General features: G+C 61.2%; 56 protein-coding genes (2 of these 56 running past the window's edge). 32 read left to right on the plus strand and 24 right to left on the minus strand.

Annotated features, from left to right (window positions below; translation table 11 throughout):
* The 5 genes from HX869_RS18705 to HX869_RS18725 all read left to right on the plus strand — a co-directional run.
* Positions 1-481 carry the 3' portion of a TetR/AcrR family transcriptional regulator gene (locus tag HX869_RS18705; RefSeq protein ID WP_178903485.1) on the plus strand. Its footprint begins 233 nt before the window's first position, so only the last 481 of its 714 coding nucleotides appear in the window; its start codon lies beyond the left edge, outside the window; it ends in the stop codon at positions 479-481.
* Positions 482-764: 283 nt separating this feature from the next.
* Entirely contained in the window at positions 765-1,247 is a 483-nt protein-coding gene (locus tag HX869_RS18710) for a VOC family protein (RefSeq protein ID WP_178903486.1), read from the plus strand.
* Positions 1,244-2,464 (plus strand): FAD binding domain-containing protein, encoded by a 1,221-nt coding sequence (locus HX869_RS18715; protein ID WP_178903487.1) that lies wholly within the window; start codon positions 1,244-1,246, stop codon positions 2,462-2,464. The genes HX869_RS18710 and HX869_RS18715 overlap by 4 nt, the downstream gene beginning before the upstream one ends.
* 32 nt (positions 2,465-2,496) lie before the next feature.
* Positions 2,497-2,859: a DUF485 domain-containing protein gene (locus tag HX869_RS18720; RefSeq protein ID WP_178903488.1), complete on the plus strand. Its 363-nt coding sequence runs from the start codon at positions 2,497-2,499 to the stop codon at positions 2,857-2,859.
* Complete coding sequence (locus HX869_RS18725) at positions 2,856-4,511, plus strand: cation acetate symporter (protein WP_178903489.1); 1,656 nt, start codon at positions 2,856-2,858, stop codon at positions 4,509-4,511. The genes HX869_RS18720 and HX869_RS18725 overlap by 4 nt, the downstream gene beginning before the upstream one ends.
* A 54-nt stretch (positions 4,512-4,565) precedes the next feature.
* Here the strand turns inward: HX869_RS18725 and HX869_RS18730 are convergent, their stop codons facing one another.
* Entirely contained in the window at positions 4,566-5,483 is a 918-nt protein-coding gene (locus HX869_RS18730) for an AraC family transcriptional regulator (RefSeq protein ID WP_178903490.1), read from the minus strand.
* 163 nt (positions 5,484-5,646) lie between these two features.
* On the opposite strand from HX869_RS18730, the gene HX869_RS18735 reads away from it, so the two are divergent.
* Positions 5,647-6,489, plus strand: a complete 843-nt coding sequence (locus HX869_RS18735; protein ID WP_178903491.1) for an SDR family oxidoreductase — start codon at positions 5,647-5,649, stop codon at positions 6,487-6,489.
* Between the two features lie 3 nt (positions 6,490-6,492).
* Here the strand turns inward: HX869_RS18735 and HX869_RS18740 are convergent, their stop codons facing one another.
* From HX869_RS18740 to gcvA, 5 genes are all read right to left on the minus strand, one after another.
* Positions 6,493-6,954, minus strand: coding sequence for a PaaI family thioesterase (locus HX869_RS18740; protein WP_177077749.1), 462 nt, complete (start codon positions 6,952-6,954; stop codon positions 6,493-6,495).
* A gap of 93 nt (positions 6,955-7,047) precedes the next feature.
* Positions 7,048-8,613, minus strand: a complete 1,566-nt coding sequence (locus HX869_RS18745; protein WP_178903492.1) for a DHA2 family efflux MFS transporter permease subunit — start codon at positions 8,611-8,613, stop codon at positions 7,048-7,050.
* Positions 8,610-9,719, minus strand: a complete 1,110-nt coding sequence (locus tag HX869_RS18750) for an HlyD family secretion protein (protein ID WP_178903493.1) — start codon at positions 9,717-9,719, stop codon at positions 8,610-8,612. The genes HX869_RS18745 and HX869_RS18750 overlap by 4 nt, the downstream gene beginning before the upstream one ends.
* Positions 9,720-9,741: 22 nt before the next feature.
* A complete protein-coding gene (locus HX869_RS18755) occupies positions 9,742-10,263 on the minus strand; it encodes a helix-turn-helix domain-containing protein (RefSeq protein WP_178903494.1) in 522 nt (173 codons plus the stop codon).
* 178 nt (positions 10,264-10,441) lie between these two features.
* A complete protein-coding gene (gcvA, locus tag HX869_RS18760; protein ID WP_178903495.1) occupies positions 10,442-11,371 on the minus strand; it encodes a transcriptional regulator GcvA in 930 nt (309 codons plus the stop codon).
* A 197-nt stretch (positions 11,372-11,568) separates the two neighbouring features.
* Here gcvA and HX869_RS18765 point away from each other — a divergent pair, with 197 nt between their 5' ends.
* The 6 genes from HX869_RS18765 (at position 11,569) to HX869_RS31600 (ending at position 16,331) form a co-directional block, all read left to right on the plus strand.
* Positions 11,569-12,342: an SDR family NAD(P)-dependent oxidoreductase gene (locus HX869_RS18765; protein ID WP_177042036.1), complete on the plus strand. Its 774-nt coding sequence runs from the start codon at positions 11,569-11,571 to the stop codon at positions 12,340-12,342.
* An 80-nt stretch (positions 12,343-12,422) separates the two neighbouring features.
* Positions 12,423-12,764 (plus strand): carboxymuconolactone decarboxylase family protein, encoded by a 342-nt coding sequence (locus HX869_RS18770; RefSeq protein ID WP_218172331.1) that lies wholly within the window; start codon positions 12,423-12,425, stop codon positions 12,762-12,764.
* A gap of 71 nt (positions 12,765-12,835) precedes the next feature.
* Complete coding sequence (locus HX869_RS18775; RefSeq protein ID WP_178903496.1) at positions 12,836-13,504, plus strand: cupin domain-containing protein; 669 nt, start codon at positions 12,836-12,838, stop codon at positions 13,502-13,504.
* Positions 13,501-14,664, plus strand: a complete 1,164-nt coding sequence (locus HX869_RS18780; protein ID WP_178903497.1) for an FAD-dependent oxidoreductase — start codon at positions 13,501-13,503, stop codon at positions 14,662-14,664. The genes HX869_RS18775 and HX869_RS18780 overlap by 4 nt, the downstream gene beginning before the upstream one ends.
* An 85-nt stretch (positions 14,665-14,749) precedes the next feature.
* Positions 14,750-15,799, plus strand: a complete 1,050-nt coding sequence (locus HX869_RS18785; RefSeq protein ID WP_177022817.1) for an alcohol dehydrogenase — start codon at positions 14,750-14,752, stop codon at positions 15,797-15,799.
* A gap of 100 nt (positions 15,800-15,899) precedes the next feature.
* Entirely contained in the window at positions 15,900-16,331 is a 432-nt protein-coding gene (locus tag HX869_RS31600) for a hypothetical protein (protein ID WP_256348845.1), read from the plus strand.
* Positions 16,332-16,452: 121 nt separating this feature from the next.
* Here HX869_RS31600 and HX869_RS18795 read toward each other — a convergent pair whose 3' ends face one another.
* The gene (locus tag HX869_RS18795) at positions 16,453-17,202 is read right to left on the minus strand and encodes an SDR family NAD(P)-dependent oxidoreductase (RefSeq protein WP_087692989.1); all 750 of its coding nucleotides are present in this window, start codon (positions 17,200-17,202) and stop codon (positions 16,453-16,455) included.
* A 98-nt stretch (positions 17,203-17,300) separates the two neighbouring features.
* Here HX869_RS18795 and HX869_RS18800 point away from each other — a divergent pair, with 98 nt between their 5' ends.
* Together HX869_RS18800 and HX869_RS18805 are read left to right on the plus strand one after the other, a co-directional pair.
* A complete protein-coding gene (locus HX869_RS18800; protein ID WP_008433396.1) occupies positions 17,301-17,660 on the plus strand; it encodes a helix-turn-helix domain-containing protein in 360 nt (119 codons plus the stop codon).
* 198 nt (positions 17,661-17,858) lie between these two features.
* Entirely contained in the window at positions 17,859-19,064 is a 1,206-nt protein-coding gene (locus HX869_RS18805; protein WP_008433402.1) for a multidrug effflux MFS transporter, read from the plus strand.
* Here HX869_RS18805 and HX869_RS18810 read toward each other — a convergent pair.
* The 9 genes from HX869_RS18810 to HX869_RS18850 form a co-directional block, all read right to left on the minus strand.
* Entirely contained in the window at positions 19,049-19,366 is a 318-nt protein-coding gene (locus HX869_RS18810) for a DUF971 domain-containing protein (protein ID WP_178903498.1), read from the minus strand. The two genes, HX869_RS18805 and HX869_RS18810, sit on opposite strands and share 16 nt — an antisense overlap.
* On the minus strand, positions 19,363-20,316 hold the full coding sequence (locus tag HX869_RS18815) for a HEAT repeat domain-containing protein (protein WP_177042048.1): 954 nt from the start codon (positions 20,314-20,316) through the stop codon (positions 19,363-19,365). The genes HX869_RS18810 and HX869_RS18815 overlap by 4 nt, the downstream gene beginning before the upstream one ends.
* Positions 20,313-21,152 (minus strand): ABC transporter ATP-binding protein, encoded by an 840-nt coding sequence (locus HX869_RS18820; protein WP_177037163.1) that lies wholly within the window; start codon positions 21,150-21,152, stop codon positions 20,313-20,315. Before HX869_RS18820 ends, HX869_RS18815 begins: the two co-directional genes overlap by 4 nt.
* Entirely contained in the window at positions 21,152-21,934 is a 783-nt protein-coding gene (locus HX869_RS18825; RefSeq protein ID WP_003217654.1) for an ABC transporter permease, read from the minus strand. Before HX869_RS18825 ends, HX869_RS18820 begins: the two co-directional genes overlap by 1 nt.
* 12 nt (positions 21,935-21,946) lie before the next feature.
* Complete coding sequence (locus HX869_RS18830; RefSeq protein WP_178903499.1) at positions 21,947-23,353, minus strand: ABC transporter substrate-binding protein; 1,407 nt, start codon at positions 23,351-23,353, stop codon at positions 21,947-21,949.
* Between the two features lie 122 nt (positions 23,354-23,475).
* Positions 23,476-23,721 (minus strand): ferredoxin family protein, encoded by a 246-nt coding sequence (locus HX869_RS18835; RefSeq protein ID WP_003217650.1) that lies wholly within the window; start codon positions 23,719-23,721, stop codon positions 23,476-23,478.
* Positions 23,722-23,761: 40 nt separating this feature from the next.
* Positions 23,762-25,492: a fumarate reductase/succinate dehydrogenase flavoprotein subunit gene (locus HX869_RS18840; RefSeq protein WP_003217648.1), complete on the minus strand. Its 1,731-nt coding sequence runs from the start codon at positions 25,490-25,492 to the stop codon at positions 23,762-23,764.
* The gene (locus HX869_RS18845) at positions 25,489-26,250 is read right to left on the minus strand and encodes a GntR family transcriptional regulator (protein WP_008433419.1); all 762 of its coding nucleotides are present in this window, start codon (positions 26,248-26,250) and stop codon (positions 25,489-25,491) included. The genes HX869_RS18840 and HX869_RS18845 overlap by 4 nt, the downstream gene beginning before the upstream one ends.
* 169 nt (positions 26,251-26,419) lie before the next feature.
* Complete coding sequence (locus HX869_RS18850) at positions 26,420-29,353, minus strand: TonB-dependent receptor (RefSeq protein WP_178903500.1); 2,934 nt, start codon at positions 29,351-29,353, stop codon at positions 26,420-26,422.
* Positions 29,354-29,582: 229 nt separating this feature from the next.
* On the opposite strand from HX869_RS18850, the gene HX869_RS18855 reads away from it, so the two are divergent.
* Both HX869_RS18855 and HX869_RS18860 read left to right on the plus strand, forming a co-directional pair.
* A complete protein-coding gene (locus tag HX869_RS18855; RefSeq protein ID WP_008433423.1) occupies positions 29,583-29,855 on the plus strand; it encodes a DUF2790 domain-containing protein in 273 nt (90 codons plus the stop codon).
* 99 nt (positions 29,856-29,954) lie between these two features.
* Positions 29,955-30,812 carry an SDR family oxidoreductase gene (locus HX869_RS18860; protein ID WP_178903501.1) on the plus strand — a complete coding sequence of 286 codons (858 nt, stop codon included), beginning with the start codon at positions 29,955-29,957 and terminating at the stop codon, positions 30,810-30,812.
* Positions 30,813-30,931: 119 nt separating this feature from the next.
* Here HX869_RS18860 and HX869_RS18865 read toward each other — a convergent pair whose 3' ends face one another.
* The 3 genes from HX869_RS18865 to HX869_RS18875 all read right to left on the minus strand — a co-directional run bounded on the left by HX869_RS18865 (position 30,932) and on the right by HX869_RS18875 (position 33,078).
* Entirely contained in the window at positions 30,932-31,156 is a 225-nt protein-coding gene (locus HX869_RS18865; protein ID WP_003217639.1) for a DUF2188 domain-containing protein, read from the minus strand.
* 115 nt (positions 31,157-31,271) lie between these two features.
* A complete protein-coding gene (gene xerC / locus HX869_RS18870; RefSeq protein ID WP_087692998.1) occupies positions 31,272-32,186 on the minus strand; it encodes a tyrosine recombinase XerC in 915 nt (304 codons plus the stop codon).
* Between the two features lie 103 nt (positions 32,187-32,289).
* On the minus strand, positions 32,290-33,078 hold the full coding sequence (locus HX869_RS18875) for a M949_RS01915 family surface polysaccharide biosynthesis protein (protein WP_178903502.1): 789 nt from the start codon (positions 33,076-33,078) through the stop codon (positions 32,290-32,292).
* Positions 33,079-33,547: 469 nt separating this feature from the next.
* Here HX869_RS18875 and arnC point away from each other — a divergent pair, with 469 nt between their 5' ends.
* From arnC to HX869_RS18935, 12 genes are all read left to right on the plus strand, one after another.
* The gene (gene arnC / locus HX869_RS18880; RefSeq protein ID WP_003217633.1) at positions 33,548-34,582 is read left to right on the plus strand and encodes an undecaprenyl-phosphate 4-deoxy-4-formamido-L-arabinose transferase; all 1,035 of its coding nucleotides are present in this window, start codon (positions 33,548-33,550) and stop codon (positions 34,580-34,582) included.
* Positions 34,579-36,570: a bifunctional UDP-4-amino-4-deoxy-L-arabinose formyltransferase/UDP-glucuronic acid oxidase ArnA gene (arnA, locus tag HX869_RS18885; protein ID WP_008433433.1), complete on the plus strand. Its 1,992-nt coding sequence runs from the start codon at positions 34,579-34,581 to the stop codon at positions 36,568-36,570. The genes arnC and arnA overlap by 4 nt, the downstream gene beginning before the upstream one ends.
* Entirely contained in the window at positions 36,570-37,454 is an 885-nt protein-coding gene (gene arnD, locus HX869_RS18890) for a 4-deoxy-4-formamido-L-arabinose-phosphoundecaprenol deformylase (RefSeq protein ID WP_023658828.1), read from the plus strand. The genes arnA and arnD overlap by 1 nt, the downstream gene beginning before the upstream one ends.
* The gene (gene arnT, locus HX869_RS18895; protein WP_178903503.1) at positions 37,451-39,106 is read left to right on the plus strand and encodes a lipid IV(A) 4-amino-4-deoxy-L-arabinosyltransferase; all 1,656 of its coding nucleotides are present in this window, start codon (positions 37,451-37,453) and stop codon (positions 39,104-39,106) included. The genes arnD and arnT overlap by 4 nt, the downstream gene beginning before the upstream one ends.
* The gene (gene arnE, locus HX869_RS18900) at positions 39,103-39,450 is read left to right on the plus strand and encodes a 4-amino-4-deoxy-L-arabinose-phosphoundecaprenol flippase subunit ArnE (RefSeq protein WP_003217625.1); all 348 of its coding nucleotides are present in this window, start codon (positions 39,103-39,105) and stop codon (positions 39,448-39,450) included. The genes arnT and arnE overlap by 4 nt, the downstream gene beginning before the upstream one ends.
* Positions 39,447-39,860: a 4-amino-4-deoxy-L-arabinose-phosphoundecaprenol flippase subunit ArnF gene (gene arnF / locus HX869_RS18905; protein WP_177021107.1), complete on the plus strand. Its 414-nt coding sequence runs from the start codon at positions 39,447-39,449 to the stop codon at positions 39,858-39,860. Before arnE ends, arnF begins: the two co-directional genes overlap by 4 nt.
* Positions 39,857-41,236, plus strand: coding sequence for a UDP-glucose/GDP-mannose dehydrogenase family protein (locus HX869_RS18910; RefSeq protein WP_102369058.1), 1,380 nt, complete (start codon positions 39,857-39,859; stop codon positions 41,234-41,236). The genes arnF and HX869_RS18910 overlap by 4 nt, the downstream gene beginning before the upstream one ends.
* A gap of 3 nt (positions 41,237-41,239) precedes the next feature.
* Positions 41,240-42,862: a phospholipid carrier-dependent glycosyltransferase gene (locus HX869_RS18915; RefSeq protein ID WP_178903504.1), complete on the plus strand. Its 1,623-nt coding sequence runs from the start codon at positions 41,240-41,242 to the stop codon at positions 42,860-42,862.
* Between the two features lie 521 nt (positions 42,863-43,383).
* Complete coding sequence (locus tag HX869_RS18920; protein WP_256344058.1) at positions 43,384-43,563, plus strand: type VI secretion system contractile sheath small subunit; 180 nt, start codon at positions 43,384-43,386, stop codon at positions 43,561-43,563.
* Between the two features lie 176 nt (positions 43,564-43,739).
* Complete coding sequence (locus HX869_RS18925) at positions 43,740-44,456, plus strand: HPP family protein (RefSeq protein WP_102604350.1); 717 nt, start codon at positions 43,740-43,742, stop codon at positions 44,454-44,456.
* A 124-nt stretch (positions 44,457-44,580) separates the two neighbouring features.
* The gene (locus tag HX869_RS18930; RefSeq protein ID WP_178903505.1) at positions 44,581-45,684 is read left to right on the plus strand and encodes an enoyl-CoA hydratase/isomerase family protein; all 1,104 of its coding nucleotides are present in this window, start codon (positions 44,581-44,583) and stop codon (positions 45,682-45,684) included.
* Between the two features lie 3 nt (positions 45,685-45,687).
* Positions 45,688-46,839 carry an acyl-CoA dehydrogenase family protein gene (locus tag HX869_RS18935; protein WP_177021110.1) on the plus strand — a complete coding sequence of 384 codons (1,152 nt, stop codon included), beginning with the start codon at positions 45,688-45,690 and terminating at the stop codon, positions 46,837-46,839.
* 141 nt (positions 46,840-46,980) lie between these two features.
* On the opposite strand, the gene HX869_RS18940 is transcribed toward HX869_RS18935, so the two are convergent.
* Genes HX869_RS18940 through HX869_RS18960 form a run of 5 tightly spaced genes read right to left on the minus strand, consistent with a single transcriptional unit; the run spans position 46,981 to position 52,535 of the window.
* Positions 46,981-47,754 (minus strand): enoyl-CoA hydratase, encoded by a 774-nt coding sequence (locus HX869_RS18940; protein ID WP_178903506.1) that lies wholly within the window; start codon positions 47,752-47,754, stop codon positions 46,981-46,983.
* Between the two features lie 9 nt (positions 47,755-47,763).
* A complete protein-coding gene (locus tag HX869_RS18945) occupies positions 47,764-48,891 on the minus strand; it encodes an acyl-CoA dehydrogenase (RefSeq protein WP_178903507.1) in 1,128 nt (375 codons plus the stop codon).
* 9 nt (positions 48,892-48,900) lie between these two features.
* The gene (locus HX869_RS18950) at positions 48,901-50,085 is read right to left on the minus strand and encodes an acetyl-CoA C-acyltransferase (RefSeq protein ID WP_178903508.1); all 1,185 of its coding nucleotides are present in this window, start codon (positions 50,083-50,085) and stop codon (positions 48,901-48,903) included.
* 10 nt (positions 50,086-50,095) lie between these two features.
* Positions 50,096-50,863 (minus strand): SDR family NAD(P)-dependent oxidoreductase, encoded by a 768-nt coding sequence (locus HX869_RS18955; protein ID WP_003217603.1) that lies wholly within the window; start codon positions 50,861-50,863, stop codon positions 50,096-50,098.
* Positions 50,864-50,885: 22 nt separating this feature from the next.
* Positions 50,886-52,535, minus strand: a complete 1,650-nt coding sequence (locus HX869_RS18960) for an AMP-binding protein (protein ID WP_178903509.1) — start codon at positions 52,533-52,535, stop codon at positions 50,886-50,888.
* Between the two features lie 368 nt (positions 52,536-52,903).
* On the opposite strand from HX869_RS18960, the gene HX869_RS18965 reads away from it, so the two are divergent.
* The 4 genes from HX869_RS18965 to HX869_RS18980 all read left to right on the plus strand — a co-directional run.
* Complete coding sequence (locus HX869_RS18965) at positions 52,904-53,794, plus strand: bestrophin family protein (protein WP_087693011.1); 891 nt, start codon at positions 52,904-52,906, stop codon at positions 53,792-53,794.
* Between the two features lie 75 nt (positions 53,795-53,869).
* Positions 53,870-54,928 carry a lipopolysaccharide assembly protein LapB gene (locus HX869_RS18970; RefSeq protein WP_102369052.1) on the plus strand — a complete coding sequence of 353 codons (1,059 nt, stop codon included), beginning with the start codon at positions 53,870-53,872 and terminating at the stop codon, positions 54,926-54,928.
* Positions 54,929-55,039: 111 nt separating this feature from the next.
* The gene (locus tag HX869_RS18975) at positions 55,040-56,542 is read left to right on the plus strand and encodes an ATPase domain-containing protein (protein ID WP_023658825.1); all 1,503 of its coding nucleotides are present in this window, start codon (positions 55,040-55,042) and stop codon (positions 56,540-56,542) included.
* Positions 56,539-56,907: the start of a response regulator gene (locus tag HX869_RS18980; RefSeq protein WP_008431031.1), read on the plus strand. It continues 1,302 nt past the right edge of the window; only the first 369 of its 1,671 coding nucleotides appear in the window; the start codon lies at positions 56,539-56,541; its stop codon lies beyond the right edge, outside the window. The genes HX869_RS18975 and HX869_RS18980 overlap by 4 nt, the downstream gene beginning before the upstream one ends.

Genomic DNA, 56,907 nt, shown 5'->3' on the forward strand with positions numbered 1-56,907 from the left:
ACTGATTGACCGCGTATACGATGAGGTCTATCAGTGGGATGACGCTTGGGAGTCCATCATAAAAGACCGCTCGGAAGGTCTTCAGTCTCGCTTGGTGCGTTTCTATACCGCTTATGCCCAGGTGATCCTGCGACGAGAATGGATTCGTATCTTCGTGTTTGCCGGTTTGACTCGCGAAGGTATCAATGATCGCTATCTGGCCAAATTGCGCGAGCGGGTCTTCATTCCCGTTATCGCGGAAATTCGCCACGCGCATGGTCTGGCGCCGTCAGCGAGTGCGACGATCAGTGAAAGCGAACTCGAACTGATCTGGAGTTTGCACGCCAGTATTTTTTACGTGGGCGTTCGAAAGTGGATCTACGATCTTCCCGTGACTGAGGACATAGACGTGCTGATCAAGCAAATGGTCGACGCGTTCCTCAACGGCAGCCCTCACACCCTGCAACAACTGGATAGCGACGCGCTCGACATCCACTCTTGAGTTGAACAGCGATGCCGCCCCTGTGCGGCGTTGAACACTGCTTTTAGACGTCTGCATTACTGGCTGTCATTACTTTCCTTGGCGATTTGCGCAAAGGGTGATGGATGGCGCGCCCCCCGCTTTCGCGCTAAGAAAACTCCCTGACACCCGCCTGATAAGCCTTCCGAATCGGCGGCACGCAGCATTGCGCGCACAAAAATATGCCCCCCAACCTATTTACTTCAAATTCGTGAAGCTCTATTGTTTATCAAGTGATAAATAAACACAAAACGTTGGAGGCATCATGCAAGTCTTGAAGCTCGCTCACTATTCAATACGCTCGTTCGATCTGGAAAAATCGAGCCGATTTTATGAAAAAGTGCTTGGGTTTACTCCCGGCTACCGGCCGCCGTTCGATTTTCCCGGCGTCTGGCTGTACATGGGCGGCGACGAGAAGGATTACGGCACGGTTCACATTATCGGGATTGATCCGAATAACCCCGAAGGCCTCAAGCAATACCTGGGTGATAAAGAAATCCCGCAGACCGGCACCGGTACCGTCGACCATATTGCGTTTCTGGTCACCGGCCTGGTCGATTTCTGGAGCGTTTTCAAAGCCGAAGGGGTTGCTTGGCGTGACCGCACCGTTCCCAGTCTTGGCCTTCATCAGGTGTTTATCGAAGACCCTTCAGGCGTGACCATCGAGCTCAATTTTCCGGCATCGGAAATTCAAGCGGTCGGTTCTTATGCAGACCATGTGGCGGCCATGGGAGGAGAGCGGTCATGACTCATTCTTCGAACAAGCGCCGGGCTATTGTTGTGGGTGGTTCTCTGGGAGGGCTGTTTGCAGCGAATATGCTATTGCGCAAAGGTTGGGATGTAGAGGTCTTCGAGCGCGTGCCGGATGAGCTTGCCGGACGTGGCGCCGGCATCGTGACGCACCCTGAGTTGTACGAGGCGATGGCAGTGGCGGGTATTCCTCTCGACACCTCCATCGGTATCGATGTGCATTCACGCGTTACCCTGGCACAGGGCGGTAGCGTCGTACTTGAGACGGCACACCCGCAGACTTTGACCGCGTGGGGGAAGATGTACCAGGTGCTTCGCGCGGCTTTTCCAGATTCTCAGTACCGCTGCGGTGGCAATGTAATCTCGGTCGAAAGTACTCCGACGCACGCCAGTGTCACGTTGGCCGACGGGACAACCCACCAGGCCGATCTCATTATCGCCGCGGATGGATTTCGCTCGACCATTCGCCAGCATTTTTTACCAGACGTGCACCTGCAATATGCCGGGTATGTTGCCTGGCGCGGACTGGTTGATGAAAGTGCGCTCTGCGACGCCACTCACACGGCGCTTTTCGACAAGTTTGCATTTTGTTTGCCGCCTCAAGAGCAAATTCTGGGCTACCCCGTAGCCGGGCATTCCAATAGTACGGCTGCAGGCCAGCGTCGCTACAACTTTGTGTGGTATCGCGCGTGCGACGACGATGCCTTGCGCGACTTATTGAGGGATGAAAGCGGTAAACAATTTGAAGGCGGAATTCCTCCCGGGCTGATACGCGGTGACGTGCTTGATGCTATGTACAAGGCAGCCGATACCTTACTGGCTCCCCAGTTTGCCGAAGTCGTAAGAAAGGCGTCTCAACCGCTGTTTCAGCCGATTTACGATCTTGAAGTTCCGAAGATGAACTTCGGCCGTATTGCTTTAATCGGTGACGCCGCGTTTGTAGTGCGTCCTCACTGCGGCATGGGTGTTACCAAGGCTGCCGGCGATGCTTTGGCCATTGTGGAAGCACTGGAGCGTCATGCATCTGTTGAGCTCGCATTGGCAGACTTCAGCGAACAGCGCTGCCAATTCGGGACGTCGATTGTTCAGCATGCGCGGCACTTGGGGGCCTATATGCAAGCGCAACTGAAAAACGAAGAAGAGCGCGAAATGGCTGAGTTGCATAGGACTCCGGAAGCCGTCATGCGTGAAACTGCCGTGCCTGTGAGCTTTTAATTCGGTCGTAAGCCCTTCTGCAGGAGATTCCTATGCAAGCTCTATATCCGCAAGACGGTGACCCGGCCGTGTCTGCCAATCAGCTGGAAAACGCCATCAGGAGTCCGATACTCGACAGCCCCGACTTTCGTGGGCTGGTCAAACAGCGTCGCAGATTTTCGTGGAGCATGAGCCTTCTCATGTTGACGGTCTATTTTGGATTCATCCTTTCCCTGGCCTTTATGCCCGAACGTTTGGGCACTCCGATTATTGAAGGGCAGCCCATTACCTGGGGCATCCCTGTCGGCTTTGGAATGTTTGCCTTCACCACGCTGCTGGTGGCCATCTATGTATGGCGCACTACGACCTGTTATGACCCGAAAATAAAAAAAATCATCAGGATCTTTCACACATGAAGCGTCTACTCATTGGAGCCACAGCCGTTGTTACTTCAGCGGTGGCACAGGCAGCCGAGCCCTCCATCGCCGCACAACAACATAGTTATTTAGCCATTGGTATGTTTTTAGCGTTCGTTATATTCACGCTATTTATTACGCGATGGGCTGCACGCAAAAACAACAGCGTCGCAGATCACTATGCTGCCGGTGGAAAAATCACCGGGTTCCAGAATGGTTGGGCCATCGCCGGGGACTATATGTCCGCCGCCTCGCTGCTTGGTATATCAGCACTGGTGTTTACCAACGGCTTTGATGGGTTGGTTTATTCAATTGGGTTTCTTGCAAGCTGGCCAATCATCCTGTTTTTGATTGCAGAGCCCTTGCGCAATTTGGGCCGTTATACGCTCGCGGATGTGCTGAGTTATCGGCTGAAGCAACGGCCTATACGCGCTTTTTCGGCATCCAGCTCGATCGTCATTGTTCTTCTGTACCTGGTGTCTCAGTTGGTAGGCGCCGGGAAGCTGGTGGAGCTGTTGTTCGGCTTTGATTACACGGCAGCCGTGCTGCTTGTAGGCACGCTCATGGTGATCTACGTTTTTTTTGGCGGGATGTTGGCCACTACCTGGATTCAGATTATCAAAGCAGTATTGCTGCTGACCGGCTGCGTTTTCATGGCGGTCATGGTCTTGGCCGAATTCGGCTTTAGTTTGAATCAGCTGTTTACTCAAGCAATCCGTGTCCATCCCTCTCATGTGGCAATCATGAGCCCCGGTGGGTTGATAAGTGATCCTGTGTCCGCGATCTCACTGGGCTTGGCACTTGTGTTTGGTACGGCAGGCCTTCCGCATATCCTTATGCGTTTCTTTACCGTAGGCAACGTGAAGGCAGCACGCCAAAGCATTCTTTATGCGACGGGTTTAGTCGGCATCGGCTATGCGCTAATTGTGATCATTGGTTTTGGCACCATCGCATTGGTTGCAGGCAACCCCGACTATCACGATCAGTCAGGCGGAATATTGGGCGGCGTGAATATGGTTGCGATTCATCTGGCACACCATGTCGGCGGCGAGGTGTTTCTTGGCTTCATGTGCGCGGTATCGTTTTCGACGATATTAGCGGTCGTGGCGGGGCTGACCCTTGCCGGCTCATCTGCTGTTTCACATGATCTCTATGCACATGCCTTGCGTCGCGGCGCGGCGAATGATCGTGAAGAGATGCTGGTGTCACGTGTGACCACTATTGTGCTGGGCGTTTTGTCGATTCTTCTGGCCATCGCGTTTGAAAAACAGAACATCGCTTTTATCGTGAGCTTAACGTTCTCCATCGCTGCCAGCTCCAATTTTCCAGTGCTGCTGCTGTCCATTTACTGGAAAGGCCTGACAACACGCGGCGCAGTGGTGGGCGGTTCCTTGGGACTGGTATCTGCAATCACCTTGTGCATTCTCAGCCCTACCGTTTGGGTCAAGATACTGCACCATCCGCAAGCCTGGTTCCCATACGAGTACCCGGCTCTATTTTCCATGTCGATAGCATTCATCGGTATCTTCCTGTTTTCCATCACAGACCGCTCTGCGGGCGCAGCGGGGGAGCGCGACCGATACGCAAACCAATTGGTAGATTCTGAACTGGGGACACCTGCAACGTGGAGCGCGCAGTTGAAGGTTGAGTGAGCATTATGAGAATCCTGCTCGTACGCCTTGCTCCAGGACTCAAGGTCAAGCCGGTTATTGCGCCATCAATCGTCGAAAATGCAGAGGGTACCGGCCGGTAACGCGCTTGAAGGCGCTGCTGAAGGCGCTCTCGGATGTATATCCGAAAGACCGTCCAATGTCCCCGATGGAGGCACGCGTCTCGCGCAGTGCACGCTCTGCGAGTCGCATGCGCCAATGGGTCAGGTAGGTCATTGGGGCGACACCGGCGACCGTTTTGAAGTGTAATGCGAACGTCGCTCGCGACATGGCGGCTGCCTTCGCCAATGCTTCGAGTTGCCAGGGATAGCCGGGATCGCCGTGCATCAATCGAAGCGCCGGCGCAATGCGCTTGTCGGTCACGGCCCTCAACCACCCCGGGTTCAGGGGGGCTTCAGTAACAAAATGAGCGCGCAGGGTCTGGATGAACATCAGGTGGGCAAGCTGTGCCGAGGCAACGCCAGAGCCCGGTGAATTGTCTTCGCGCTCCTGAATAAGTTCATCCATCAACCAGGAAAGTTTTAGCGCTTGACGCGAAGTGCCCCGCACGTGAATGGTTGCCGGGATGGCGTCCAGAAACAGCTGATCGTAGTCAGAGCCAAGTTCCACACCCGCAACGATCACATAGCAGTCATCACCGGACCCGAGTTGCACCGTGGCGCCCACGCGATTCTTGACCACATCACTGAGGTCTACTCGTGGTGCGCAAAGGTCGCTGGCGATGGTGAGCGAGCGAGGCCTCGAAGAGAGAAACACATCACCTTCTTCCAGCAGGATGGGCGTCGCTTCGTCATCGAACGACAACCAGCAGCTGCCGCGAGCCACCCCCCAGAACTTGATCGTGTCCGGCGCTGGAATGGCTATCGCCCAGGCACCGCCTGCCACTAGTCCGCCGGACATGACGGATCGCGCGTTTACGAAATGCAGGAACTCTGAAAGGGGATCGCTGTGCATGCTCAGACGATGACGCAATTAATGCAGAGGATCAAGCATTAATAATCTGGTTTGACAGCGTTATCTTGCAGGTGTACCGGGGGAGAGCCACCGGACAACACGCCCTTCGCGATGATTGCGGTGGGCCTACTCATTGAACGACTACTCGTCTAAAAGGGCACCCATGACACAGCGCACTTGGTTTATTACTGGCGTCAACAGCGGTTTCGGCCGCGTCATGACAGAGCAACTGCTAGCCCGCGGTGATCGGGTGGCAGGCACCACGCGCAAGATGGAAGCACTGAGCGATCTCAAGGACAAGTATGGCGATCAACTGTGGCTCGCCCACTTGGATATGACGGACACCGTCGGCATCCAACAAGTGGTGAGCAACGCTTTCGGTGCGCTTGGCAAGATCGATGTCATTGTCAGCAATGCAGGCTATGGCTTGTTTGGCGCAGCGGAAGAGTTGAGTGACGAACAGGTCAACCATCAATTGTCGACAAACCTGATTGGTCCAATCATGTTGATTCGCGCGGCCTTGCCTCACTTGCGTGCGCAAGGGGGCGGCCGAATCATCGGCCTTTCGACGTTTGGCGGGCAGACAGTGCTGCCCGGTGGCTCTCTTTATCACGCGAGCAAATGGGGGCTGGAGGGTTTTCTGGATTCTTTGTCCATCGAGCTTGCACCCTTCAAGATCGGCGTCACGATTATTGAACCCGGCAGCGCACGCACCAATTTCCGTTTCGGTGGTGCACAGCTCGGTAAGCCTCTCGCTGCTTACAAGGACACTCCGGCCGGGATGGTGCATATGATGATCAAAGATACCTCGCGCCAGCCTCTCGGAGACCCGGCGAAGATGTCGGAAATAATCCTCGACAGTGTCGATCACGAACCTGCACCGAAACGGATTGTTCTTGGCTCCGACTCTTGGGGCATCCTCTTCAAGTCGTTGACTGATCGGTTGGCGGCGGTTGCGGATCAGAAGGCTCTCGCTTCATCGACGGACATCCCGGCCAGTGCCTGATCATCATGCTTTTTGTGGGCGCTCCATCACCAGCAACGTGGAGGTAGCGCTTGCGTAGATGCGCTCGTCGGGGCCCTTCAAGGTAGCCTCGGCAAACGCCGCCCGCCGGCCGACCGAGATGACACGGCCCTCTGCGCGCAGTGGGCCTGTCTCAGTGGTAATGGGGCGCAAGTATGAAACTTTCAGTTCAAGGGTTGTGTAGGCCTGGGTGGCTGAAAGCTTTGAGTGAACGGCGCACCCGCATGCCGAGTCGAGCAGCGTTGCAGCATATCCGCCGTGGACCGTGCCGATCGGGTTGTAAGCATGCAGGCCGGGCGTGCCTGTAAAGACCGCCCACCCATCACCTGCCTCGACAAACGTGAAGTCGAGCGAATCTCCAATCGGCGGTCGTCCCCCGGCTGAAATCAAAGCCTGGAGGGTTTCAAGTCCGGATAGGCCGGGTGCAACTTCATTGACTAGATTCACTGATATTTCTCCATTTGGGCCGCAGCGTTCTCGCTGGCCGGACGATGCAACGGGATTGAGCGCCTGATGTGTGGCGGCTCCTGTCGTTTAAATTCAATGGGCATTCGCGGACGGCTGCTTCGGCGGCTGCACCTTGTGCATCAACGGCACCAGCAACACCGCGACAACAAAGCACGCCATGATCATCAGGAACGCATCGGCATACGTCAGCGTCTGCGCCTCGCGCCATGTCAGCGCCCATAGTTGATGCAGCGCGAACTGGCCCGCATCCAGGCTGTTTTGCCCAAGTGACTGAGCGTTGCCCGAAAGCTGATCAAGCCAGACATTCATGGTTTCGTTCTGGATGTTCAGGTGCTCGGCCAGCCGCAGGAAATGCAGGTTGGTGCGGTCGTTGAGCACCGTAGCGCAGGCGGCGATACCGATGGCGCCGCCGAGGTTGCGCATCAAGTTGAACAGCCCGGAGGCGAGTTTCAGCCGGTCGGGGGCCAGTGCACCGAGAGTCAGGGTCACCACGGGTGGCACCGTTATTTGCTGGGCAAACCCGCGTATGGCCTGGGGCAGCAGCAGTTCCCTGGCGCCCCAGTCGTGGGTGATGGGGGAGAAGTCCCACATCGACAAAGCGAACAGCGACAGCCCGAACATCAGGATCCAGCGCAGGTCGAAACGGCTGGCCAGCACTGCGTACACCGGGATGGCCAGCAACTGGAACACCCCCGTTGAAAACACCGCCAGGCCGATATCCAGCGAGCCATACCCACGCACCCGGCCAAGAAACAGCGGCGTGAGGTAGATGGTGGCGAAAATGCCGATGCCAGTGATGAACGAAAACAGGCAGCCCAGGGCGAAGTTTCGGTCCCGCAGAGCGCGCAGGTCGACAATCGGCTCCTTGATTTCCAGGCAGCGCCAGATAAACAGTGCGCCGCTGATGGCGGTTATCCAGGCAGTGGTGGCGATGGTGCTGTCACTGAACCAATTCCAGCGCGGGCCTTCTTCGGGGGTGTATTCCAGGCAGCCGAGAAACACTGCCATCAACGCCATGCCGATGTAGTCAGCGCCCTTGAGCAACGATGGGTTGGGGCGGTCGACCTTGACCAGCATCGGCACGGCAAAGGTCACAAACAGGCCGGGCAGCAGGTTGATGTAGAACAGCCAGTGCCAGGAGGAAATGTCGGTGATCCAGCCTCCCACTGCGGGGCCCAGTGTGGGCGCCAGTGACGCGATGGCGCCGATGGTAGACGCGGCGATCACCCGTTGCTTGCCGTTGAAATACATAAACGCGGTGGTGAACACCAACGGGATCATCGAGCCCCCCAGAAACCCCTGCAGGGCGCGAAACGCGATCATGCTCTGGATGTTCCAGGCCAGCGCGCAGAGCAGGCTGGTCAAGGTAAAACCGGCCGCCGAGGCCGCGAACAGCCAGCGCGTGCTCATCACTCGGGAGAGCCAGCCCGACATCGGGATCACGATGATTTCCGCGATCAGGTAGGCGGTCTGCACCCACGCCGTATCGTCCGCACCGGCAGACAACCCGCCGCCAATGTCCTTGAGCGAGGCGGACACGATCTGGATGTCGATCAGGGCGATGAACATGCCCACACACATGGTGGCGAAGGCCGCGACCTTTTGCGCGGTGCTGAGGGTGGGCAACGGGCTGTTCATAGCTGGGCCTTGAGTGCGCTGGCCTGGTCGTCGAACACCTCCTGGGTGTTGACCTTGGCCATCACCGACAAGCCCGGTCGCAGGGCGCCAAAGTCGGCGTCATTGCTGTCGAGCCGCACACGTACCGGCACGCGTTGCACAATCTTGGTGAAGTTGCCGGTGGCGTTCTCCGGCGGCAACACGCTGAACTGCGCACCGGTGGCGGGAGCCAGGCTCTCGATGTGCCCGTGGAATTCACGGCCGGGGAGGATGTCGGCGCGGATACTCACGCTTTGCCCAATCTGCAGGCGACCCAACTGGTCTTCCTTGAAGTTGGCGTCTACCCATAGCCCTTTTGCCGGTACCACCGAGATCAGTTGGCTGCCGGCCGCGGCGTAGGCACCGACCCGGGCGCGGCGGTTGCCCACATACCCGTCCACCGGTGCTCGCAGTTCGGTGTAGCTGATATTCAGTTGGGCCTGGTCGCGTTCGGCTTGCGCCTGTTGCAGCGCGGCGCGAGCCTGGCCGCGCTGGGTTTCAATCACGTCGATTTGCCGGCGTGCCGCCATCAACCCGGCTTGCGCCCGGGAGTGATCGGCGCGGGCGGTCTTCCACACGGCGTTGACCCGTTGCGCGCTTTCGACCGACACGGCCTGGCTGCGCACCAGGTTCTGGTAACGCGTTTGATCGTCGCCGGCCCGTTGCGCCTCGGCGTCGGTGGCGTCGATCTGCGCCCTGGCCTGGTTGATCACCGCCAGTTGCAGCTGTTCGGTGGCGTCCAGGTTGGCGAGCGCGGCCTGTTGCGCAGCCACGGCGCCGTCGGCTTTGGCCAGGGCGGTGCGGTAGTCGCGCACATCGATGCGGGCCAGCACGTCGCCGGCGTGCACGAACTGGTTGTCCTGCACGGCCACTTCGCTGATATAGCCGGGCACTTTGGCGCTGATGACGGTCACATCCGCCCCCACGTAGGCGTCGTCGGTGTCTTCAACAAACCGGCTGACCAGCCACCAGTGGCTGGCGTACCAGACGCCGCCAGCCACGGCCAGGGTCAGCAGCCCCAGGCGCAGCACCTGTTTGCGCCGGGATGTTTTGGTGGGTTCGGGCACAGCGCTGACTGGAGCGTCCATGGCGAAATGACCTCATTGAGTATTAGTGGGGGAAGGGGCTGACCAGTTGGTCTTTTTCGGCGTAGGCCCGGCCGGTTCGCGCGCGCCACAGGGTCAGGGGTTCGGCGTCGGCGGCGACATGCACCCGGTGGCCCTCGCGGGTGATGGGTTTACCGGTGTTGGCGTCCATCAACGCGAGTTTCACGGGGCGCCCGGTGGCTTCATCGGCCAGAAACACCTTGGTCGAGCCTTCGGCATGGCGTGCGCCCCAGGCCATCAGCGTGAGAATGACCTGGCGCAGCTCCCGACCGGCTTCGGTGAGGTGGTACTCGTGGCGCGGCGGGTTGTCCTGGTACGGGCGCCGCTCCAGCAAACCGTGGGTCACCAGGGCGTTCAGGCGGCGGGTCAGGGTGTTCGAGGCGATCCCGAGGCTCTGGAGGAACTCATCGAAACGGCGCAGCCCGTAGAACGCATCCCTCAGGATCAACAGGCTCCAGCCATCACCAATGTGCTCCAGAGCACGGGCGACCGGACAGGACATGGGCTGGAAGCTGGCTTTTTTCATCATGGTCACCTGCGTCAGTCGAGCAATATTACATACGTAATATTGCATTGTGACTTTCATAATGAAAGCTACTTTAGAAATTATTTGTTACGTTGGGCTGGGTAGGGGCGCTTGGCCCTAAAACGAAAGGAAACGAAGTCGTGCCGTATGGAAGGCACGCGGACCCCGGAAATCATCTTCAAAGCTCGTGATTTACCGTCTGTTGTGCCTCTGCCAACAACCAGTCCCGAAATGTCGCCAACTTGGGCAAGCTCGCACACTCAGGTCGATAAACGACGTAGTAGGCCAGCTCCGATGCAACACTGATGTCTGGAAACAACCGCACCAACCGTCCGCTTGCCAGGTCGTCGTGGGCCATGACGCTGCGTGCAAGTGCGACGCCGCGCCCCTCAACCGCAGCCTGCAACACGGCGGCGGAATTGTTGATTTGCATGCCCCGCATGGAGCGGGTGTCTTTCGCCCCGGCTTTCTGCATCCAGGTTTCCCAGCTTGGAAAACCGGTATGGCTATCCATTGAGAGGTCGTGAATCAACATCTCCTGCGCCAAGTCATTGGGCTTTTGCAAACGCGAGTGCTCGCGCAGCAATTGTGGTGAGCACACCGGATAGACCTCTTCATCCATCAGTTTTTCGGCGCTCAACCCTGGCCACCGCCCCGTGCCATAACGCACACCGATATCGATCCGCTGCGCGACGAAATCCACCGGTTTGAGGTTGGTATCCAGGCGCACGTCTGTTTCGGGGCAAACCGCCTGGAAGCGCTCGATGCGAGGCAGCAGCCATTTGGCGGCAAACGCCGGGCTCACGGCCACGGTCAATACGCCGGTGATCGAACTTTCCCGCAGTCGCTCCATCCCCAGCGTCAGCCTGTCGAAACCTGCGCGGATGTCGGGCAGCGCGCGCTCGGCCACTTCCGTAGGCACAAGCCTTGCCCGGCCACTGTTGCCGCGCACAAACAGTGGGCTACCGAGCCATTCCTCCAGCGTGCGTACCAACTGACCGACCGCCGCGGGTGTGACGTTGAGTTCGACCGCCGCCGCAGAAAAGCTCTGATGGCGGGCGCTGGCCTCGAAGGCGCGCAGGGCGTTCAGATGGACCGGTGATTTCATGGTGATAAAGTTTTTCTTTCAGGGATTGACACTTTATCTCGTTTGTCTGCAGCCGTGAAGAAGAGAAAAATCGCCTCCATGCCGACTGTTGATCTGTTTGATGGGTGAGCGCATAGGCATGCGAGTGCCGTTGGAAACAATAGTTTTTCTTCCATTCAAGTCCTGCCTGGCGGCGGGCGCACAGAGAGATTTTCAAGATGAGCAATCAATTCAAGGGCAAGAAGCTGTTGGTCGTCGGTGGCACCAGCGGCATGGGCCTGCAGACGGCGCGCACCGTACTGGCCGAAGGCGGCAGCGTAGTCATCGTGGGCAACCGCCCGGAAAAAACCGAAGCAGCCCGCCGGGAATTGGCTGAACTGGGCCAGGTATGGGCACTGACCGCCGACCTGGCCAACGACGCCGCCGTCGCTTCGCTGATCAAAACCCTGGACGAACAGCATTCGGATATCGACCTGCTGGTCAACGCCGCTGGCGTGTTCTTCCCCAAGCCATTCCTGGAGCATTCGGAAGCCGATTACGCCCAGTACATGTCGATCAACAAAGCGACCTTCTTCATCACGCAAAAGGTTGCCGCCAACCTGGTCGCCAAGAACCGCCCGGGCGCGATCGTGAACATTGGTTCGATGTGGGGCAAGCAGGCGATCGCGGCCACACCGTCGTCGGCCTACTCGATGGCCAAGGCGGGTCTGCACTCGCTGACCCAGCACCTGGCGATGGAACTGGGCAGCAAGAACATCCGTGTTAACGCGGTGTCGCCTGCCGTGGTGCAGACCCCTATCTACGAAGGCTTCATTCCAAAAGCCGAAGTACACAGTGCGCTGCAAGGCTTCAACAGCTTCCACCCGATTGGCCGTGTGGGCACGCCTCAGGATGTCGCCGAAGTGGTTGCCTTCCTCCTCTCGGACAAGGCGGGCTGGGTTACTGGCGCCGTCTGGGACGTCGATGGCGGTGTCATGGCTGGCCGTAACTGACCTGCGCCGCTGACGCACTGAGTTCTTTGCCAGGCGTGCCCCCACACCTGGCTTCAATCTGTTTTTGGAGAAAGACCATGATGCAAGACTGGAATGGCTACCGCGACGCCCTGATGGAGCGCGTGGGCGACTACGCCAAACAAAACCCCGACGTAATGCGCGGCCTGATGATGATCGACAATTCGGCGGTCAAGACGGGGCATCTGGAACCGAAGATCCACGAGCTGATCGCATTGGCGGTGGCTGTGACCACGCGCTGCGACGGGTGTATTTCCGTTCACACCAAGAAGGCGGTGGAGCACGGTGCCACGCTTGAAGAAATCACCGAAGCCCTCGGTGTGGCGATTGCCCTGAACGCGGGTGCTGCGCTGACGTACTCGGCACGCGTCGTCGAGGCCTATCAACAGCTGCCCAGTCAGTAAGCCCTATCAATAAGCACCGACCACCCACGGACGGGTTGGCCGGTGTCTTTGTCCCCGCTTGGATAACCCTCATGCTGATCAATGCCGATTTCACTCGCCGCGCCATCGTGGCGTCCCAGCAGTGTCAATGGGTGGCTTCGCCCCAGGATGGCGTCGAGCGCGTGATGCTGGATCGCGTGGGCGCGGAACAAGCCCGTGCCACCAGCCTTGTGCGGTATGCCCCTGACTCCCGTTTCCCTCGCCACCTCCATCCCGGGGGAGAGGAGATTCTCGTGTTGTCGGGGACCTTCTCCGACGGGAGTGGGGACTACCCGGCAGGCTGGTATTTGCGCAATCCCCCCGGGTCCAGCCATCAACCCTCCAGCGCCGGGGGCGCCGTCATTTTCGTCAAGCTTCAGCAGATGCAGGGACGCGAGCAGCGCCATGTGCGCATTGATACCCGTGACCCTGCCGCGTGGCGTCGGGAGGGCCGGCGCGAGGTTTGCACGCTGTTCCGTGATGAAACGGAGCAGGTCTGTCTGCAACGTCTGGCACCGCATGACGCGATTTTCGAGACGCTGCCTGATGGCGCTGAACTGCTGGTGCTGGCGGGCAACGTGACGCTGGATGGAAAGGCATACGAGTGCGGCAGTTGGGTGCGCCTGCCTGCTGGTGAGTCTGCGAATCTCTACGCTGGCGACCAAGGCGCCACCCTGTACCTCAAAACGGGCCACCTGGCCGATGTGGCGGCAGAGGAATGAGCAAGCACACGGTACGCATTGCTATCGTTGGTGCCGGTTTGAGCGGCCTGTACGCCGCCTACCTGCTGGAACGCCAGGGCATAACCGATTATGTGTTGCTGGAGGGGAGGGAAGCCCTCGGCGGCCGTATTGCGTCCATCGACGCCACCGGCCAGGCCGTTACCCACATTGGCGCGAACACCGACGGCATCGACCGCTTCGACCTGGGCCCTACCTGGTTCTGGCCTGGCTACCAACACGAGCTTGGCCGGCTGGTGGAGGCCTTGGGCCTGGAGCAGTTTGAGCAGTTCGAGGAGGGCGACATGATGGTGGAGCGCTCACCCGAGGAGCCTGCTGTGCGCATGCATGGCTACGTGAACTCGCCCGCGTCCATGCGCCTGGCCGGTGGCATGGGGCGCTTGACCGAAGCCCTGCGAGATAAGCTCGCCCCGGCAAACATCATCACCGGCCACACGGTGCGCCGACTTCGCAAACACCATGGCTGTATCGAGCTTGAGAGCGAAAACGCCGCAGGCCATGTCAGTGCCTGGCAGGCCGAGCATGTCTTGCTGGCGCTGCCGCCTCGACTGGTCGAAAGCACCATCGCATTCGAACCGGCCTTGCCTGCATCGCTGGCCCTGCAGTGGCGTGAAACGGCGACGTGGATGGCACCTCAAGCCAAGTATGTCGCCATCTATGACACACCGTTCTGGCGAGAGCAGGGGTTGTCCGGTGAAGGCCGCAGTGCACGTGGGCCACTGGGTGAAATCCATGACGCCTCCATGCCGGGTGGCAGCGCAGCGCTGTTTGGCTTCCTGGGCGTGCCGACGCGTGTACGCAGCACGGTCTCCGACGAGGTATTGCGCACGCACTGCCGTGCGCAACTGGTCCGGATGTTTGGCCCTCTGGCGGCGACGCTCAAGGCCGAAGCCATCAAGGACTGGGCGCAAGACCCGCTTACGGCCACTGCAGTCGATGTAAATGCCGCGGCCCAGCATGCCCGAGCGCCCTCGGCCAAGGCAACTTCGGGACCCTGGCAGGGATGCCTGACAGGCATCGCCAGCGAGTGGTCGCCGCAGTTTTCCGGCTATTTGGCCGGGGCCGTCGAGGCCGCCGGCCTGGGCGTGAAGGCGTTGACTGAACATGCCAGTGCGGCTGCGTTGAATCCATCGAAGCGTTGACCTGAGATCGCAAGGCAAGACGGCACTCGTTGTTGTTTCGGCCTGACACTTTTCCATTTTTTTATCTTTTCAGGAGCCGAGGGCTATGAACGCTACATACCGTGCCATGCAAGTCACCCGACCGGGTTTTCTGGAGCTGGTTAACCGTCCAACAACTGCCCCTGGTAGTGGGCAGGTGCTGATTGCCGTGGAGGCCTGCGGCATCTGTGGTGCCGATATTGGCGACATCGAAGGGGCAGACCCTGCACTGCAGCCGCCGCGTGTGCCGGGTCATGAAGTGGTCGGCCGCATCGCCGCGCTGGGCGAGCACGTTCCATCGCTCTGGAAAGTCGGCCAGCGTGTGGGCGTGGGCCGCCTGGGCGGGCCTTGCGGCGAATGTGTACCGTGCCGCCAGGGGCACTTTCAGCTGTGCCAACATCAGCCCTTTGTCGGCGCTACTTGCGACGGTGGTTATGCCGAAATGATGCTGGCGCGAGCCTCCGGGTTGGTATCGATTCCTGACGAACTCCTTGCCGAGGAAGCCGCGCCGTTGCTTTGCGCCGGCATCGCCACGTTCAATGCGTTGAAGAAGTGCGGTGCGCAGGCGGGCGATACGGTTGCCATCTTTGGTATTGGCGGCCTGGGGCATATGGCCCTGCAGTACGCGCGCCGGATGGGGTTTCGCGTGGTTGCCATCGGGCGCGGCACTGATATCGCCGACGACGCATTGAACCTCGGAGCACATGTCTACATCGACACCCATGAAGAAGACGCGGCGACGAAGCTCAAGGAAATGGGCGGCGCTCAGGCCATCGTGAGTACGATCAGCGCCCCTGCTACCGTATCGGCGCTCATGGCCGGGCTCGCACCACAAGGCCGTCTTGTTCTGCTTGGAGCGGGCAAAGATCCGTTGCCGGTGTCGACCGGCCACCTGGTCGTGGGTGAGCGCAGCCTGCTGGGTTCGATCACCGGCTCGCCCTACGAAAACGAAAGGACCCTGGATTTCAGCGTGCTGGCTGACGTACGCCCGAGGATCGAAGTGATGCCCTTCGAACAGGCCAATGAAGCCTACCAACGGATGAAGTCCGGCGACGTCAAATTCCGCATGGTATTGAGCATCGCAGGTGAGCACGCCGCTGCGCGCATTGACCCGTGATGACGACCTTGCTGTCGGTACTCGACACCCATGAAGAACCATGATCTCAACACTGCCCCAACAGACTGCCGATGCCGACGGCTGAAGAGCTTGGAGGAGGGTGTCCGCTCGGAATTGGCCATGCACCTCTGCAGGCATTAGCAATGCCTCGGCCAATCTGGGACTGCAATTCGACGGGTCGCTGATCCTGCTGGGGCTTGGTGGGATTTTGGATTGCTGGGCGCGTCCGCACTGGTGCTGGAAATGCCATCGGCATGAAGAGAAAGCACGCGTTCAATCGCTCAACGATTTCATCGTGTTCGGCGTGATGGCGGTCGGGTCTTTTTCGTCGGGTGGGCTGCTGTCGGCTTATGGCTGGAATACAGTGCTGTGGGTTTCGCTTTTACCGCTGGTGTTGGCTGTCGTCGCGCTGGCACTGACTGTCCCCAAGTACATGGCCGGTCGGTTTGATCTGAAAGGGCAAGGTGCGTTAGCCACTCGAGCGCATTTCCTGCTCAAGCAAATCCCGGGCGCTATACGTCATTTAACATAATATACATTATGCGCAATCATATGATCCGTTATCAGGGTCAGTGCCAGCCAGATTTCAACCAGTGCACCACGCTCCTCATCGACCAAACCCAGCCTGTCTCGATTTGGTCGATGAGCCTGGATCACACCTGAGCGAAACCGCCATCCACGAACATCTCGCTGCCCGTCATGAAGCTGCTCTCATCCGATGCCAGGAACAATGCCGCATTCGCCACTTCATCTGGCTGCCCCATACGACCCAGCGGTACACGCGTAACCATCGAATCGACAATCGCATCCTTCTGGCCGGTACCTGATAGCGCTCTGTCCAAACCGGGTGTCGTTGTCGGCCCAGGTGAAAGCACGTTCACGCGAATACCTGTGCCTTGCAGATCCAGCGCCCAGCTTCTTGCGAAGTTTCGCAGTGCGCCTTTCGACGCGCTGTAGACGCTGAACGCTGCGGTGCCCATCGAGGCCGTCGTCGAACCTGTCAGCACAATCGAGCCACCGGCGCTCATCAATGGCAACGCGTTCTGTACGGTGAACAACGTGCCTTTCACGTTCACGCCAAAGGTGCGATCAAACGATTCCTCCGTGATCGCACCAATGGGCTCCAGATCCCCAAGGCCCGCATTGGCGAACAACACATCTACACGACCTTTGTCAGCCTTGATCTGCGCGAATACCCGCTCAAGATCACGCAGGTTTGAAATGTCGCCCTGGATCGCGATCGCGTCATGCCCGATCAGGACCAAGGCTTTGTCCAGTTCATCCTGGCGGCGTCCCACGATAACGACCTGTGCACCTTCGGCCGCAAAGCGTATGGCGCTGGCCAAGCCGATCCCGCTGTTGCCACCGGTGACGACGGCGATTTTCCCGTTGAGCCTGTTCATGAGTGTTTCCCTCAAATGTTGAGGCCCAAGCGTAGATCTGCGCTATTGTTTTGAATAGTATGCACCTTTTGGTAAGTACCCAGCCTGAGGGCAAAAACATGTCAAACAGCACCTTTAACTGCGGGCTCGACGCCGCCCTGGCGGTGATTGGCGGGAAATGGAAACCGTTGGTCCTGTATCACCTGGCCCATGAAGTTCACCGTTATGGCGAACTGCGGCGCGCCGTTGGCGGCGTGACGGACAAGGTGCTGATCCAGCAATTGAAGGAGCTGGAACGCGATGAAATCATCGCGCGCATCGACTACAAGGAGATACCGCCAAAGGTCGAATACTCCCTGACTCCCTTCGGACGCTCGCTGGCCCAGGCATTGGGGCCGCTTTGCCAATGGGGCACCGACCATATGCTGGCGGTTGAACGCATCAGTGAGCGCCGAGCGACCGCCCTCGCCCAGCCTTAAATTCGCGAAATATCCAACTCGACTAAATGGATATTTAGTTGAGTTAAATCAATACTTTACGTCTATCTCCCGTATCAATTGCCTATTCACGACACCCTGCCGCTGGTGACTATGTAGCGAGTCTGTAAACACCGGCTTGTATGCGCCGAGGGCGATCACTAAGCTGGCCCCTCTTTTTTACCGCCGCCCGGAACCACCATGTCTCGAAGTATCGCCCACCTCGCCCTGCTGCTGGGGTTGATCACCGCCGTCGGCCCGTTTGCCATCGACAGCTACCTGCCGGCGTTGCCGACACTCGGCGCCAGCCTGCATGCCTCGCCTGCCGCGGTGCAGATGAGCCTGACGGTGTTCTTCATGATCATCGGTGTGTGCCAGCTGTTCTACGGCCCGATCAGCGATGTGTTCGGGCGCAAGCCGCCGATCTATGCCGGCCTGGCGATTTTCATCGTGGCCAGCATTGGTTGCGCCCTCGCCCCCTCCATCGAGGTGCTGATCGGCTTCCGGGCGTTGCAGGCCTTTGGCGCCTGCGCCGGGATGGTGATTCCACGGGCGATTGTGCGTGACTTGTACACCGGCCATGAAGCCGCGCGCTTGATGGCGTTGCTGATGCTGGTGGTGAGCATTTCACCGATTCTCGCACCGCTGGCCGGCAGCGTGATCATTGCAGTGTGGAGCTGGCGCGAAGTGTTTTGGGTACTGGGTGTGGCCGCAGTGCTGTGCCTGATCATGACCGCCGTGCAATTGCCGGAAACCCACCCCGCCGAACGCCGCCTGGGCAAGACCCTGGGCAATGCGTTCGGCAGCTACGGTGCGTTGCTGCGTGATCCGGTGTTTACCGGGTTGTCGGTAGTGGGCGGTTTTGGCCTTGCGACGTTTTTCGTGTTCATCGGCAGCGCGCCATTCGTTTACATCGAGTACTACGGGCTCACGCCAACGCAATTCAGCCTGTGCTTTGCCCTCAACGCGGCGTCGTTTTTTGCCCTGAGCCAGTTGACCGCGCGCTTGAGTGCACGCTTCGGCCTCGCGCCGTTGATTCGCTGGTCGGTGGCGGGCGTGGCGACCGTCATGACCTTGCTGGCACTTACCACACTGTGGGGCAACAGCCTGCCGTTAATGATGGCCCTGCTGTTTATTGGCTTTGGCTTTCTCGGCTTGCTGTTGCCGGCGGCCGGCGTGTTGTCCCTGGAAGATCACGGTGCCGTGGCCGGTTCGGCCTCGGCGCTGTTGGGCGCGATCCAGATGATCACCGCCGCCGTAGCCATGTCCCTGGCCGGCCTGTTCGCAGACCACACACCGGCGCCGATGTTGATCGGCATCGCCCTCAGCGCCGTGGCAGCGATGCTGACGGTGTGGTGGACGCTGCGCCGCCTGCCGGCACACCTGCAACCTCAGTCGCGCACCTGACCAGCGGAGATTGGCGCCCCGGTCTGGAGCCCCATTGCTGCCAAATAAGCCCACGGGTAAATCCCCCGCTGGTGCCCATCGCTGAAGATCAACTGCACGCCATACCCCTGAGGATGGACCTCCAGCACCCGAACACGGTCCGACACCAGCGGCGGCGTGCCTCTCAACCGAAAGGCCCGGCACTGCGAGCACGGGCATTCACGGCGCAGGCGAGCGTGGTCGATCCATTGCACGCCGTCGCGCCATTCCAGCCTCAAGCGCCCATCATCATCGCGGCCAATGCCGTTCGGTGCACAGTTCATTGCAGTTGTGCCAGGGCAATGCGCACCGCCTTGCGTACTTCCGGGTCGCCATCGTCGGCCGCATCACGCAGCGGGCCAAGGGCCTGTCGGTCGCCCAACTCGCCCAGCGCCAGGGCGGCTTCCTTGCGCAGGTTGCTGATGCTGTGGCCCAACGTCAGGAGCAGCGCCGACAACGCCGGTGCATACCGCAGGCGCCCAAGGCTGCGGGTAGCGCGCAGGCGGACTTGCCAGTAGTCATCGGCCAGCGCCGTGATCAAGGCGTCGCCCGCGCGGGTGCTACCGACTTTGCCCAAGGTGGTCGCGGCCTCTTCCCGTACTTGCCAGGTGGCGTCCTGCAACGCTTCATACAGCGCCGGCAGTACCCGCTCATCACTGGCCAGGCCGAGGGCGCCGGTGGCGGCACGCCGGACCTCGGTGTCCGGATCGCTGCTGGCCAACCTCGCCAGGGCGTCCAATGCCGGCAGGTGCTTGAGCCAGCCGAGCACACCGACCGCTTCGCGGCGCACCCCCGCATCGGTATCGCTCAGCGCCAGCATTGCCGACGGCGCCGCCGCTTCAAGGCGCAACTCGCGCAGGGCACGGAAGATTGCCGTGCGCACGCTGACGTCGGCGTGGGTGGCCCATGGCAATAACAGCCGGCCCGCCTGCGTCGACTTGAGTACGCTCAAGCTCTGGGCGGCGGCATCACGTACCGACGCTTCAGTGTCGGTCAGCGCCTGGCACAGCGCCTCGACCACTGCGTCTTCTTCCCACGCCTCCAGCAGGCTGGCAGCCTGGGCGCGCACGTCGGTGGCCGGGTCGTGGCGCAGGCTGTCCACCAGCCACACCAGGCCGTCGGGGTCTTCCAGGTCAGCCAAGTCAATCAGGGCGATCCGGCGCATGCCGGCATCCGGCGCTTGCAGCCGCGGGCGCAGGGCTTGGATGTCGGGGTTTTCGGTTTCATAGGTCATATGGCAAATCGCGGTCTTGGGTGATCGTTGGGTAGCCCGAGCGGGTTCAGCCGTGGTAACTGGCGACCATCTTCGTGGTGCAGCAGCTCCAGGCAATGGCGCTTGAGGTGGGTAAATTCCGGCGTGGTCATCAGTTCGGTGCTGCGCGGCCTTGGGAAAGTCAGCTGGAAATCCTCGATGATGCGCCCGGGGCGCGGGCTCATCACCAGGATGCGGTCGGCCAGGAACAGCGCTTCGTCGATGTCATGGGTAACAAACACCACGGTGGTGCGGATGCGCGTCCAGATGTCCAGCAGCAAGGCCTGCATCTTCATGCGGGTCAGGGCATCCAGCGCGCCGAACGGTTCATCCATCAACAGCAGGCCGGGACGATTGATCAATACCCGGGCAATTTCCACCCGCTGCTGCATGCCACCCGACAGCTGGTTGGGCCAGCGCTCGGCAAAACCTTCCAGGCCCACCAGGTGAAGGATCTCATCGGCGGCGGCCAGGCGCTCGGCCTTGCCTACGCCGCGCATCTTCAGGCCGAAGGCAACGTTTTCGCGCACCGTACGCCAAGGGAACAGTGTGTGTTGCTGAAACACCATGCCCCGTTGCTGGGACGGCCCGGCAACCGGCCGGCCATCCATTTCCAGCGTGCCCTGGCTTGGCGTGAGATGCCCGGCCAGCGCGCCGAGCAAGGTTGACTTGCCACACCCGGACGGGCCGAGGATGCACACGAACTGCCCCGGCTCGATCCTGCAATCCAGGGCTTTCACCGCCTCGAATGCCTGCTGCTGTTCGCCCAATACAATGGATAAGCCGCGTATGTCGACACGGCCCTCAAGATGACTCATCAGGCTTTACCTCGTGGTCGATGCCAGGGAGTGAACAGTGCGCCGAGACGTTTGACCAACAGGCTGCTGCCCATGCCCAGCACGCCGATCAACAGCATGCCAACGACAATGTCGGCATAGTTCTGGATGGTGTAGGACTCCCAGGTGTAATAACCGATACCGTACTGGCCGGAGATCATTTCCGCCGTCACCAGGCAGAACCACGAAGTGCCCATGCCAATCGCCAGGCCGGTGATGATGCTCGGCGCGGCGCCCGGCAAAATCACCTCCAGCAGGATCGCCCGGCGCCCTGCCCCCAGGCTGCGCGCCGAGGCGATCAGCCGAGGATCGACGCCTTCCACGCCATGCACCGTATTGAGCAGCACCGGAAACAGCGCGCCGGTGAAGGTGATGAAGATCATCGACAGCTCCGACGACGGGAACATCAGGATCGCCAGCGGGATCCAGGCCACCGCCGGGATCGGCCGGATCACCTCCAGCGGCGGCAACAGCAGGTCTTCCGCCCACTTCCAGCGGCCAATCGCGATGCCCAAGCCGATCCCCACCAGCGCGGCCGCCAGGTAGCCCTCGAACACCCGGGTCAGGCTTGCGCTCAAGTGCCGCACAAGCTTGCCCGAGTCCGCCAGCCCCAGGGCAGCCTGCACCACGGAGCCCGGCGTAGGCACATTGGCAAATGTCACCAGCCACAGGTTCCAGTGCTGGCTGGCCGCCAACTGCCAGAACAGCAGGCACAACAGCAAGGAAGCGGCCTTGGGCAGCCAGCGCCATGGGGTGCTTGTCATGAACACGCTCCCTCAGCGACCGGCAACGGCCTGCGCGCCGGCGTCGGTGAAGTTGAACACCTTGCCGCCCTGGGCCTGGGCAAATTGCTGCGCCTGGCCCTTGAGCAGGAATGCACTGAGTTGGCCGTGCTGGTTGGTGGCAAACCAGGCCTGGCTCGCCAGCAGCTTGATGCCGCTGTCTTCGGCCTGGGCATACACGGCGCGCACCGCCTTGCCTTGTTTGTTCAGGCTGTCCAGCGCGGTGAACGCCGCCTCGGCCGACGCGTAATCGCGCACCTTGGGCTCACCCTTGACCCAGATTTGCGCGACGTGCTTCCAGTCAGTGATCGGCGCGCCGCTCAGGGCGTCGTTGGCCTTCAGCGGGGCCTGGGCGTAGTTGCCCAATTGCGCCGCATAGTCCAGGCCCGAGGCCTTGAACGCGGCACGGATGTACTGGTCATCGATAAAGGTATTGAGGTCCAGGCCACGGTCGGCCTTTTTCAGCAGCTTGAGGGTGTCGATCGCGGTGCCCACGGCCTGGCGGTATTCGGGTTTCCAGCTCAAGTCACGGGTCTGCACGCCCAGCGGGCCATGGAACAGGTAGTTGACCTCGGCTTCGACGCCGGTGACTTTTTCGATCAGCTCGCTGTACTTCTCCGGCTCTGCGGCCAGCAACTGATTGGCCTCGATACTCGCGCGCAGGTAGGCGACGACCACTTCCGGGTACTGTTTGGCATAACTTTCGTCCACCAGCGCGCCGTGGAACGTCGGGGTGTTGGATTGCGAGCCGTCGTAGATCTTGCGGGCGAAACCACGGTTGGGGAACAGTTCGCCGAACGGCACAAAGTCGGCATGGGCGTCGATCTTGTTGGCCTGCAACGCCGAGCCTGCCACTTCGGGCGCCTGGGCAATGATGTTGACGTCCTTGAGCGGATCCCAGCCCTGGGCCGCAATAGCGCGCAGCAACATGCCATGGGCCGTGGAGGCGAACGGCACGGAAATCGTCTTGCCTTTGAGGTCGGCCAGGGACTGGGCGCTGGAAGCGACCGGCACCACAATGCCGTTGCCGCTGCCCTTGATGTTGCCCGACAACACGCTGATGAACAGGCTGTGCTTGCCCGCCGCCTCGAACGCTACGCCGTTGAAGGCACCGGGGAAGTCGGCCATTGCGCCAAAGTCCAGTTTGCCGGCGACCATTTCATTGGTCAGCGGCGCGCCACTGGTGAAGTTTTTCCACTGCACGTCGTAGGTCGCGTCCTTGTACTTGCCGTCGTGCGGCAGGTATTTGTCCAGCAGCCCCAGCTCGCGGATCAGCAACCCGCCCGCGGCACAGTTGATGGTGGTGTCCTGGGTGCCGATGGCCACCCGGATCGTTTGTGCCTGGGCCGACAGGCTCAAGGAAGCCAGCACCAGGCCGGCCAGGGTTGCGCGCAATAACATTGGGTAGTTCCCCTCGAATCATGGTTGAAGGAATCGTCTCCGCCACGGTCTGGCGCGGTGGGAAACGAGGGGGTGTGGCTAGGGCTGCGTCCGGGGTTGGCGGATGGCGTTTGCGGCAGGTCTCAGCGCAACAGGTACGGAATCTCGACCTTGACTGCGCCGGTGGGGCAATCTTTTTCACAGGGCATGCAGTACCAGCATTCATCGAACGCCATATACGCCTTCTGCGTTGCCGGGTTGATCGCCAACAGGTCCATCGGGCACACGTCGACGCAGACCGTGCAGCCTTTTTCGGCGATGCACTTGTCCTCGTCCACCGTTACCGGGGCGTTGGAGCGGAAGAATATTTCCTGGGGCTGATAGGCCATTTCACGGTGTCCTGTGGTGAGCGAGCTTGGGGGGGCACATTCAGGCGGCGTCAGCCCCTACGCGCAGGCGGTCGTAAGCCTGCATCTCTTCGGCATCCAGCGGGATCACATAGGGCTCGACGGGTTTCTTGAAGCTGACCATCTGCCCGTCCTCGCCCTTTTTCAGGTGGCAATGGCAGAACCAGTCGGCGTCGTTGCGTTGCGGGTGATCGACCCGGTAGTGGTACAGGCCCCAGCGGCTTTCGGCGCGGTACAGCGAGGCGCGGGCAGCCATTTCGGCGCAGTCGCGGATCACGCTGGTTTCCATGGCGCGCATCAATTCATGGGGGTTGTGCGCCTTCATCTGGTCCAGGTCGCGCTCGATATCGGCGAAGCGTTGCAAGCCGATTTCCATCTTGCGGGTGACCTTGGGCGGCTGCAGGTAATCGTTGACGAAGCGCCGCAGCTTGTACTCGACCTGGGCCGGCGGCAGACCGGTTTCGCGGTCCAGTGGCGCATAGACCCGAGCCTGCTCGGCGGCCACTTGCCGGGCATCCACCGCGCTGAATTCGCGCCCGGCCACAAAGCTTGCCGCGTTGGTGCCCGCAAACCAGCCATAGGTGAACGCGCCGAGCATGTAGTTATGTGGCACCGCCGCCATGTCGCCCGCTGAATACAGGCCCTTGACCGAGGTTTCCGCGCGCTCGTTGACCCACACGCCCGACGCCGAATGCCCGCTGCAAAAGCCGATCTCGGAGATATGCATCTCGACCATCTGGCTGCGGTAGTCGGTGCCCCGGTTGGCGTGGAACTGCCCACGGCTGGGGCGCTCGTTGCTGTGCAGGATCTGCTCGATGTTCTGGATGGTTTCCTCCGCCAGGTGATCGAGCTTGAGGAACACCGGGCCGTTGCCGCTTTCCAGTTCCTGGTGGAACTCCCACATCATCTGCCCGCTCCAGTAGTCGCACTCGATGAAGCGTTCACCCTTGTTGTTGGCGGTGTAGCCGCCCAAGGGGCCGGTGACATAGGCGCACGCCGGGCCGTTGTAATCCTTGATCAGCGGGTTGATCTGGAAGCACTCCAGGTTCGCCAGTTCGGCTCCGGCGTGGTAGGCCATGGCGTAGCCGTCGCCGGCATTGGTCGGGTTTTCATAGGTGCCCATCAGGTAGCCCGAGGACGGCAAGCCCAGGCGGCCGGCCGCGCCGCAGCAGAGGATCACCGCCTTGGCCTTGATCACCTGGAAGTCCGCAGTGCGGCAGTCAAAACCCATCACGCCATTCACCGCGCCTTCGCTGTCGGTCAGCAAGCGGGTGCACACCAGGCGGTTGGTGATGCTGACCCGGGCGCGCTTGAGCTGGCGATACAGCACCTTCTTGATGTCGTGCCCTTCAGGCATCGGCAACACGTAGGCGCCCATGTGATGGACTTTTTTCACCGCGTAATCGCCGGTTTCGTCCTTCTCGAACTTCACGCCCCAGCGGTCCAACTGCTCGATGGTTTCAAAACTGTGGGTCGCGTAGGCGTACACCGCCGCCTGATTGACGATGCCGTCGTTGGCAATCGTGATTTCCTTGGTGTACTGCTCCGGCGTGGAGTGGCCGGGAATGATCGCGTTGTTGAGGCCGTCCATGCCCATGCTGATGGCGCCGCTGCGCTTGACGTTGGCCTTGTCGATCAGCAATACGCGCAGATCGCGGTTGGCCTCCTTGGCCTTGATCGCCGCCATGGGGCCGGCAGTGCCGCCGCCGATCACCACGATGTCGTATTCCAGTTCCAGGGTTTGGCGGCTCACGGGCGGCTACCTCGCTGACGGTCGATGCGCAGGCGATACTGAAACGCGTCGCCACGGTAATACAGGTGTTCGAAGTCCACGGGCTGTCCGTCTGCGGTGTGGGTCAGGCGTTCGATGCGCATGATCGGCGAGCCGGCCTCGACGTTCAGCGCCTGGGTCAGCTCGCTGTCGGCGAGTACCGCGTCAATCGCCACGTCGGCGTGACCCAGTTGCAAGCCACAGTCGTTCTCCAGGATCAGGAAGATGTCGCGGGTTACCAGGTCGGCGTTTTCCAGGCGTTCGCCCAGGGCCTGGCTGAGGTAGGTGATTTCCAGCGACACCGGCTCGCGGTTGATCAGCCGTACCCGCTTGATCTGCGCGACAGTGCTGCCCTCCTCCACGCCCAGGCGCTCGGCCACCAGCTTGTCGGCGGGCACGAAGCGGTAGCTGCGCAGGCGGTTGATCACTTCATAGCCGCGCTCGGTCATGGACTCGCCCAACCCCTGCAGGGTGCTGACGTTCTGATAAGCCTTGGGTTTGGAAACAAAGGTGCCTTTGCCGTGGATCTTGTAGATCAGGCCTTCCTTTTGCAGATCACCCAGGGCCTGGCGCACGGTGATGCGGCTTACTTTGAAGCGCGTGCCCAGTTCGCTCTCGGAAGGCATCTGGGTGTTCGGCGCGTACTCACCATCAAGGATGCGGCTGCGCAGCAGGTCCCGCAGTTGGGCATGCAGCGGAACGCTGGACAGAGGGGATAAGGCGACGGTTGATTCGTTCATCAGGACCACTTGTCATAACGAGTTATGACGTGATCATAAGGAGTCTTATGAAAAGCCTGGAAATACCGTTTTGGAATAAGGTTATGGACCGGCGAATCCCGCTGCACCTACGGGATGGGTGCAGTGGATCCGCCTGTTTTATAGAGCAGTGTCTGACGCTGATGAACAATCAGAAGTTATAGCTGACCCGGGTATACAGGATGCGGCCAAACGGGTCGGCGTATTTCGGGTCGTACCCGCTCTGGAACGCATAGGTCTGGTTGCTGAACGGCGGCGCGCGGTCAAACAGGTTTTTCGCGCCCAGCGTGACGGCCAGGGACTTGCTCCAGTTGTAGGTACCCGCCAGGTCCCAGACGTTGTAGGAGCCTACGGAGTCGTGGGTGTCGGGGTCCGAGTCGTGATAGCCACTGGTGTAGCGGTTGGTCAGGCTGACGCCCAGCGGTCCCCGCGCCCAGGTACCGGTCAGGCTGTGGCGCCAACGCGCAACGGCGCCCGCGGTGGAGAACTCGCCGCCACGGAAATCACCGAGTTTGTCGATGTAGTCGCCCTTGAGCTCCTGCTGGTATTTGTATTCGTTGACGTAGGTGCCTTGCAGGCCGATGCCGAAGTCACCGATGGCGGTGCTCGGGAAGCGGTAGTCGAAACTCACATCCACGCCGTTGGTCTTGGTCTTACCCAGGTTGGCAAGGCCGGTAACGATGTGATCGATGGAGCCATCCGCCTTGCGAATCAGGCGGTCGCCGTAGGCATCCGGGTCGTCGAATACCGACGATTCAGGAAATTCGGCGATCTGGTTGGCGATGGTGATCCACCAGAAATCCAGGCCGGCACTGAGGCGCTCGATCGGTTGGAACACGAAACCAAAGGTCACGTTACGTGCGGTTTCCGGGCTCAAGCTGCCGTTGCCCCCGCTTTGCCGGCGGAACTGCTGGGCGCAGTCGCGGTTGCCGATCCCGCCATTGGCCGGGGTGCCGCCCGGGCACAGGCGCGGGTCGTTGTAGTTGGCCACGGTGTAGCTGGTGTAGGTCGGGTTGTACAACTCGTACAGCGACGGCGCACGGAAGCCTTCACTGTAGGCACCGCGCACCACCAGTTCCTTGAACGGCTGGAAGCGGAACGAGTATTTCGGGTTGGTGGTGCTGCCAAAGTCGCTGTATTTGTCATGACGCACGGCGGCAGACAGTTCCAGGCTTTCGAGCACCGGCACGTTGACCTCGGCGTACTCGGCCGACACGCTGCGATTGCCGCGCACCGCGCCATTGGGGTCTACGCCCAGGCTCTGCACGGTCTCGGCAAACTGGGCGAAATCCTGGTGGAAATCCTCCTTGCGATATTCACCGCCCAGCGCCAGGCCCGTCGGCCCCGCACCGAACCAGTCACCGATTTCACGGCTTACGCGCCCGTCGATACTCTTCACTCGGCCCACGGCAGTGGCGTAATCGCCATCGACGCGGCTGGAGGCGAGCAACGCCCTGCCCGCTTCACTCTGCGGCCCGAACGGGTTGATCACACCGTTGGCAATCCCCTGGCTGATGGTCTGGTCGTTTACATAGCCGTCAAGAATGGTTTGCACCACTTTGTTCTGGTTGTAGGACGCGCCGACGTTGTAGTCCCAGTTCGCCACATTACCTTCGAAACTCAGCAGCAGCCGCTGGCTGGTGTTGTCATCTTCGTGCTTGCGCGCGCCGGCATCGGTTTCACGCCAGTTCACGTCTACCGGCTGTGTCGGGTCCAGGGCGAACCCCGTGGGGCCCGGGGTGATGCCGTTGCCCGGATAGAAAGGCGTACCCGGATTGACCTGGGCCCCCATCAGGGTGCCTGGGCCAATCTGCGTGCGGTTTTCGTTGCGCGCCCAGAAGTATTCGAGGCTGACGGTATGGTCATCGGCCAGCTTGCCGGTGGCTTTGGCAAAGGCCGAGGTTTTTTCGGTTTCCGGCACCAGGTCCAGGTAACTCCACAGGCTTTGGCGGCAGATGCCATTGCGTGACAGCAGCCCGGGGGAATTGCAACCGGAGCCGGCCAGCGGGTTGGTCGCGTTGCTGCCCTGGCTCCAGTTGGCCGGCGCGGCGGTGCCGGAGGTGAAATCCAGGCCGCGACCTGGCTGGTAGTTGTAGGTGAAGTCACGGTCCTTGGCCGCCAGGCGCGTCTGCTTGTCGTAGCTGACCACGCCGAACACGTTGAAGCGGTCCTCTTCAAGGTCGCCGAAACCGTAGCTGCCGCTGAAGTTATGGCTGTCGCCGCCGCCGGAGCGTGTGGGCGAATCGTAGTTGGTGGAAAGTTGCCCACCGGTGAGGCTGGTCTTGGTAATGAAGTTGATCACCCCGCCAATCGCGTCGGTGCCATACAGTGCCGAGGCGCCATCGCGCAGGACTTCCACGCGGTCGATGGCGGCAAACGGGATGGTGTTCAAGTCCACCCCGGAACCGTTGGTGGTGTTGACGGCGTTGTTGCTCAGGCGCCGGCCATTGAGCAGCACCAGGGTTTTGTTCGCGCCAATCCCGCGCAAGTCGGCATACGCCGCACCGCCGCTGCTGGAACCCACCGAACGCCCGGAGCCAACGGCAGACTGGTTGGCCGAAATGCGGTTGATCAACTCCTCGGTGGTGCTCACACCCTGCTCGCGCAATTGCTCGACCCGCAGGATGGTTACCGGCACTGCCGTTTCCGCGTCCACCCGGCGAATCGCCGAGCCGGTCACCGTGACTTTTTCCAGGCGGTAATCAGTACTTTTGCCCTCGGCCGGTGCGACGCTGGTGGACGTCACGGGTGCTGGATGCACCGTCAGCCCCTGTTCGCTGTCGCTTACTTGCAGGCCACTGCCCTGCAATGCCTTGTCCACCGCTTGCAGGCTGCCCAAATCGCCGCGGATGGCGGCACTGCGCTTGCCCTGCACCCACTGTTGATTGAACGAAATCATCACCCCGGTCTGCCGGGAGATATCCAGCAGCACCGTATCAAGCGGGCCGCCAGCGATATCGAAGGTGAACACCTGGCCGGCCACTTCCTGGGCCATCACCGATGTCGTGCACACTCCCATCGCCAGCGCCGCCGCCAGCGCCGCCGCCAGCGTCAGCCTTGGTAGTTGTTGTTTGAATAAAAACATCGAGGAACTCCCTGTTGTATGTGTCTACAGGGATGAGCAACGGCAGACGGATATTTATAGGGCTGCGTTTAGGCGAAGATGCTATGAGTTTATAACCGGTTATAAGAGGCTTGCTGCATCGATTTGGCTGATGTCTTCTATTGGCCCGCAAGCGTTCATCCCCGCGCCAGGCGCTTTGTAGAATGAACCCCACAGTCAAGCCACCACCTTCGTGGTGTCGGAGGTTCTCATGCGTTATCTGCTTATCGCCGTGCTGGGCCTGTTCAGCACACTTGCCTTCGCCCAGGGCGAAACCCCGGCACCCACTGTGAGTGCCAACGCCCCCGCCAGCGAGGCGTACGACTATTCCCAGGACCTGGACATCGCCAAGGTGGTGCGCGTCAGTACCGAATCCTCCACCGAATGCGGGCCGGTCAAGGGTCACATGGTCTACATCGACAGCCACGGCGTGCGTCATGAACTGGACTACATGCGCCTGGGCGATGCCTGCCAGCACGGTTGAGCGCAAACCATTCGTCGGGCTCGGCCGGCATCGATTACAACTATCCGGCAGCTGAAAATCACTAATCCATAGAACCCGTTGTGATCTATGGAGATTGAGATGACTGACTACCCACGCCCACCTTTCGCCAGCCAGGCCCAATCCGTTCCCGGTTCGCAGAAGAAGATGGACCCCTATCCCGACTGCGGCGAGAAGAGCTACACCGGCTCCGGCCGCCTGGCCAACAAGATCGCCCTGATCACCGGCGCCGACAGCGGTATCGGCCGCGCCGTGGCGATTGCCTTTGCCCGCGAAGGTGCCGATGTGGCCATCGCCTACCTGGACGAACACGAGGACGCGAAGGAAACCGCACGCTGGGTTGAAGAAGCCGGCCGCCAATGCCTGTTGCTGCCCGGCGACCTCGCGCAAAAAGCCAACTGCCAGGCGATTGTCGACCAGACCGTCGAGCAGTTCGGGCGGATCGACGTGCTGGTCAATAACGCCGCATTCCAGATGACCCACGAGACCCTCGAAGAGATACCCGACGAGGAATGGGTCAAGACCTTCGATATCAACATCACCGCGATGTTTCGCATCTGCAAGGCGGCGCTGCCGCATATGAAGGCCGGCGGGTCGATCATCAATACCAGCTCGGTGAATTCCGATATGCCCAAGCCAACGTTGCTGGCATACGCCGCCACCAAGGGCGCGATTGCGAACTTTACCGGTGGCCTGGCACAACTGCTGGGCAGCAAGGGCATCCGCGTGAACAGCGTGGCGCCGGGGCCGATCTGGACGCCGTTGATTGTCTCGACGATGCCGGACGAAGACGTGAACAGCTTCGGCAGCGAGACACCGCTGGGCCGCCCCGGCCAGCCGCTGGAAGTAGCACCGATCTATGTGTTGCTGGCGTCGGATGAGGCGAGTTACATCTCCGGCTCGCGGTATGCGGTGACGGGCGGCAAGCCGATTCTCTAGAGTCGAATGCAATTCCAGTGTGGGAGCGGGCTTGCTCGCGAAGGCGGAGTGTCAGGCAATGCATCTGTGACTGAACCACCGCCTTCGCGAGCAAGCCCGCTCCCACATTGGGTGCTCGGTCAGCCCGGAGATCGTGTCGGGTCAGCCTTGCGCGGATAGGTTCTTTCCTCCTGAATCCGCCCATCCATGCTGTGAATCCTCAGCGACGCCGTCTTGTCGCTGAGAAACTCCTTCGCCAACTCAACGATCGCCTCCTTGGTCTCTGCCGTTTTCGACGGCCGTGCCGAGCCCTGCTTGGTCAACGCCCAACCGGTGCCGGTCTTGTTGATGTTGTAGGTATCCATGGTCTGCTCCTTCGACTGAATAAACACGGCACGCGGCAAAACCCGCGCCCTACTATTGCGAGCGCGGCTGCCGGGCAGAGTTCAAGGCAGTTGGCGGGCCAGGTTACGGGCGGCCCTACAGGTCAAACCGATCCACGGCCCTGCGCCGCTCATTGTCGTCGCGCACATCGTAGGTGGCGGTGGTCTGGATATTGGTGTGGTGCGCCAGCTTCTGGGCGATCGACAGGTCGTACTCTTCAATGACCCGCGTGATAAACGAACGGCGGAAATCATGGGGCATGATTTTCACGCCGACCTGTTCCCCACGCTGGCGGGCGATGTAGTAAATCGCGTGTTTGGTGATGCGCTCGCGGGTGATATGGCTGCCCCGGCGAATCCGGTTGAACAGGAAACCATCGTCCTGCTCACCCGGTTTCAACTGGCTGCGGCGAAACGCCAGCCACGCCTCCAGCTTGGCAAAGGCCCAGGCCGGTGCGTACTTGATCAATTGTTTGTTGCCCTTGCCGGTAACCTGCAGGCTGCGCTCGTCAAAGTTGACCTGGCCCAGCTCGATGTTCACCGATTCCGACTTGCGCATGCCCGAGCCATACAGAATCCCGATCACCGCTGCATCCCGCAGGCCCTGCGGGCGCGGATCGGCGGCGCAGACTTCCATCAACTCACGAATCAGCGTACGCCGCAGGTTGCGCCCCTGGCTCAGGCGGGTGCCGGCCATGGCCTTGACCGAGCGCATCTTCAGCAGGTGGTCCTGGCTGATCAGGCTCATGCGCCAGGCTTCGTTCATCACCCCGCGCACGGCGTTGACGTACAGCGATGAGGTATTCGGCGCATACCCGTCTTCCCGCAGCACCGCCACCAGGGCCATGACGTGTTCGGGCTGCAGCAGGTGCCAGTCGATGTCTTCGAGGTTGATGTCTTCAAAACCCAGGCGGTCGGCGGCGTCCTGCAGCACGTAGCGCATGGTCAGCTGGCTGGAGGGCGCCAGGCGGGTGAGATAGAGGGTCAGCGGGTTGCGGGTAGACTCAGTCAAGGTAGATCAGCCTTTGGATTAAATATGTCGACTAACCATCTGTTTAATCGACATATTTAGTGAATTGGCGAGCGCAGAGTCTAGCGCAGGTCAATCCCCGGGGCTATTCCTGATCGTCTTCCGCCGGGGCTGGCGTCTGCTGCTGGCTCCAGTCGGTGTCCTGCTTCTGCATCAAGGCAAACCAGTGCTGGCGCATGAACTCCAGGTACGGTTTGGGCGCCTTGGCAAAATCTTCTTCGTCGCCGTAACAGCCAGGAAGCGGCAGCTCGGTACCCTGCTCCTTGTACTGGCTGACCAGCGCCTGTTGGGCGGCGATGCTGCAATCCTTGGGCAACGGCATGCCTTGCAGGGCGCCGGCGTCTTCATCCCACCAGCTGGCGCCATAGCGGTCGATGCCGCGCAGGCGGTACTTCTGCGACTTGCCGATGTGCATGATCAGCTTGAAATCATTGGGGCTGACGTCACTGGTGCAGGTGCGGCTATACCCCACGGTGACCTGGCTGATGCCATCGCCCAGCAGGTCGGTGACCCGGGTGGCGTCGCTGTTGAAGTGCGCGCCGGCATCGAACTCGCAATGCTGCACGTCGTCGTAGAGCATCCACAGGCGCTTGGGCCGGTCACCGTCGAGCAGGTACTGGGCGGCGTAGACAAAGGCCGACTGCGCACCGTCGTCGTCGCGTTCGCTGACTTGCTCTGCGAGTACCAACAGGTTCTTGCCCTGTTTGTCGCTCCAGACGAAGGCGCCGACCTGTTTACCCCGCACTTCTACGCCATCGGGCACCTGGTCGATGGACGTCAGTACCACGCCGTCATCGGCCCGCACACTCGTGGCCCAGGCCACCGTCATCAACAACACCATCAACATTGGCCGTAAACGCTGCACGCTATTCATCCGACTGCCCTGGCAAGAGATGGCTTACTTTACCGGCACTTGCGCGGCATTGCAGAGAAGATTCTTCAGGAACCAGCCCGCGCGCGGAAAAAGCCTACCGGCCCTTCTCCCCTCATCGGCACGGCGTTGTCCGTACTTCTGCTGTTTACCTGAACCCTAGCTGTCTACCTGCCAAAAAAACGACTTTTTCATCTGCGTTTCATATTCGTTGAACATTTTTGCGCTTAATCTTGGCGGAACGACTTGAGAACGAACCGTACTTTGCAGGTTAACTCGTTGATTCCGCTTTACCTTTGAGCATTTTGGTCTTTACTCACGAAAGCCATGGAAGACCCACTGTGACCTGTCAGGACTGTCGAATGAATGCCACAAATCAACGCTATCTTTGATCGGATGCCCGGCATCCGAGGCTGACGATAACTGCTGTCTTTACGCTCCAAGTTGCTCTAACCCCCGAGGTAATGAATCTTTGAAACCCTATCCAATTCATTGCGTGTCGATCGTTATCCCGGTCTACAACGAACAAGAAAGCCTGCCTGAACTGCTGCGCCGCACCATGGCCGCCTGCAAACAACTGGCTTACGAATACGAAATCATCCTGGTGGACGACGGCAGCCGCGACAACTCCGCGCAATTGCTGGAAGACGCCGCCGCGCTCGAAGGCAGCAATGTGGTGGCGGTGATCCTCAACCGCAACTACGGCCAGCACGCCGCAATCATGGCCGGCTTCGAGCATTGCCGGGGCGACGTGGTGATCACCCTGGACGCCGACCTGCAAAACCCGCCGGAAGAAATCCCGCGTTTGGTCGAACAGGCCGCCCTGGGCTATGACGTGGTTGCCACCGTGCGCAACAACCGCCAGGACTCGGCCTTCCGCCGCTGGCCGTCGCGCCTGATCAACCTCGCCGTGCAACGCTCCACCGGCGTGGCCATGAGCGACTACGGCTGCATGCTGCGTGCTTATCGCCGCACCATCGTCGACGCCATGCTGGCCTGTCGCGAGCGCAGCACCTTTATCCCGATCCTGGCCAACAGTTTTGCGCGCCACACCACAGAAATCCTGGTGCATCACGCCGAGCGTGAACACGGCGAGTCCAAATACAGCCCGATGCGCCTGATCAGCCTGATGTTCGACCTGCTGACCTGCATGACCACCACGCCATTGCGCCTGTTGAGCATCGTCGGTTTCAGCCTGGCGGCCCTGGGCATGCTCTTCGCCTTTGCACTGATCGTGCTGCGTATCGCTTTCGGCTCCGGCTGGGCTGGCGACGGCATGTTCGTGCTGTTCGCCGTATTGTTCGTGTTCACCGGTGGCCAGTTCATCGGCATGGGCCTCCTGGGTGAATACCTGGGCCGCATGTACAGCGATGTGCGGGCCCGCCCACGGTTCTTTATCGAAAAAGTGCTGCGCAACCAACCGGCAGCACCGGCCGAGACCTTTACGGTCGACGGCCTGACGTCCTCCCACACCTCTACTTCTCCTTCCGATCAGGTTTCGTCATGAATTCAAACGCTGTTGTCTTCGCTTACCACGATATTGGCTGTGCTGGCATTGAAGCCCTGCTCAATGCGGGTTACGAAATTGCTGCCGTGTTCACCCATGCCGATGATCCCAAGGAAAACAATTTCTACGGTTCCGTCGCCCAGCTGTGCGCCCGCAATGGCATCCCGGTACACGCCCCGGAAGACGCCAACCACCCGCTGTGGATCGAGCGCATCGCCAAGCTGAACCCGGACTACATCTTCTCGTTCTACTACCGCAACCTGCTGAGCGAAGCCCTGCTGGCCACCGCCAAGAAAGGCGCGTTCAACCTGCACGGCTCCCTGCTGCCTAAGTACCGTGGCCGCGCACCGGCCAACTGGGTGCTGGTGAACGGCGAAACCGAAACCGGCGTGACCCTGCACCGCATGGTCAAGCGTGCCGATGCCGGCGCGATCCTGGCCCAGCAGAAAGTCGTGATCGAGCGCACCGACACCGGCCTGACCCTGCACGCCAAACTGCGTGACGCCGCCACCAACCTGCTGCGCGATGCCCTGCCGCAACTGGCGCAAGGCAAGCTGACCGAAACCGCCCAGGACGAAAGCAAGGCCACCTACTTCGGTCGTCGCACCGCCGCTGACGGCAAGCTGGATTGGAAAAAACCGGCTGAAGAGCTGTTCAACCTGGTTCGCGCCGTTACCCAACCATACCCGGGTGCCTTCTGCGCCGTGGGCGAGCACAAGCTGATCGTCTGGAACGCCGAAGTCGTCAAGGGCAACGAAGGCCTGGCGCCAGGCCGCGTGATCAGCGTCAACCCGCTGCGCATCGCCTGCGGTGAAGACTCCCTGGTGGTCAAGTTCGGCCAGCGCAACGAGAACGGCCTGTACCTGGCCGGCCCGTCCCTGGCTGATGAACTGGGCCTGGTGGACGGTTCCGTGCTGCGTGGCGCCGAGTCCGGCCGCAAGCCCCGTCGTACCCGCGTGCTGATCCTGGGCGTGAACGGTTTCATCGGTAACCACCTGTCCGAGCGCCTGCTGCGTGACGACCGTTACGAAATCTACGGCCTGGACATCGGCTCCGACGCCATCGAGCGCCTGCGCAGCCACCCGAATTTCCACTATGTGGAAGGCGACATCAGCATCCACTCCGAGTGGATCGAGTACCACATCAAGAAGTGCGACGTGGTCCTGCCGCTGGTGGCCATCGCCACCCCGATCGAATACACCCGCAACCCGCTGCGCGTATTTGAACTGGACTTCGAAGAGAACCTGAAACTGGTTCGCTACTGCGTGAAGTACAACAAGCGCGTGATCTTCCCGTCGACCTCCGAAGTGTATGGCATGTGCCAGGACCAGTACTTCGACGAAGACACCTCCAACCTGGTGGTGGGCCCGGTCAACAAGCAGCGCTGGATCTACTCGGTCTCCAAGCAACTGCTGGACCGCGTGATCTGGGCCTACGGCGACAAAGGCCTGAAGTTCACCCTGTTCCGTCCATTCAACTGGATGGGCCCGCGCCTCGACCGCCTGGACTCGGCCCGTATCGGCAGCTCCCGCGCCATCACCCAGCTGATCCTGAACCTGGTGGAAGGCACGCCGATCCGTCTGTTCGACGGTGGCGAGCAGAAGCGTTGCTTCACTGACATCGCCGACGGCATCGAAGCCCTGGCGCGCATCATTGATAACGACAACGATAACTGCAACGGCCAGATCATCAACATCGGCAACCCGGAAAACGAAGCCAGCATCCGTCAGCTGGGCGAAGAACTGCTGCGTCAGTTCGAAGCTCACCCGCTGCGCAGCAACTTCCCTCCGTTCGCCGGTTTCCGCGACGTGGAAAGCAAGGCGTTCTACGGCACCGGTTACCAGGACGTGGCGCACCGCAAGCCAAGCATCGACAACGCCAAGCGCCTGCTGAACTGGGAGCCTACCGTGGAGATGAGCGAAACCATCGGCAACACCCTGGATTTCTTCCTGCGTGAAGCCATGCTCGAAATCGCGGACAAGCGTTGATGCAAGCGGGTCTACGCATCGACGTCGACACCTACCGAGGCACCCGCGAAGGGGTGCCAAGGTTGTTGGAGTCGCTTGATGAAGCCGGGGTCAAGGCGACCTTCTTCTTCAGCGTCGGGCCGGACAACATGGGGCGCCACTTGTGGCGCCTGATCCGCCCGCAGTTCCTGTGGAAGATGCTGCGCTCCAACGCGGCCGGTTTGTACGGCTGGGACATTTTGCTGGCCGGCACCGCGTGGCCGGGCAAACCCATCGGTCGCGACCTGGGGCACCTGATGCGCCAGGCCAAGGCCGCCGGGCATGAAGTCGGGCTGCACGCCTGGGATCATCACGGCTGGCAAGCCAACACCGGGCGCTGGAGCGATGCACAGCTGATCGAGCAGATTCGCCGTGGCGTCGACACCTTGAGCGACATCCTCGGTGAACCCATCGACTGCTCAGCCGCCGCCGGCTGGCGTGCCGATGAGCGCGTGGTGCAAGCCAAGCAACAGTTCAATTTCCGTTACAACAGCGATTGCCGTGGTACCAGCCTGTTCCGGCCGACCCTGGCGGATGGCAGTGCCGGCACACCACAAATTCCGGTGGACATGCCGACCTTCGACGAAGTCGTGGGCCCGGTGGTGGCCGCCAAGGATTTCAATAGCTACATCCTCGACCGCTTCAAGCCGTCGAAGCTCAACGTCTATACGATCCACGCAGAAGTAGAAGGGATTCTGATGGCCAATGATTTTCGCCAGTTGCTCGCCCAGGCAGGGCAGCGCGGCATCGCGTTCAAACCGTTGGGCGACCTGTTGCCCGCCGACCTCACCACCCTGCCCCAGCAACAGCTGGTGCGTGGTGCGTTGAGCGGCCGTGAAGGCTGGCTCGGAGTGCAAAAGGCATGATCCGGCGCTGGGCCCTGCCCCTGCTCCTGCTGGCCTTCGGGGTGTTCTACCTGATCCCGTTGGCCACCCACGGCCTGTGGATTCCCGACGAAACCCGCTATGCGCAGATCAGCCAGGAAATGCTGCTGACCGGCAAATGGGCCTCGCCACACTTCATGGGGATTCGCTACTTCGAGAAACCGGCGGCCGGGTACTGGATGATCGCGCTGGGCCAGGCGATTTTCGGGCAGAACCTGTTCGGCGTGCGTTTTGCCTCGGCCTTGAGCACCGGCTTGAGCATCCTGCTGGTGTATTTCGTGGCCCGGCGTTTGTGGAACAACCCGCGCAAGAGCCTGGTCAGCGCCGTGCTGTACATGAGTTTTGTCAGCGTCGCGTTCCTGGCGGGCTATGCGAACCTCGACCCGCAGTTCACCTTCTGGGTCAACCTGACCGGGGCGGCGCTGTGGTTCTGCTTCGACAGCACCACCACCCGCGGCCGCCTGTGGTCGTGGGCCTTGCTCGGGTTCGCCTGCGGCATGGGGTTCATGACCAAGGGTTTCCTTGCCTGGTTGCTGCCGGTGCTGATCGCCCTGCCCTACGTGCTCTGGCAAAAACGCATTCGTGAACTGCTCACCTATGGCCTGGTGGCCGTGGTGGTGGCGATTGTCGTGAGCCTGCCCTGGGCGCTGATGGTGCATGCCCAGGAACCGGACTACTGGAATTTCTTCTTCTGGCACGAGCACATCCAGCGCTTTGCCGGCGACGACGCCCAGCACTCCGAGCCCTTCTGGTATTACCTGCCGCTGATGGTTGCGTTCACCCTGCCGTGGATGGCGTTGCTGCCGTCCACCGTGAAGCAGGCATGGCTGGAAAAACGCAACAGCAAGGTCGCCTTCCTGCTGCTGTGGCTGCTGATGCCGCTGGCGTTCTTCAGCCTGGCCAAGGGCAAGCTGCCGTCGTACATCATGCCGTGCCTGCTGCCACTGGCGCTGCTGATGGGGCATACCCTCGCCGACAAACTGGCCCAGGCCCGTGGCCGCGTACTGCGCATCAACGGCTGGGTGAATCTGGTCATTGGCATATTGGCGTTGCTGGCCCTGACCTGGTTCCAGCTGAAAAAACCGGTGTACGAGCACGGCCAGGAAACACTCAGCCTGGTGCTGGTGTTCGTCTTCCTGTTCGGCTGGATCATCGCCAACCTGCTGCAAGCCGCCCGCCCGTTGCACATGTGGGCCGCACCGGTGATGGGCAGCTGGTTGCTGGTGGCGCTGGTGCCGGCCGCGTTGCCGCACTCGGTGGTTTATAACAAGACCCCCGACCAGTTCATCATCGACCACCTCCAGGAGCTGCAGCCGACCACTGCGTTGCTGAGCAACGACCTCGGCGCCGCATCGGCCTTGTCATGGCGCCTGCAGCGTCCTGAAGTGATGCTCTACAACACCGTTGGCGAAGTGAAATACGGCATCGCCTTCCCGGACACCGCTTACCGCAAGATCGATGCCGCCAGCGTCCAGCAATGGATGAGCGAGGCGCGCAAGCAAGGCTCGGTGGGCGTGGTGATGCGGGTCAAGGGTGACGACGAACGCCAGGAAGTGGACCTGCTGCCCAAAGACGGCAAGCGTTACGAGCAGGGCAATATCGTGATTCTGATCTTCCCGCAGAGCGCGCCATGACCACTCTGTTGCTGTTGTTAGGTGCCTGCCTGCTGACCTGCATGGGCCAGGTGTCCCAGAAGTTTGCCGTGGAAGGCTGGCGTGACCAGCCCGACGGTTGGGCCCTGAAGCTGCGCTCGCCGTGGCTGTGGTCGGCGCTGGTGTGCCTGGGCCTGGGTTTGCTGGTGTGGCTGCTGGTGCTGCAACGTTTGGAAGTCGGCATCGCCTACCCGATGCTGAGCCTCAACTTTGTATTGGTCACCCTGGTGGCGCGCTTTGTGTTCCACGAACACATCGATGGTCGCCACTGGTTCGGCGTGCTGCTGGTGATTGCCGGTGTGGTGCTGCTGGGGCGTCAGGTATGAGTCGCGCTCGCGGTTTTGCCCTGGCCCTGGGCAGCGTGGCACTGGTCAGCGGTGCCCAGTTGGGCATGCGCTGGAGCATGACGCGCCTGCCATTGCCCACCGAATGGCTGACAGCACTCAACACGGGTGCCATCGACCTCGGCGCACTGGGCGTGGTGATCCTGGCGATCATCGCCTATGCCCTGTCGATGCTCTGCTGGCTTGGCGCGCTCAAAGACCTGCCGCTGGGCCGTGCCTACTCGCTGCTCAGCATCAGCTACGCATTGGTCTACCTGCTGGCCGCCAGCCTGCCGGTGTTCAACGAACATTTTTCGCTTTCAAAAACTGCGGGAGTGGCCTTGGTCATTCTCGGAGTCCTGACTATCAACTCTCGTCGTGCTAGCACCACAAGTCCCAGGAATGCCCCATGAAAATCAGTGTATTTGGTAGTGGTTACGTCGGTCTGGTGCAGGCCACCGTATTGGCCGAAGTCGGTCACGATGTCATCTGCATGGACGTTGACGAGAACAAGGTCAAGCTGCTGCAACAGGGCCACGTGAGCATCTTCGAGCCGGGGCTGGCGGCCATGGTCAAGGAAAACCTCGAAGGCGGACGCCTGACGTTTACCTATGATGAAAAACTCGCCGTCGAACATGGCGAAGTGCTGTTCATCGCCGTGGGCACCCCCTCCGATGAAGACGGTTCGGCCGACCTGAAATACGTGCTGTCCGTGGGCGATGCAGTGGCTCGCCACCGTATCGACCCGGTGATCCTCGTGGAAAAATCCACCGTACCCGTAGGCACCGGCGACACCTTGCGTGCGCACATGGAAAAAGCCCTGCGCATTGCCGGCCGCCACCTGGAGTTCGATATCGTCTCCAACCCGGAATTCCTCAAGGAAGGCTCGGCCGTTGCCGACTGCCGCCGCCCGGACCGGATCGTCATCGGCTGCGAACGTGAAGAAGTGCGCGAGGTGATGCGTGAGTTGTATGCACCGTTCAACCGCAACCACGACCGCATCATCTTCATGGACCTGCGCAGCGCCGAACTGACCAAGTACGCCGCCAACTGCATGCTGGCCACCAAGATCAGCTTTATCAACCAGATCGCCGAACTGGCCGAACACCTGGGCGCCGACATCGAAGCCGTGCGCCTGGGCATTGGTGCCGACTCGCGTATCGGCTACCACTTCATCTACCCAGGCTGCGGTTATGGCGGCTCGTGTTTCCCCAAGGACATGCGCGCCCTGATCCACAGCGCCAAGGCCGCCAACTGCTCCAGCGACCTGCTGGAAGCCGTGGAAGCCATCAACCAGCGCCAGAAGAGCAAGCTGTTCGAACGCGCCAATGCATTCTTCAAGGGCGACCTGCGCGGCAAGACCTTCGCCTTGTGGGGCCTGGCGTTCAAGCCCAACACCGACGACATGCGCGATGCGCCAAGCCGGGTGCTGATGGAAGCCTTGTGGGCCGCCGGCGCCAATGTACGTGCGTTTGACCCGGAAGCCATGCAGGAAACCCAGCGCATCTACGGTGATGACCCGCGCCTGATGCTGATGGGCACCCCGGAATCCACCCTGAGTGGCTCTGACGCCTTGATCATCTGCACAGAATGGCAACAGTTCAAGGCACCGGACTTCGACCTGATCCAGCAACGCCTGAAAACCCCGGTGATCTTCGACGGCCGCAACCTGTACGACGGCGAACGCCTGGCACGCAAAGGCATCCAGTACTTCCCGATGGGCCGCGGCGATTCCTGCAACTTGCCGATCCCCCAGCAAAACTGGGCGCCTCAGGCCGAGGAAGCCTGAGACGTGGACAAAGCTCATCGGCCCCTGCTCAGCCCGACGATCCGCCGACACTCATGGATCCTGGGGCTCCTGGCACTGGTCCTGTTTATCGCAGGCAACTGGAACCAGGCAATCATCGGCTTTGACTCGCGCTTCGTGCTGTTCGCCCAGGAGATGCTGCGCCACGGGCCGGGGTTCTTCCCGACCACGTACGGGCAACCTTATGCCGATTACCTGGCCACCTCGACGCTGCTGACCTGGCTGCTGTCGGTGCCCCTGGGGCAGGTCACCAGCCTGACGGCCTGGCTGCCCACGGCCATCGCTTCGGCACTGATCGTGGTGCTGCTCTACCGGCTGACCGCGCCCTACTCCCGGCGCTGGGCACTGCTGAGCATCGCGGTGATGCTGCTCAGCAGTACCTTCATCAGCGAAACCCGCGCGGTGTCCCTCGACCAGATGCTGGCGGCAGTGGCCCTGACAGTCTTCTACCTGGGTTACGCCCACGACCACTTCGGCGCCGGCAAGCGCCTGCACTGGCTGTTTGCGCTGCTGATCGTGGGGTTCGCGATCCGTGGGCCGATCGGCCTGGTGATCCCCACCGGCATGCTGTGCAGCTATTACCTGATCAACCGGCAATGGCGCCAGCTCTTCAGTTTCGGCCTGCTGGCGTTGGCGTTACTGGCGGCGTGCGTGGGCCTGCTGCTGCTGCTGGCCAAGCTCAGTGGCGGTGAAACGTTCATGCAGGACGTGATCCGCATGCAGTTCCTGGGTCGCATGGACGGCACCGAAGGCTCCGGCAGCGCGCTGTATTACTTCAGCAGTTCGCTGGGCAACTATGCGCCGGCGTATCCGTTGGCAATACTCGCGCTGATTGCGATAGTCGCCAGTGGCCGCGAGGACAAGGGCCCGGCGCTGAAACTGGTGCTGTACTGCCTCGCCGCCGGCTTGATCGTGATGATCGGCTTGTCGGTGCCCCAGGCGAAAAAAGCGCGCTATGTGCTGCCGATGCTGCCCCTGGCAGCAATCATCGCCGCGTATCCATTCCAGGTGTCGCGAGGCAGACTGTTCGCCGGGCTGCGCTGGCTGATGCTGGGGTTGTGGACGGTCATTCCGGGGCTGCTGATCGCAGGCTTGTTCGTGGCGCGTCACCGCTTCCCCGAGCAGATTGGCAGCCTCAATCCGGTGTTCGGGATCCTGATCGCGATCCAGGTGCTGGCACTGGGCTTGCTGTTCAACCAGCGCTTTCGCTACGTGGGCCCGGCCTTCGCCGCGGTATTGGCGGTGTGGCTGGCGTATATCGTGATGGTCGAGCCGCTGGAGCGCCGGTTGTATGACACGCGCACCTTTACCCTCCAGGCCCATGCGCTGACCCAGCTACAACCGGCGCCGCTGGTATTGCACGCACTGGGCAAGGACGCAAAAGCCATCAAGTTCATGGTCAACCTCGATTGCGACCGGGTGCCGTTGTTTACCCAGTTGCCTGCCGACCTGGCGCCGATCCAGGCTCCTGCATGGCTGATCATGAGCCAGTCGGACTATGAAGCGTTGAGTGACCCGCGTTTTCGTTCACTGCAGCCGGTACTGACCGGCCAGTTCGACAAGAACCCTTACGTACTGCTGCATTTGATCAAACCCGCACAACCTTGATACAGGGCGCGGGATAAGCGGAACCAACCGCTTATCCCGCGCCAGTACATTCAGTAGTTATAAATCCAAGTGTATGTAAGAAACTTCTTTGCCCATTCAACTTCGAAACTTTTAGCGTAGCAACTATCGAGAAACATCCTACGCATCTATACGCTGCTACCGATAAGACGCCCTCTTCCCGCCCCTAGCCCTCGACTGTAGACTCGCCTGCCAAGCGAGTTAATTATTTAATACCTTTTAACTATTTTCAGAAGTTCCAAAGGTGCGGTGTAAGGCATTCCTGTTACTTTCGAAAGAAACTCGACGAACGTAGCAGCAAGCCATCAATCAAGACATGCCCCGCTTAAACGAACAGTCGAAATAACAATAAAGACCTTTTAAACAGCATTCAGCGCTGCCGTTTATTTCATTTAGAGGAATGTTTTGTGTCCGACCGTCGATTGCCCGACCCCTCAACCTCTGACGCTGTCGCGCCTTTGTCCCGCGACAGAGTCAATGCGGGTTACATCCCGCTGCCAAAACTGGATCGGCTGATGGAACTGCGTGATGCACTGGTGGTGCTCAAGGGGCCATTGGCCAACAATCCATCGCTGCGGGAAAATGTACAAAACCTGCTGATCAACGAGGAAACCGATGACCGTGTGCTGGGCAAGATCAGCAACCCCATGCCACCGCCAACCCGCCTGATACCGTTTGGCTGACACGTTTTACTGCAAAAATACTGCACTTGACCTGCATTAATATGCATTGGCAGCAGTCTTCATCGATTGGCACACTGCGCAGGTTCCTCCCCCAAATGCAGGAACTTCTTTAAAGGGCTTTTCCGGGAAACCAGGCAAGCCTTTTTTTTCGCCCGCTTTTCACGGATCGTCTGTCAATGCTCGCTCGCTGGTTACCCGCTGCCATCAATACCCGCCCTGCCGAATGGAGTCGTGCCGCCATCGGCATGGCCCTGGGCACACTGTTCAGCGTCTGGGTATGCGCCCAGGTGTTCGGCACCGAGGTGGCCCTGCACCTGATAGGCCCGCTGGGAGCCTCGGCGGTGCTGCTGTTTGCCGTATCCTCCGGCGCGCTGGCCCAGCCCTGGTCGATCATCGGCAGCTACCTGTGTGCCGGGATCGTTGCGCTGCTGGTGGCCCGGGTATTGGGCCGAACGCTGGGCAGCGCATGCCTGGCTGCCGGGATGACCGTGATCCTGATCTGCTGGCTGCGCTGCCTGCATCCACCGGCGGGCGGCCTGGCCATGAGCCTGGTGCTGGCTGACCCCGCCTCGATTGCCATGGGCTGGCACGAACTTGCCGCAGTCATGCTGGGCGCCACGGCCTTGTTGGCCTGCGCGCTGGCCTACAACAACGCCACGCGCACGCGTTACCCCAAGGGCACCCGCGAACCGGCTGCGCCGATCTTTATGCCAATGGCCACCGAAAACCCCGGGATCAGCGCCGAGGACCTCAAGCAGGCCCTCGCCGAGCGCGAGCAGTTCCTGGACGTTACCCCGCAGGAACTGGAAGAGCTGATCCAGGCCAGCGAGCGGTATGCCCGGCGGCGCACCATCGGCGCGGTTTTCCAGCACCAGGGCCAGCCTCCTCCATAAGGCAAAAATGCAAAAACGACCTGCATGATTCCGACTTGTACTGGGCAAATTTGCACTGGTACGATCGCGAGATGGTTCGCCCGCGAACATCTTGATAAAGAACAATAAAAGCAGGGAGTTAGAGATGACTGCTCAGGTTTCATCCGAGGCAAGCAGCGCCGGGATTGTGCAAGACGAGGTCCTGGCGCACGTACGCAACCATATTGGCCACCTGACCCTCAATCGCCCCGCAGGCCTTAACGCCCTCACCCTGGACATGGTCCGCAGCCTCAGCCGGCATTTGCAGGCGTGGGCGGAGGATCCCCAGGTGCATGCCGTGGTGTTGCGCGGTGCCGGTGAAAAAGCCTTCTGCGCCGGCGGCGACATTCGCTCGCTGTACGACAGCTTCAAGAGCGGCGACACCCTCCACGAAGACTTCTTCGTCGAGGAATACGCCCTCGACCTCGCCATTCACAACTATCGCAAACCGGTCCTGGCACTGATGGACGGCTTCGTCCTTGGCGGTGGCATGGGCCTGGTGCAAGGCGCCGACCTGCGGGTGGTCACCGACCGCAGCCGCCTGGCAATGCCCGAGGTGGCCATCGGGTATTTCCCTGACGTGGGCGGCAGCTATTTCCTGCCGCGCATTTCCGGGGAACTGGGGATCTACCTCGGGGTGACCGGCGTGCAGATTCGTGCCGCCGACGCCCTGTATTGCGGCCTGGCGGACTGGTACCTCGACAGCGCCCGGCTCGCCGACCTCGACCAGCGCCTGGACCGCCTGGAATGGCACGATTCTCCCCTCAAGGACCTGCAAGGCCTGCTGGCCAGCCTCGCGGTGCAACAATTGCCCGACGCCCCTCTGGCGGCGCTACGCCCAGCCATCGATCACTTCTTTGCCTTGCCGGACGTGCCGAGCATCGTCGAGCAATTGCAGCAAGTCACCGTCGCCGACAGCCATGACTGGGCATTGACCACCGCCAGCCTGATGCAGACGCGCTCCCCCCTGGCCATGGCCGTGACCCTGCAGATGCTGCGTCGCGGGCGCCACCTGCCGCTGGAGCAGTGCTTTGCCCTGGAACTGCACCTGGACCGCCAATGGTTTGCCCGTGGCGACCTGATCGAAGGCGTCCGCGCCCTGCTGATCGACAAGGACAAAACCCCTCGCTGGAACCCTCCAACCCTGCCGGCGTTGGAGGCTGATCATGTCGAAAGCTTCTTCCGCGACTTCGACAAGAACGGGAACTAAATCATGCAAGATATTGAATTTACAGAAGAACAAGTGATGATCCGCGACATGGCGCGGGACTTTGCCCGTGGCGAAATCGCCCCCCACGCCCAGGCTTGGGAAAAGGCCGGCTGGATCGACGATGCCCTGGTCGCCAAGATGGGCGAGTTGGGTTTGCTGGGCATGGTGGTGCCTGAAGAATGGGGCGGCACCTACGTCGACTACGTGGCCTACGCCCTGGCAGTGGAAGAGATTTCCGCTGGCGACGGCGCTACCGGCGCACTGATGAGTATCCATAATTCAGTGGGTTGCGGGCCAATCCTAAACTACGGCTCACAAGCACAAAAGGAAACCTGGTTGGCGGAACTGGCCAGCGGCCAGGCCATCGGTTGCTTCTGCCTTACCGAACCCCAGGCCGGCTCCGAAGCGCACAACCTGCGCACCCGCGCCGAACTGCGGGACGGCCAGTGGGTGATCAACGGCGCCAAGCAGTTTGTCAGCAACGGCAAGCGCGCCAAGCTGGCGATCGTGTTTGCAGTGACCGACCCGGAGCTGGGCAAGAAAGGCATCTCGGCGTTCCTGGTGCCGACCAACACCCCGGGCTTCGTGGTGGACCGTACCGAACACAAGATGGGCATTCGTGCCTCGGACACCTGTGCCGTCACCCTCAACCAGTGCACCGTGCCGGAAGCCAACCTGCTGGGTGAACGCGGCAAGGGCCTGGCCATCGCCCTGTCCAACCTCGAAGGCGGACGCATCGGGATTGCCGCCCAGGCGCTGGGTATTGCGCGTGCCGCCTTTGAGGCCGCGCTGGCCTATGCCCGTGACCGGGTGCAGTTCGACAAGGCGATCATCGAGCACCAGAGCGTGGCCAACTTGCTGGCCGACATGCAAACCCGCCTGAATGCGGCGCGCCTGCTGATCCTGCATGCCGCCCGATTGCGCAGTGCGGGCAAGCCATGCCTGTCGGAGGCCTCCCAGGCCAAGCTGTTTGCCTCGGAAATGGCCGAGAAGGTGTGCTCTTCAGCCATGCAGATTCATGGGGGTTATGGCTATCTGGAGGACTACCCGGTGGAGCGTTACTACCGGGATGCGCGGATTACCCAGATTTACGAGGGCACCAGCGAGATTCAGCGGATGGTGATTGCCAGAGAATTGAAAAACTACCAGCTGTAACAGGTATTTCGCATAACCCATGTGGGAGCGGGCTTGCTCGCGAAGGCGGTGGATCAGTCGATACATCGGGTGACTGTAATACCGCCTTCGCGAGCAAGCCCGCTCCCACATTTTTTGATCTTCAGCGTTTCAGGACAGTGTTTACTTGTCCTTGAACTCCGGCGCACGCTTGGCCACAAACGCCGCCATGCCTTCCTTCTGATCCAGTGTGGCAAACGCCGCGTGGAACACCCGGCGCTCAAAGCGCACGCCTTCGGACAGGCTCACTTCAAACGCACGGTTCACGCTTTCCTTGACCATCATGCTGATGGGCACCGACTTGCCGGCGATCAGGGTCGCGACCTTCAGTGCTTCGTCCAACAGCTCATCCGCCGGCACGATGCGCGCGACGATCCCGCAGCGCTCGGCTTCCACCGCATCGATAAAGCGCCCGGTCAGGCACATTTCCATGGCCTTGGCCTTGCCCACGGCGCGGGTCAGGCGCTGGGTGCCGCCCATGCCCGGCAGCACGCCGAGGTTGATTTCCGGCTGGCCAAACTTGGCGTTGTCACCCGCCAGGATGAAGTCGCACATCAAGGCCAGTTCACAGCCGCCACCCAGGGCAAACCCGTTGACCGCCGCGATGATCGGCTTGCGGCGGTTGGCCACGCGATCGCTGTCGCTGAACAGGTCGTCGAGGTAGATCTGCGGGTAGGTCAGCTCGGCCATTTCCTTGATGTCGGCACCGGCGGCAAAGGCTTTTTTCGAGCCGGTGAGCACGATGCAGCCGATTTCCGGGTTGACTTCCAGGCTGTCCAGCGCCTGGTTCAGCTCGCTGACCAGTTGCGCGTTCAGGGCGTTCAGCGCTTGCGGGCGATTGAGGGTGATCAGCCCGACCCGGCCCTGCACGTCCAGCAAAATGCTTTCGTAACTCATAGAGACTCCTCAGAGATTGCGTGAAATGACCATGCGTTGAATATCGCTGGTGCCTTCGTAAATCTGGCAGACCCGCACATCGCGGTAGATCCGCTCCAGGGGAAAGTCGCTCAGGTAACCGTAACCGCCGAGGGTTTGCAAGGCTGCCGAGCAGACCTTTTCGGCCATTTCCGAAGCAAACAGCTTGGCCATGGACGCTTCCACCAGCGCCGGCTTGCCGCTGTCACGCAGGGCGGCGGCGTAATGCACCATCTGCCGCGCCACGGCGATTTGCGTCGCCATGTCCGCCAGGCGGAAGGCCACGGCCTGGTGCTCGATGATCGGCTTGCCAAAGCTTTCCCGCTCGCGGGCGTAGTCCCGGGCCGCTTCAAATGCCGCCCGTGCCATGCCTACCGCTTGCGAAGCAATGCCGACACGCCCGCCTTCGAGGTTGGCCAGGGCGATCCGGTAGCCTTCGCCCTCCTCGCCCAAACGATTGGCCACCGGCACCTGCACATCCTCAAACAGGATCTGGCAGGTGTCGGAAGCATGCTGGCCGAGCTTGTCCTCGACCCGCGCGACGCTGTAGCCCGGCGAGTCGGTGGGCACGATAAAGGCGCTGATGCCGCGTTTGCCGGCAGCCGGATCGGTGACTGCAAACACAATCACGATCCCGGCGTTTTGCCCGGAGGTGATGAACTGCTTGCAGCCATTCAAGACGTAGTGATCGCCCTCCAGCCGGGCACGGGTTTTCAGGCCGCTGGCGTCGGAACCGGCCTGGGGCTCGGTCAAGGCAAACGCACCGAGCATCGCACCACTGGCCAGGGGCTTGAGGAACTGCTCGCGCTGTTGATCATTGCCGAACTTGAGGATCGGCACGCAGCCCACGGAGTTGTGCACGCTCATGATGGTCGAGCAGGCGCCGTCACCGGCAGCGATCTCTTCCAGGGACATGGCGTAGGCCAGGTAGCCGGTATCACAGCCGCCCCATTGCTCCGGGACCAGCATGCCGAAAAAGCCCAGCTCGGCCATTTCACCGATGGCTTCCTTGGGAAAGCGATGCTCGCGGTCCCACTCGGCAGCGAACGGTTTAAGGCGTTCCTGGGCAAATTGCCGGGCGGCTTCGCTGATTTGCAGTTGTTCGTCATTCGGCAGCATAGGTGTTCCTTAGTACAGGCATTCAACGGCCATGGCCGTGGCTTCACCGCCGCCGATGCAGATCGCTGCAACGCCGCGCTTGAGGCCTCTCTGGCGCAGGGCCGAAAGCAGGGTCACCAGGATCCGCGCGCCGGACGCGCCAATCGGATGGCCCAGGGCACAGGCACCGCCGTGGATGTTGACCTTGCTGTGGGGAATCTCCAGCTTGCTCATGGTCACCAGGCTGACCACGGCAAAGGCTTCGTTGATTTCAAACAGGTCGACTTCGTCGAGGTTCCAGCCGGTCTTGCTCATCAGCTTGCGGATCGCCCCCACCGGCGCTACCGGGAACAGGCCAGGCTCATCGGCAAACGCCGCGTGGCCATGGATCACCGCCAGAGGCTTGAGCCCGCGCTTGTGCGCTTCGGACTGGCGCATCAGCAGCAGCGCCGCCGCACCGTCGGAAATCGAACTGGAGTTGGCTGCCGTCACCGTGCCGCCCTCCCGGAAGGCCGGCTTCAATGTCGCGATCTTGTCCAGCTTGGCTTTCGGCGGCTGTTCGTCGTGGATGATGGTTTTCTGTTCCTTGCCCACGGTGACCTGCACCGGGACGATTTCGGCGATGAAGTTGCCGTCGGTGATCGCCTGTTGCGCACGGGTCAGGGACGCAATCGCGAACGCGTCCTGGGCCTCGCGGGAAAAGCCGTTGTGCTCGGCGCAGTCCTCGGCAAAGGTGCCCATCAGGCGGCCCTTGTCGTAGGCGTCTTCAAGGCCGTCGAGGAACATGTGGTCGAGCACCCGGCCGTGGCCCATGCGATAGCCGCTGCGGGCGCGGTCCAGCAGGTACGGCGCGTTGGACATGCTCTCCATGCCACCGGCGATGGCCACCTCCACGCTGCCTGCCAGCAACGCGTCATGGGCCAGGATCGTGGCTTCCATGCCCGAGCCGCACATCTTGTTGAGGGTGGTGCAGCGCGTGGACTTGTCCAGGCCAGCACCCAGCGCCGCCTGGCGTGCCGGCGCCTGGCCGAGGCCGGCGGGCAGCACGCAACCGAACAGCACTTCATCCACGGCATCGGAAGCGATACCGGCGCGTTCGACCGCTGCACGAATCGCCGCAGCGCCCAGTTGCGGAGCGGTGAGGCCTTTGAGATCGCCCTGGAACCCGCCCATCGGGGTGCGTACCGCGCTGACAATAACGATTGGATCAGTCATGAAAATCTCCTTATTTGGCTGCCATGCGCAAGGCGCCGTCGAGACGGATCACCTCGCCGTTGAGCATGCTGTTTTCAATGATATGCCGCACCAGCGCGGCGTACTCGCCCGGTTTGCCCAGGCGCGGCGGGAATGGCACGCCGGCGGCGAGGGATTCGCGCACTTGCGGCGTCATGCCCGCCATCATCGGAGTTTCGAAAATACCGGGGGCGATGGTCATCACCCGAATCCCGTAGCGCGCCAGTTCGCGGGCCGCCGGCAGGGTCAGGCTGGCAATCGCGCCCTTGGAAGCGGCATAGGCCGCCTGGCCGATCTGGCCGTCAAACGCTGCCACTGAAGCGGTATTGATGATCACACCGCGCTCGCCATCGGCATTCGCCTCGGTTTCAGCGATAGCCGCTGCAGCCAGGCGCAGCAGGTTGAAACTGCCGATCAGGTTGACGTTGATCACCTGGGCGAAGTTGGCCAGCACGTGCGGGCCATTTTTGCCGAGGATTTTCTCGCCCCGCACCACACCGGCACAGTTGACCAACCCATGCAAACCGCCAAAGGCGGCGACGGTGGCCTGTACCGCCGCTTCGGCAGCGGCTTCCTGGCTGATATCGGCGACCGCGCTGCGGGCCTGCGCGCCGAGCTTTTGCGCCTGGGCGGCCACTGCGTCGGCGTTCAGGTCCACCAGCATCACCTTGGCTCCGGCCGCCACGAGCATCTCGGCGGTTGCCGCGCCGAGGCCTGAAGCGCCACCGCTGACCAGAAAAACCTTGTTCTCAATCTGCATCATTGTTTCCTTGAAGAATGGGTCACGCCGTGGCCGCCTGGGCCTTGGCAATTTCCTGATTACGCAAAATGAAGCGTTGCAGCTTGCCGCTCGGGGTCTTGGGCAGCTCGCTGACAAATTCGATTTCCCGCGGGTACGAGTGAGCGGCCAGGCGCTTGCGCACGTGCTGGCGCAGCTCTTCGGCCAGGGCCGGCTCGGCGCGGTACTGCTCGCTGAGTACCACAAACGCCTTGACGATCTCGGTGCGTTCCGGACATGGCTTACCCACCACGGCGGCCTCCACCACGGCCGGATGCTCGATCAAGGCGCTTTCTACGTCGAACGGACCCACGCGATAGCCGGAGGTGGTAATCACATCGTCGCTGCGCCCGACAAAGCTGATGCTGCCATCGGGGTTCAGCTCCACCGTATCGCCGCTGAGGTAGTACTTGCCGACGAAGGCCTTGGTCTTGACGCCGTCATACCCGGCAAACCAGCACATCGGCGATTGCTCGCGGTCGATGGCGAGGATGCCCGGTTGGCCGGCGGGCAGCTCCTGATGGTTGTCGTCCAGCACCACGATGCGATGGCCCGGCGAGGCAAAGCCTGCGGAGCCGACGTGCACCGGATGCTCCAGGCCATGGTGATTGCACAGCACCATGCCCAGCTCGGTCTGGCCGTAGTGGTCGTGGATGGACACGCCGAGGTTATCGGCGAACCAGCGGATCACTTCCGGGTTCAATGGCTCGCCGGCGCTGCTGACAATACGCAGCTTGCCCTTGATCGACTTGGCGAACTGCTCACCCCCGGCGATCAGCAGGCGGTAGGCGGTGGGCGAACCGGTGAGGTTGGTAATCCCGTATTTGTTGATGACGCGGCACGTGCTTTCGAGGGTGAACGGGCCATCGTAGAAGGTGATCGGGTGGCCCATGGACAAGGGGCCGGTCACGCCGAAATAGATGCCGTAGGCCCAGCCCGGGTCGGCGACGTTCCAGAATGCGTCTTCGGGGCGCAGGTCGACGGCGTCGCGGGTGTAGCTCTGGAACGCAACGATTGCCTTGAGCGGCACGGCCAGGGCTTTCGACGGGCCGGTGGTGCCTGAGGTGAACATCAGCAGGAACGGGTCGTCGGCGCCCAGCAATACGGGTTCGCAGAGGTTGGAATAGTTGGGCAGCTCGGCCCAGAAGCTGAAATCGCCGCGCACGATGCCTTCGCCGTTGGGGCCGGCGACGGTGACGATGGTCGGGCAGTCGGCCACTTCCGTCAGTTTGGGACGGTTTACTGCATCGGTCACCACCAGCGCCGCGCCGGAGCTGTTCAGGCGGTGTTCGATGGCCTTGGGGCCGAAGGCGGTGAACAGCGGCTGATAGACCGCGCCGATGCGCCAGGTGGCGAGGACGACCACCAGCAGCTCGGCGGTGCGTGGCAGGAGGCCTGCCACCTTGTCACCGCGATTGACACCCTGGGCCAGGAGGAAGTTGGCGAAGCGTGCGGCCTGGTCTTGCAGCTGGGTGAAGGTGAACGTGGCGCCGCGGCCGTCCTTGCCCTCCCAGAACAGTGCGATGCGGCCAGGTAATGCGTGGCGGTCGCAGCATTCGACGCAGGCGTTGAGGGCCTGCAGGTTGCCCGACAAGGCAGCGTCGACGGTGTGTTGGTAGTTGAACTGGGTGGTGGCAGCCGAGTAATCACGCATCGCTTCAAATCCCTGTGTGTTTTTTATTTTCAGGATGGGTACGTAGACCGGTGAAATAGTCGCTCTAGAGCGGTGGGTGGGCAATGGTCAAAGCTTTCAACTTGGTTGACTGGTTTGGCCAATGGGGGGGCGCTGTTTGGTGTGTGTGAGTGTTGAAGAGCAAAATNNATGAACGCGGCGCCCTCAGGTTTTTCGCGAGCAAACCCGCTCCCACAGAAAAGCAGATCTGCTTTCGCTCTGGTCACCGAAAAAACGGATATGTACTCAATCCCGATAGAGCCCACCAATCACCCGGTCAGCCCAAGCAATTGGACGCAACGCAAACATGCTTCTAACCTGACAGCCTGCGCCACCCAAGAAGCCCGCCCATGATCGTCCGTCCCAAACCCAACCTGCTCGGCATCCTGTTCTCCCTCAAGGGCTCGATCGCCAAACGCATTGCGCTGCGCAGCCTGCTGGTCACCCTCCTGGCCTCAGTCATCGTGCTGGTAGAAACCCTGCACCCGGCCTACTTTTCCAAGGTCAACGCCACACCCTTCACACTGCTGGGGCTGTCACTGTCCATCTTCATGAGTTTTCGCAACAACGCCTGCTACGACCGCTGGTGGGAAGGCCGCAAACAACTGGGCCAGATGATCATCGAGATCCGCTCACTGATCCGCGAAACCCAGGTCCTCAACCCTGCCGAACGCAAACACGTCCTGCGCAGCCTGTGCGGTTTCGCCCATGGCCTGATCGCCCGCCTGCGCCTGGAAGACGAAAGCCAGGCGATCAAACCGTGGGCCAACCCAGAACCCGGCCACCCGAACCTGCCCGACAGCATCCTGCAAGACCTCGGCGCCCGCTGCTCGAACCTCGCCGAACAGGGCCACATCAGCGACTGGCGCTACACCCAACTGGAAACCCGGCTGTACGGCCTGAGCCAGGTCCAGGCCTCCTGTGAGCGGATCAAACACACCCCGCTGCCCTTCCCCTACACCTTGCTGCTGCACCGCACCATCTACCTGTTCTGTATCCTGCTGCCCTTCGCCATGGCCGAGCCGCTGGGCTGGCTGACCCCGGTGTTCACCGCCATCGTCAGCTACACCTTCTTCGGCCTGGACGAAATCGGCGACGACCTCGAAGACCCGTTCGGCTTCGACGAAAACGACCTGCCCTGCAACGCCATCGTGCGCACCCTGGAGCGCGAGATTCTCGCCGCCCTCGGCGAAACCACGCTGCCGCCGGCCCTTGAGCCGATTGAGTTCGTGCTGACGTGATGCGGGTTTGACACTCGCGATAACCTGACCGAAGCTGATGGCTTTGCACTAGCTGCCCAGCTTTCGGACGCCTGCATGTCAAAGTCACGCCGTTACTCCATCGTCGGCCTGTGCGCCCTGTTGTTTATTGTGCTGATCACCTGGTATTTCACCCGCACCACGCCGGTGGTGGTGCCCCCGGCCATCGCCCATGGTTACGCCAAGGCCTTGAAACAGGCGCACAACGGTGAACCCGGCGCTGCCCGGGTGCTGTATCAACAGTTGGGCCGCCCGGACCTCTCCGATGTGCGCCGCGCCGCCCTGCATGCCGAACTGCCCAACTACCCAAGCCCCCAGGCCCTCAAGCTGGCGGACAAGGACCTGGCCAACGACGCGCCAATGGTGCGCGAGGCGGCGATTCACAGCATTGTCGGCCTGGTGCCCAGCGGCCAGCGCACGCTGTTGCTCGGGCCACTGCTGGATGACCCGGAGCAAAGCGTCAGGTTTGCCGCGGCCAATGCCTTGCTCGGGCTGTCCCCGGATACCCTGGGCCTGTACTTCGGCCCGTTGCAGCAAGTGCTCGACGAATACGTAAAGCTGCTCAAGGGCCAACCCGAAAGCCCCGAAGGCTGGATCCAGCTGGCACGCCTGTACATTCACAGCGCGCTGCTGCCCGACGCACAAAACGCCCTGGAGCAGGCGATGCGCCTGCAACCGGACAACCTGCAAGCCGTGGTCGCGCAAATTGAACTGCTGGACAAGCAGGGCAAGGTCGACGAGTCCCGCCAACTCCTGGCCAAACAGTTGCAGGCCCACCCCGATTCGGCCTACCTGCAACATGCCCTGGGCATGTGGCTGCTGCACCATGGCGAGCGCGCCTTTGCCCTGCTCAGCCTGTCCCGGGCGGTGGAGCTCGAACCGAACAACCAGGATTACCGCTACGACCTGGCCACCACCCTGCACGCCCAGCAGGAACTGGAGGCCGCCCAGCGCCAGCTGGAAGAAATCATCCAGCGCAACCCGGCCAATCGCAAAGCCAGGGTGCTGCTGGTCAATTACTGGAAGGAAACCGGCCAGTTGCAGAATGTGCAGGTGCTGCTGGCACAGCTTGAACAGCAGAATCCGGATGACCCGGCGCTGCAACAGGGCCTGTAAAAGCGGTATTTGATACAAAACGTTGAACCGCCACACGGCGCCAAGGTCAAGTAAATATGGCGCGCCCCAGACGGCGCTGCCGACTACTTATTTGTGACCCGAGGGCACTTCTTGTCTACATCCAAAGAGCTGTTCACAGCAAAGGCGGCCACCGGTATTGAAGGTCTGGACGACATTCTTGCCGGAGGGCTTTCCCGTAGCCATTTGTTCCTGCTGGAAGGTGAACCCGGCACCGGTAAAACCACCGTGGCCCTGCATTTCCTCCAGGCCGGCGCAAAAAACGGCGAACGATCGCTGTACATCACCCTGTCGGAAACCGAGCGCGAGTTGCGCCAGGGTGCCAAGTCCCATGGTTGGGACCTGGACGAACACATTCACATCTTTGAACTGACCCCCCCCGAAAGCCTGCTCAACGCCGAGCACCAGCAGAGCCTCCTGTATTCTTCGGACCTTGAGCTGGGCGAAGCCACCCGGCAGATTTTCGAAGTGGTGGAACGGGTCAAGCCTACCCGCGTCGTGATCGACAGCCTTTCGGAAATCCGCCTGCTGGCGCAAAGCTCCCTGCGCTATCGCCGGCAGATCCTTGCGATCAAGCACTACTTCGTGCGCTACGACGCCACCGTGCTGCTGCTGGACGACCTGACCACCGAGTCCCTCGACAAGACCGTACACAGCGTGGCCCACGGTGTGATTCGTCTCGAAGAACTGACCCCCAACTACGGTGCCGAGCGCCGCCGCGTGCGGATCGTGAAGTACCGTGGCCAGAAATACCGCGGCGGTTTTCACGACTTCACCATCATGGAAGACGGCGTACATGTGTTCCCGCGCCTGGTGGCAGCCGAGCACCGTGGCGGCTACAACCGCCAGACCCTCACCAGCGGCATCCGCGAGATGGACGCCCTGTTGGGCGGCGGGATCGAGACCGGTTCCAGCACCTTGATCCTGGGCCCGGCCGGTACCGGCAAATCGCTGATCTCGATGATCTTTGCCGCGGCGGCCGTCTCCCGGGGCGAAAAAGCCGCGCTGTTCATTTTTGACGAAGAGCTGGGCCTGCTGTTCGAGCGCATGAAGAACATGGGCATCGACCTGGAGGCCCTGCAAGGCACCGGCAACCTGCTGATCGAACAGGTAGACGCCGCCGAGTTGTCCCCCGGCGAGTTCTCCCATCGGGTGCGCCGCTGTGTGGACGAACGCGGGATCAAGACCGTGGTGATCGACAGCGTCAATGGCTATCAGGCCGCGATGCCGGAAGAGAACGCGTTGATCCTGCACATGCACGAACTGCTGCTGTACCTCAACCGCCGTGGCGCTGCGACTTTCATGACCGTCGCCCAGCACGGGCTGGTGGGGGACATGCAGGCGCCGGTGGACATTACCTATCTGGCCGACACCGTGATCCTGCTGCGTTACTTCGAAGCGCTGGGCAAGGTGCGGCGCGCTATTTCGATCATCAAGAAACGCACCGGCAGCCATGAGTCGACCATTCGCGAATACCGCATCGGCAGTCGTGGCATGACCATCGGCGAACCGCTTGATGCGTTCCAGGGTGTATTGCGCGGCGTACCGACCTACATGGGCACCGACAACCCGCTGCTCAAGGATGAAAGTTCATGAGTGGCCTGCCGGCCATTTTCGAACGGGCGATCATTCTGGCGCCCCTGGGTCGCGACAGCTCCCTGGCGTTGATGATGCTCAATGAGGCTGGTTTCAACGGCATCATCGCCAGCCATTTGCAGATGCTCTGCGAGGAGCTGGAGCACGGTGCCGGCTTGCTGGTCATTGCTGCCGAAGCCCTGCGCGGTATCGACCTGGAACCGCTGCTCACGCACCTGCATCAACAACCGGCGTGGTCAGACCTGCCGATTGTGCTGATGACGCACCACGGCGGCAGCGAACAGAATGGCTCGTCGCACCTGAGCACCTTGCTGGGCAACGTGACGTTCCTGGAGCGTCCGTTCCACCCGATCACCCTGATCAGC

It is taken from the genome of Pseudomonas sp. P7779 (genome assembly GCF_013386315.1).
Classification (GTDB): domain Bacteria; phylum Pseudomonadota; class Gammaproteobacteria; order Pseudomonadales; family Pseudomonadaceae; genus Aquipseudomonas.

Bases quoted from the DNA above. Each gene is read 5' to 3' on its own strand.
- arnE (WP_003217625.1), top strand. From the start codon at position 39,103: ATGACCACTCTGTTGCTGTTGTTAGGTGCCTGCCTGCTGACCTGCATG.
- HX869_RS18855 (WP_008433423.1), top strand. From the start codon at position 29,583: ATGCGTTATCTGCTTATCGCCGTGCTGGGCCTGTTCAGCACACTTGCC.
- HX869_RS18965 (WP_087693011.1), top strand. From the start codon at position 52,904: ATGATCGTCCGTCCCAAACCCAACCTGCTCGGCATCCTGTTCTCCCTC.
- HX869_RS18945 (WP_178903507.1), bottom strand. From the start codon at position 48,891: ATGCTGCCGAATGACGAACAACTGCAAATCAGCGAAGCCGCCCGGCAA.
- HX869_RS18720 (WP_178903488.1), top strand. From the start codon at position 2,497: ATGCAAGCTCTATATCCGCAAGACGGTGACCCGGCCGTGTCTGCCAAT.
- HX869_RS18860 (WP_178903501.1), top strand. From the start codon at position 29,955: ATGACTGACTACCCACGCCCACCTTTCGCCAGCCAGGCCCAATCCGTT.
- HX869_RS18795 (WP_087692989.1), bottom strand. From the start codon at position 17,202: ATGAACAGGCTCAACGGGAAAATCGCCGTCGTCACCGGTGGCAACAGC.
- HX869_RS18785 (WP_177022817.1), top strand. From the start codon at position 14,750: ATGAACGCTACATACCGTGCCATGCAAGTCACCCGACCGGGTTTTCTG.
- HX869_RS18710 (WP_178903486.1), top strand. From the start codon at position 765: ATGCAAGTCTTGAAGCTCGCTCACTATTCAATACGCTCGTTCGATCTG.
- HX869_RS18845 (WP_008433419.1), bottom strand. From the start codon at position 26,250: ATGAACGAATCAACCGTCGCCTTATCCCCTCTGTCCAGCGTTCCGCTG.
- HX869_RS18930 (WP_178903505.1), top strand. From the start codon at position 44,581: ATGACTGCTCAGGTTTCATCCGAGGCAAGCAGCGCCGGGATTGTGCAA.
- HX869_RS18730 (WP_178903490.1), bottom strand. From the start codon at position 5,483: ATGCACAGCGATCCCCTTTCAGAGTTCCTGCATTTCGTAAACGCGCGA.
- HX869_RS18815 (WP_177042048.1), bottom strand. From the start codon at position 20,316: ATGACCTATGAAACCGAAAACCCCGACATCCAAGCCCTGCGCCCGCGG.
- HX869_RS18830 (WP_178903499.1), bottom strand. From the start codon at position 23,353: ATGTTATTGCGCGCAACCCTGGCCGGCCTGGTGCTGGCTTCCTTGAGC.
- HX869_RS18820 (WP_177037163.1), bottom strand. From the start codon at position 21,152: ATGAGTCATCTTGAGGGCCGTGTCGACATACGCGGCTTATCCATTGTA.
- HX869_RS18970 (WP_102369052.1), top strand. From the start codon at position 53,870: ATGTCAAAGTCACGCCGTTACTCCATCGTCGGCCTGTGCGCCCTGTTG.
- HX869_RS18780 (WP_178903497.1), top strand. From the start codon at position 13,501: ATGAGCAAGCACACGGTACGCATTGCTATCGTTGGTGCCGGTTTGAGC.
- HX869_RS18755 (WP_178903494.1), bottom strand. From the start codon at position 10,263: ATGAAAAAAGCCAGCTTCCAGCCCATGTCCTGTCCGGTCGCCCGTGCT.
- HX869_RS18715 (WP_178903487.1), top strand. From the start codon at position 1,244: ATGACTCATTCTTCGAACAAGCGCCGGGCTATTGTTGTGGGTGGTTCT.
- HX869_RS18835 (WP_003217650.1), bottom strand. From the start codon at position 23,721: ATGGCCTATCAGCCCCAGGAAATATTCTTCCGCTCCAACGCCCCGGTA.
- HX869_RS18875 (WP_178903502.1), bottom strand. From the start codon at position 33,078: ATGAATAGCGTGCAGCGTTTACGGCCAATGTTGATGGTGTTGTTGATG.
- arnF (WP_177021107.1), top strand. From the start codon at position 39,447: ATGAGTCGCGCTCGCGGTTTTGCCCTGGCCCTGGGCAGCGTGGCACTG.
- HX869_RS18850 (WP_178903500.1), bottom strand. From the start codon at position 29,353: ATGTTTTTATTCAAACAACAACTACCAAGGCTGACGCTGGCGGCGGCG.
- HX869_RS18800 (WP_008433396.1), top strand. From the start codon at position 17,301: ATGTCAAACAGCACCTTTAACTGCGGGCTCGACGCCGCCCTGGCGGTG.
- HX869_RS18765 (WP_177042036.1), top strand. From the start codon at position 11,569: ATGAGCAATCAATTCAAGGGCAAGAAGCTGTTGGTCGTCGGTGGCACC.
- HX869_RS18805 (WP_008433402.1), top strand. From the start codon at position 17,859: ATGTCTCGAAGTATCGCCCACCTCGCCCTGCTGCTGGGGTTGATCACC.
- HX869_RS18735 (WP_178903491.1), top strand. From the start codon at position 5,647: ATGACACAGCGCACTTGGTTTATTACTGGCGTCAACAGCGGTTTCGGC.
- HX869_RS18950 (WP_178903508.1), bottom strand. From the start codon at position 50,085: ATGACTGATCCAATCGTTATTGTCAGCGCGGTACGCACCCCGATGGGC.
- HX869_RS18775 (WP_178903496.1), top strand. From the start codon at position 12,836: ATGCTGATCAATGCCGATTTCACTCGCCGCGCCATCGTGGCGTCCCAG.
- HX869_RS18745 (WP_178903492.1), bottom strand. From the start codon at position 8,613: ATGAACAGCCCGTTGCCCACCCTCAGCACCGCGCAAAAGGTCGCGGCC.
- arnA (WP_008433433.1), top strand. From the start codon at position 34,579: ATGAATTCAAACGCTGTTGTCTTCGCTTACCACGATATTGGCTGTGCT.
- HX869_RS18750 (WP_178903493.1), bottom strand. From the start codon at position 9,719: ATGGACGCTCCAGTCAGCGCTGTGCCCGAACCCACCAAAACATCCCGG.
- HX869_RS18955 (WP_003217603.1), bottom strand. From the start codon at position 50,863: ATGCAGATTGAGAACAAGGTTTTTCTGGTCAGCGGTGGCGCTTCAGGC.
- gcvA (WP_178903495.1), bottom strand. From the start codon at position 11,371: ATGAAATCACCGGTCCATCTGAACGCCCTGCGCGCCTTCGAGGCCAGC.
- HX869_RS18725 (WP_178903489.1), top strand. From the start codon at position 2,856: ATGAAGCGTCTACTCATTGGAGCCACAGCCGTTGTTACTTCAGCGGTG.
- arnT (WP_178903503.1), top strand. From the start codon at position 37,451: ATGATCCGGCGCTGGGCCCTGCCCCTGCTCCTGCTGGCCTTCGGGGTG.
- HX869_RS18770 (WP_218172331.1), top strand. From the start codon at position 12,423: ATGCAAGACTGGAATGGCTACCGCGACGCCCTGATGGAGCGCGTGGGC.
- HX869_RS18940 (WP_178903506.1), bottom strand. From the start codon at position 47,754: ATGAGTTACGAAAGCATTTTGCTGGACGTGCAGGGCCGGGTCGGGCTG.
- HX869_RS18925 (WP_102604350.1), top strand. From the start codon at position 43,740: ATGCTCGCTCGCTGGTTACCCGCTGCCATCAATACCCGCCCTGCCGAA.
- HX869_RS18960 (WP_178903509.1), bottom strand. From the start codon at position 52,535: ATGCGTGATTACTCGGCTGCCACCACCCAGTTCAACTACCAACACACC.
- HX869_RS18865 (WP_003217639.1), bottom strand. From the start codon at position 31,156: ATGGATACCTACAACATCAACAAGACCGGCACCGGTTGGGCGTTGACC.
- HX869_RS18825 (WP_003217654.1), bottom strand. From the start codon at position 21,934: ATGACAAGCACCCCATGGCGCTGGCTGCCCAAGGCCGCTTCCTTGCTG.
- HX869_RS18810 (WP_178903498.1), bottom strand. From the start codon at position 19,366: ATGAACTGTGCACCGAACGGCATTGGCCGCGATGATGATGGGCGCTTG.
- arnD (WP_023658828.1), top strand. From the start codon at position 36,570: ATGCAAGCGGGTCTACGCATCGACGTCGACACCTACCGAGGCACCCGC.
- HX869_RS18935 (WP_177021110.1), top strand. From the start codon at position 45,688: ATGCAAGATATTGAATTTACAGAAGAACAAGTGATGATCCGCGACATG.
- HX869_RS18910 (WP_102369058.1), top strand. From the start codon at position 39,857: ATGAAAATCAGTGTATTTGGTAGTGGTTACGTCGGTCTGGTGCAGGCC.